Source organism: Calditrichia bacterium, assembly GCA_020634975.1.
In the GTDB taxonomy this organism is placed as follows: Bacteria; Calditrichota; Calditrichia; order RBG-13-44-9; family J075; genus JACKAQ01.
This window is the reverse complement of the sequence record JACKAQ010000001.1, coordinates 1,752,399-1,810,069: the sequence shown is the minus strand read 5'-3', so window position 1 is coordinate 1,810,069 and position 57,671 is coordinate 1,752,399. Positions and strand designations below refer to the sequence as shown.

The 57,671-nt window shown below is 49.8% G+C and carries 50 protein-coding genes and 4 pseudogenes (2 of these 54 cut by a window edge); 29 read left to right on the top strand and 25 right to left on the bottom strand.

The annotated features are described in order from the left end of the window. The 3 genes from H6629_07365 to H6629_07355 form a co-directional block, all read left to right on the top strand. On the top strand, positions 1-426 hold the 3' portion of the coding sequence (locus H6629_07365) for a response regulator (GenBank protein MCB9067611.1). The gene continues 219 nt to the left of window position 1, outside the view; 426 of the gene's 645 nt are visible here — the last part of the coding sequence; its start codon lies beyond the left edge, outside the window; the stop codon is at positions 424-426. A gap of 223 nt (positions 427-649) precedes the next feature. After that, positions 650-2,053, top strand: a complete 1,404-nt coding sequence (locus H6629_07360; GenBank protein MCB9067610.1) for a M20/M25/M40 family metallo-hydrolase — start codon at positions 650-652, stop codon at positions 2,051-2,053. A 78-nt stretch (positions 2,054-2,131) separates the two neighbouring features. Further along, positions 2,132-2,560: a hypothetical protein gene (locus tag H6629_07355; GenBank protein ID MCB9067609.1), complete on the top strand. Its 429-nt coding sequence runs from the start codon at positions 2,132-2,134 to the stop codon at positions 2,558-2,560. 19 nt (positions 2,561-2,579) lie between these two features. Here the strand turns inward: H6629_07355 and H6629_07350 are convergent. Next, positions 2,580-3,562 (bottom strand): annotated as a pseudogene (locus H6629_07350) (helix-turn-helix domain-containing protein). A 208-nt stretch (positions 3,563-3,770) separates the two neighbouring features. On the opposite strand from H6629_07350, the gene H6629_07345 reads away from it, so the two are divergent. Both H6629_07345 and H6629_07340 read left to right on the top strand, forming a co-directional pair. Further along, entirely contained in the window at positions 3,771-4,178 is a 408-nt protein-coding gene (locus tag H6629_07345; GenBank protein ID MCB9067608.1) for a VOC family protein, read from the top strand. Between the two features lie 3 nt (positions 4,179-4,181). Then, positions 4,182-4,631, top strand: coding sequence for an SRPBCC domain-containing protein (locus tag H6629_07340; GenBank protein MCB9067607.1), 450 nt, complete (start codon positions 4,182-4,184; stop codon positions 4,629-4,631). Between the two features lie 101 nt (positions 4,632-4,732). Here the strand turns inward: H6629_07340 and H6629_07335 are convergent, their stop codons facing one another. The 3 genes from H6629_07335 to H6629_07325 all read right to left on the bottom strand — a co-directional run bounded on the left by H6629_07335 (position 4,733) and on the right by H6629_07325 (position 7,683). After that, positions 4,733-4,936 carry a dodecin domain-containing protein gene (locus tag H6629_07335; GenBank protein ID MCB9067606.1) on the bottom strand — a complete coding sequence of 68 codons (204 nt, stop codon included), beginning with the start codon at positions 4,934-4,936 and terminating at the stop codon, positions 4,733-4,735. Between the two features lie 205 nt (positions 4,937-5,141). Then, positions 5,142-6,296: a hypothetical protein gene (locus H6629_07330; protein MCB9067605.1), complete on the bottom strand. Its 1,155-nt coding sequence runs from the start codon at positions 6,294-6,296 to the stop codon at positions 5,142-5,144. Beyond that, positions 6,190-7,683: a hypothetical protein gene (locus tag H6629_07325; GenBank protein ID MCB9067604.1), complete on the bottom strand. Its 1,494-nt coding sequence runs from the start codon at positions 7,681-7,683 to the stop codon at positions 6,190-6,192. Before H6629_07325 ends, H6629_07330 begins: the two co-directional genes overlap by 107 nt. A 439-nt stretch (positions 7,684-8,122) precedes the next feature. Between H6629_07325 and H6629_07320 the strand changes: the two are divergent. Both H6629_07320 and waaF read left to right on the top strand, forming a co-directional pair. Next, positions 8,123-9,296: pseudogene (locus H6629_07320) on the top strand (acyl-CoA dehydrogenase family protein). Positions 9,297-9,353: 57 nt separating this feature from the next. Continuing rightward, positions 9,354-10,604, top strand: coding sequence for a lipopolysaccharide heptosyltransferase II (waaF, locus tag H6629_07315; GenBank protein MCB9067603.1), 1,251 nt, complete (start codon positions 9,354-9,356; stop codon positions 10,602-10,604). Positions 10,605-10,770: 166 nt separating this feature from the next. Here the strand turns inward: waaF and H6629_07310 are convergent, their stop codons facing one another. The 5 genes and pseudogenes from H6629_07310 to H6629_07290 form a co-directional block, all read right to left on the bottom strand. Next, on the bottom strand, positions 10,771-11,253 hold the full coding sequence (locus tag H6629_07310; GenBank protein MCB9067602.1) for a response regulator: 483 nt from the start codon (positions 11,251-11,253) through the stop codon (positions 10,771-10,773). Between the two features lie 124 nt (positions 11,254-11,377). Beyond that, positions 11,378-11,875: a HAMP domain-containing histidine kinase gene (locus H6629_07305; GenBank protein MCB9067601.1), complete on the bottom strand. Its 498-nt coding sequence runs from the start codon at positions 11,873-11,875 to the stop codon at positions 11,378-11,380. Then, positions 11,872-12,732 carry a cyclic nucleotide-binding domain-containing protein gene (locus H6629_07300; protein ID MCB9067600.1) on the bottom strand — a complete coding sequence of 287 codons (861 nt, stop codon included), beginning with the start codon at positions 12,730-12,732 and terminating at the stop codon, positions 11,872-11,874. The genes H6629_07305 and H6629_07300 overlap by 4 nt, the downstream gene beginning before the upstream one ends. A 100-nt stretch (positions 12,733-12,832) precedes the next feature. Next, positions 12,833-14,251, bottom strand: a pseudogene (locus tag H6629_07295) (SLC13/DASS family transporter). A gap of 276 nt (positions 14,252-14,527) precedes the next feature. Beyond that, positions 14,528-16,087, bottom strand: coding sequence for a glycerol-3-phosphate dehydrogenase/oxidase (locus H6629_07290; GenBank protein MCB9067599.1), 1,560 nt, complete (start codon positions 16,085-16,087; stop codon positions 14,528-14,530). A 64-nt stretch (positions 16,088-16,151) separates the two neighbouring features. Between H6629_07290 and H6629_07285 the strand changes: the two genes are divergently transcribed. The 4 genes and pseudogenes from H6629_07285 to H6629_07270 all read left to right on the top strand — a co-directional run bounded on the left by H6629_07285 (position 16,152) and on the right by H6629_07270 (position 19,951). Next, the gene (locus H6629_07285; GenBank protein ID MCB9067598.1) at positions 16,152-17,987 is read left to right on the top strand and encodes a DUF3857 and transglutaminase domain-containing protein; all 1,836 of its coding nucleotides are present in this window, start codon (positions 16,152-16,154) and stop codon (positions 17,985-17,987) included. A 65-nt stretch (positions 17,988-18,052) separates the two neighbouring features. Then, complete coding sequence (locus H6629_07280; GenBank protein ID MCB9067597.1) at positions 18,053-18,541, top strand: DUF3857 domain-containing protein; 489 nt, start codon at positions 18,053-18,055, stop codon at positions 18,539-18,541. Further along, positions 18,529-19,665, top strand: a complete 1,137-nt coding sequence (locus tag H6629_07275; GenBank protein MCB9067596.1) for a transglutaminase domain-containing protein — start codon at positions 18,529-18,531, stop codon at positions 19,663-19,665. The genes H6629_07280 and H6629_07275 overlap by 13 nt, the downstream gene beginning before the upstream one ends. After that, a pseudogene (locus H6629_07270) lies at positions 19,664-19,951 on the top strand (DUF3858 domain-containing protein). The gene H6629_07275 and the pseudogene H6629_07270 overlap by 2 nt, the downstream one beginning before the upstream one ends. 55 nt (positions 19,952-20,006) lie before the next feature. Here the strand turns inward: H6629_07270 and glpK are convergent. Genes glpK through H6629_07255 form a run of 3 tightly spaced genes read right to left on the bottom strand, consistent with a single transcriptional unit; the run spans position 20,007 to position 23,978 of the window. After that, positions 20,007-21,500, bottom strand: a complete 1,494-nt coding sequence (gene glpK / locus H6629_07265) for a glycerol kinase GlpK (GenBank protein MCB9067595.1) — start codon at positions 21,498-21,500, stop codon at positions 20,007-20,009. 34 nt (positions 21,501-21,534) lie between these two features. Continuing rightward, a complete protein-coding gene (locus tag H6629_07260; protein MCB9067594.1) occupies positions 21,535-21,978 on the bottom strand; it encodes an isoprenylcysteine carboxylmethyltransferase family protein in 444 nt (147 codons plus the stop codon). 8 nt (positions 21,979-21,986) lie between these two features. Next, a complete protein-coding gene (locus H6629_07255) occupies positions 21,987-23,978 on the bottom strand; it encodes a Na+/H+ antiporter NhaC family protein (protein ID MCB9067593.1) in 1,992 nt (663 codons plus the stop codon). A 211-nt stretch (positions 23,979-24,189) separates the two neighbouring features. Here H6629_07255 and H6629_07250 point away from each other — a divergent pair, with 211 nt between their 5' ends. Together H6629_07250 and H6629_07245 are read left to right on the top strand one after the other, a co-directional pair. Further along, on the top strand, positions 24,190-25,071 hold the full coding sequence (locus H6629_07250; GenBank protein MCB9067592.1) for a TIGR01458 family HAD-type hydrolase: 882 nt from the start codon (positions 24,190-24,192) through the stop codon (positions 25,069-25,071). A 222-nt stretch (positions 25,072-25,293) separates the two neighbouring features. Beyond that, positions 25,294-26,070 (top strand): geranylgeranylglyceryl/heptaprenylglyceryl phosphate synthase, encoded by a 777-nt coding sequence (locus H6629_07245; GenBank protein ID MCB9067591.1) that lies wholly within the window; start codon positions 25,294-25,296, stop codon positions 26,068-26,070. Here the strand turns inward: H6629_07245 and modB are convergent. From modB to modA, 3 genes are read right to left on the bottom strand one after another with little or no spacing between them, the layout of a single operon-like run. Further along, the gene (gene modB / locus H6629_07240) at positions 26,067-26,738 is read right to left on the bottom strand and encodes a molybdate ABC transporter permease subunit (GenBank protein ID MCB9067590.1); all 672 of its coding nucleotides are present in this window, start codon (positions 26,736-26,738) and stop codon (positions 26,067-26,069) included. The genes H6629_07245 and modB overlap by 4 nt on opposite strands. Then, positions 26,735-27,151 carry a TOBE domain-containing protein gene (locus H6629_07235; protein MCB9067589.1) on the bottom strand — a complete coding sequence of 139 codons (417 nt, stop codon included), beginning with the start codon at positions 27,149-27,151 and terminating at the stop codon, positions 26,735-26,737. The genes modB and H6629_07235 overlap by 4 nt, the downstream gene beginning before the upstream one ends. Continuing rightward, positions 27,148-27,882 carry a molybdate ABC transporter substrate-binding protein gene (gene modA / locus H6629_07230; GenBank protein ID MCB9067588.1) on the bottom strand — a complete coding sequence of 245 codons (735 nt, stop codon included), beginning with the start codon at positions 27,880-27,882 and terminating at the stop codon, positions 27,148-27,150. The genes H6629_07235 and modA overlap by 4 nt, the downstream gene beginning before the upstream one ends. 198 nt (positions 27,883-28,080) lie before the next feature. Between modA and H6629_07225 the strand changes: the two genes are divergently transcribed. The 5 genes from H6629_07225 (at position 28,081) to H6629_07205 (ending at position 32,501) form a co-directional block, all read left to right on the top strand. Further along, positions 28,081-28,467, top strand: a complete 387-nt coding sequence (locus H6629_07225) for a hypothetical protein (GenBank protein ID MCB9067587.1) — start codon at positions 28,081-28,083, stop codon at positions 28,465-28,467. A 176-nt stretch (positions 28,468-28,643) separates the two neighbouring features. Further along, complete coding sequence (locus tag H6629_07220) at positions 28,644-29,066, top strand: hypothetical protein (protein MCB9067586.1); 423 nt, start codon at positions 28,644-28,646, stop codon at positions 29,064-29,066. 77 nt (positions 29,067-29,143) lie between these two features. Then, positions 29,144-29,521 carry a DUF86 domain-containing protein gene (locus H6629_07215; protein MCB9067585.1) on the top strand — a complete coding sequence of 126 codons (378 nt, stop codon included), beginning with the start codon at positions 29,144-29,146 and terminating at the stop codon, positions 29,519-29,521. Between the two features lie 159 nt (positions 29,522-29,680). Further along, a complete protein-coding gene (locus tag H6629_07210; protein MCB9067584.1) occupies positions 29,681-31,333 on the top strand; it encodes a hypothetical protein in 1,653 nt (550 codons plus the stop codon). A gap of 376 nt (positions 31,334-31,709) precedes the next feature. Continuing rightward, positions 31,710-32,501 (top strand): hypothetical protein, encoded by a 792-nt coding sequence (locus H6629_07205; GenBank protein MCB9067583.1) that lies wholly within the window; start codon positions 31,710-31,712, stop codon positions 32,499-32,501. Between the two features lie 75 nt (positions 32,502-32,576). On the opposite strand, the gene H6629_07200 is transcribed toward H6629_07205, so the two are convergent. Next, the gene (locus H6629_07200) at positions 32,577-33,902 is read right to left on the bottom strand and encodes a DUF2851 family protein (GenBank protein MCB9067582.1); all 1,326 of its coding nucleotides are present in this window, start codon (positions 33,900-33,902) and stop codon (positions 32,577-32,579) included. 153 nt (positions 33,903-34,055) lie between these two features. Between H6629_07200 and H6629_07195 the strand changes: the two genes are divergently transcribed. Continuing rightward, entirely contained in the window at positions 34,056-34,427 is a 372-nt protein-coding gene (locus tag H6629_07195; GenBank protein MCB9067581.1) for a helix-turn-helix domain-containing protein, read from the top strand. On the opposite strand, the gene H6629_07190 is transcribed toward H6629_07195, so the two are convergent. After that, on the bottom strand, positions 34,396-35,367 hold the full coding sequence (locus H6629_07190; GenBank protein ID MCB9067580.1) for a polyprenyl synthetase family protein: 972 nt from the start codon (positions 35,365-35,367) through the stop codon (positions 34,396-34,398). The genes H6629_07195 and H6629_07190 overlap by 32 nt on opposite strands. Positions 35,368-35,403: 36 nt before the next feature. After that, positions 35,404-35,856: a PTS sugar transporter subunit IIA gene (locus H6629_07185; GenBank protein ID MCB9067579.1), complete on the bottom strand. Its 453-nt coding sequence runs from the start codon at positions 35,854-35,856 to the stop codon at positions 35,404-35,406. 195 nt (positions 35,857-36,051) lie between these two features. On the opposite strand from H6629_07185, the gene H6629_07180 reads away from it, so the two are divergent. Next, positions 36,052-36,468, top strand: a complete 417-nt coding sequence (locus tag H6629_07180) for a hypothetical protein (GenBank protein MCB9067578.1) — start codon at positions 36,052-36,054, stop codon at positions 36,466-36,468. Continuing rightward, positions 36,455-37,195, top strand: coding sequence for a tRNA (adenine(22)-N(1))-methyltransferase TrmK (locus tag H6629_07175; protein MCB9067577.1), 741 nt, complete (start codon positions 36,455-36,457; stop codon positions 37,193-37,195). Before H6629_07180 ends, H6629_07175 begins: the two co-directional genes overlap by 14 nt. An 83-nt stretch (positions 37,196-37,278) precedes the next feature. Here the strand turns inward: H6629_07175 and H6629_07170 are convergent, their stop codons facing one another. The 3 genes from H6629_07170 to H6629_07160 form a co-directional block, all read right to left on the bottom strand. Further along, complete coding sequence (locus tag H6629_07170; protein MCB9067576.1) at positions 37,279-39,948, bottom strand: DEAD/DEAH box helicase; 2,670 nt, start codon at positions 39,946-39,948, stop codon at positions 37,279-37,281. 147 nt (positions 39,949-40,095) lie between these two features. Continuing rightward, complete coding sequence (locus H6629_07165) at positions 40,096-40,488, bottom strand: hypothetical protein (protein ID MCB9067575.1); 393 nt, start codon at positions 40,486-40,488, stop codon at positions 40,096-40,098. A 234-nt stretch (positions 40,489-40,722) separates the two neighbouring features. Continuing rightward, on the bottom strand, positions 40,723-42,204 hold the full coding sequence (locus tag H6629_07160; GenBank protein MCB9067574.1) for a hypothetical protein: 1,482 nt from the start codon (positions 42,202-42,204) through the stop codon (positions 40,723-40,725). A gap of 230 nt (positions 42,205-42,434) precedes the next feature. Here H6629_07160 and H6629_07155 point away from each other — a divergent pair, with 230 nt between their 5' ends. Continuing rightward, positions 42,435-42,713, top strand: a complete 279-nt coding sequence (locus H6629_07155; GenBank protein ID MCB9067573.1) for a heavy-metal-associated domain-containing protein — start codon at positions 42,435-42,437, stop codon at positions 42,711-42,713. An 89-nt stretch (positions 42,714-42,802) separates the two neighbouring features. After that, entirely contained in the window at positions 42,803-43,600 is a 798-nt protein-coding gene (locus tag H6629_07150) for a hypothetical protein (protein ID MCB9067572.1), read from the top strand. Between the two features lie 97 nt (positions 43,601-43,697). Here the strand turns inward: H6629_07150 and H6629_07145 are convergent, their stop codons facing one another. Together H6629_07145 and H6629_07140 are read right to left on the bottom strand one after the other, a co-directional pair. Continuing rightward, positions 43,698-44,531: an AgmX/PglI C-terminal domain-containing protein gene (locus H6629_07145; protein ID MCB9067571.1), complete on the bottom strand. Its 834-nt coding sequence runs from the start codon at positions 44,529-44,531 to the stop codon at positions 43,698-43,700. Between the two features lie 202 nt (positions 44,532-44,733). Next, the gene (locus tag H6629_07140; protein MCB9067570.1) at positions 44,734-45,471 is read right to left on the bottom strand and encodes a VTT domain-containing protein; all 738 of its coding nucleotides are present in this window, start codon (positions 45,469-45,471) and stop codon (positions 44,734-44,736) included. Positions 45,472-45,559: 88 nt separating this feature from the next. On the opposite strand from H6629_07140, the gene H6629_07135 reads away from it, so the two are divergent. The 6 genes from H6629_07135 (at position 45,560) to H6629_07110 (ending at position 54,912) form a co-directional block, all read left to right on the top strand. Then, complete coding sequence (locus tag H6629_07135; protein ID MCB9067569.1) at positions 45,560-45,901, top strand: hypothetical protein; 342 nt, start codon at positions 45,560-45,562, stop codon at positions 45,899-45,901. After that, positions 45,867-49,229 (top strand): T9SS type A sorting domain-containing protein, encoded by a 3,363-nt coding sequence (locus tag H6629_07130; GenBank protein MCB9067568.1) that lies wholly within the window; start codon positions 45,867-45,869, stop codon positions 49,227-49,229. Before H6629_07135 ends, H6629_07130 begins: the two co-directional genes overlap by 35 nt. Before the next feature lie 256 nt (positions 49,230-49,485). Then, positions 49,486-51,432: an asparagine synthase (glutamine-hydrolyzing) gene (gene asnB, locus H6629_07125; protein ID MCB9067567.1), complete on the top strand. Its 1,947-nt coding sequence runs from the start codon at positions 49,486-49,488 to the stop codon at positions 51,430-51,432. Positions 51,433-51,697: 265 nt separating this feature from the next. Beyond that, the gene (gene proS, locus H6629_07120) at positions 51,698-53,398 is read left to right on the top strand and encodes a proline--tRNA ligase (protein MCB9067566.1); all 1,701 of its coding nucleotides are present in this window, start codon (positions 51,698-51,700) and stop codon (positions 53,396-53,398) included. Between the two features lie 113 nt (positions 53,399-53,511). Continuing rightward, positions 53,512-53,991 carry a hypothetical protein gene (locus H6629_07115; GenBank protein MCB9067565.1) on the top strand — a complete coding sequence of 160 codons (480 nt, stop codon included), beginning with the start codon at positions 53,512-53,514 and terminating at the stop codon, positions 53,989-53,991. 153 nt (positions 53,992-54,144) lie between these two features. Then, positions 54,145-54,912 carry a prephenate dehydrogenase gene (locus tag H6629_07110; protein MCB9067564.1) on the top strand — a complete coding sequence of 256 codons (768 nt, stop codon included), beginning with the start codon at positions 54,145-54,147 and terminating at the stop codon, positions 54,910-54,912. 13 nt (positions 54,913-54,925) lie between these two features. Here the strand turns inward: H6629_07110 and H6629_07105 are convergent, their stop codons facing one another. Then, on the bottom strand, positions 54,926-56,521 hold the full coding sequence (locus H6629_07105) for a DUF4301 family protein (protein MCB9067563.1): 1,596 nt from the start codon (positions 56,519-56,521) through the stop codon (positions 54,926-54,928). A gap of 259 nt (positions 56,522-56,780) precedes the next feature. Continuing rightward, a protein-coding gene (locus H6629_07100; GenBank protein ID MCB9067562.1) for a SpoIIE family protein phosphatase crosses the window boundary here: on the bottom strand, positions 56,781-57,671 show its 3' portion. Its footprint extends 294 nt past the window's final position; the window shows 891 of its 1,185 coding nt (coding positions 295-1,185); its start codon lies beyond the right edge, outside the window — the gene reads right to left on this strand; the stop codon is at positions 56,781-56,783.

The window sequence follows — 57,671 nt, the reverse complement described above, 5'->3', positions numbered from 1 at the left end:
CGCCGTTGTGATATCAAAAACGAAGCAGAGGACGAAAATGTTAACGGTGACGGTCGTCGTGTTTTGATTGTCGAAGATAACCCGGTAAACCAAAAATTAATCCGGCGGCTGCTCGAGAAAAAAGGATACGAAATTACCGTTGCCAACGACGGTTTGGAAGGCATCGCCGCTCACGAATCTGTTCGGTTTGATATTGTGTTGATGGACATGCAAATGCCCCGGATGGATGGTCTGACCGCCACCCGCGAAATCCGCCAGCGGGAGCTGAATTCCGGCACACATGTGCCAATTATCGCACTAACGGCAAACGCCATGCAGGGCGATCGCGAAAAATGCATGCAAGCCGGAATGGATGAATACATTTCCAAACCGATCGATACGAAAGAGTTGTTCCGGATTATTAGCAGATTTCATGATAGTAAATAGGTATCATCCAAAATCGCTGCTGTTTACCATCGCCAACCTCTTTTTCAAATAGACGATTTATTTTTTGCAAAATTTGCGGAAAACAGTTAGAATAAGGACTGTTTTGGAAATCGAGCAATGAAACGCGAAACGCGAATGCTTTGCGCAAATTTTATGCTGTTGATTGCAACAGACATGCGAATATCGCGAAAAAAAGATCACTCACAAGAAAAGAGGACGCACGATGAATCGTTGTCTAAAAATCCTGAGTTTGTGCTGTTTGCTGATTTGGGGATTGCCCGCTACCGGTTTTGCCCAAATGGAAACAGAAGAAAACAAGGATGAAAAAATGGTGAAAGCCATTTTTGATGAAGCCCTGCAAAGTGGCGAAACCTACCAATTGCTGGATTATTTGTGCAACACTATCGGACCACGGTTGAGTGGCTCCGAAAACGCCGCAAAAGCAGTGCAGTGGACACGGCAGGTGATGGAAAGTTTTCCGTTCGACAACGTTTTTTTGCAAAGCGTGATGGTGCCGCACTGGGAACGCGGTGCAAAAGAGATCGCGCAAATTGTCCCGAAATCTGGCAATCGCGTTGATTTGAACGTGCTGGCGATCGGCGGATCGGTTCCCACAGCGGATGACGGTATTCTGGCGGAAGTGGTGGAAGTGCAATCGCTGGACGAAGTTGCCGAACTGGGTCGCGAAAAAATTGCCGGAAAAATTGTGTTTTATAACCGTGCGTTCGATCAGCGGGTGATCCGCACCGGCGCCGGATACGGCGGAGCGGTAGATCAGCGGGCACGCGGTGCCAGTCGTGCGGCAGAATTCGGCGCGCTGGGCATTGTTATTCGTTCCGTTACATCATCATTTGATGATCAACCGCATACCGGAACATTGATTTATGCGGATTCGCTGCCCAAAATTCCCGCAGCGGCACTCGGTTTTCAATCCGCAGATAAACTCACCGATGCGTTGAAAAACAATCCTGCGCTCAAATTATTTTTGAAAATCAACAGCAAATGGTTTGAAGATGCTCCGTCGCACAACGTTATTGGCGAGCTGAAAGGCAGCGAAAATCCCGATGAAATTATCCTCGTTGGCGGACACCTCGATAGCTGGGATGTCGGGCACGGCGCGCACGACGACGGCGCCGGATGCATGCATTCCATTATCGCGCTGCGAACGTTGCAGAAAATCGGTTACAAACCGCGCCATACACTCCGTGCGGTGATGTTTATGAACGAAGAAAACGGCACGCGCGGCGGCAAAAAATATGCGGAACTGGCTGTCCAAAACGGTGAAAATCACATCGTTTTGATCGAAAGCGACGCCGGCGGCTTCAGTCCGCGCGGTTTTGGTGTAACCGCAGAAGATTCTTCATTGGAAAAAATGCGCAACTGGTTGCCGCTTTTCCCCCGCGAAACCATCTCGTTTTTCAACAAAGGCGGTGGCGGCGTGGATATCGGTCCGCTGCACAAAGCGGACGGCTCGCCGATGATTGGATTTATGCCGGACAGCCAGCGCATGTTCGATGTGCACCACTCCGCAAACGATACGTTCGACAGCGTGAATCGTCGCGAACTGGAGTTGGGCACAGCGTCAATTGCCGCACTGATTTATTTGATTGACCAATACGGGATGTGATGAAAAATTTGTTGCGGATGGTTTTACTGACCGGATGGGATATGTTTTTTTGCAACGGCAAATGCTCACGAAATTTACGTGAGCATTTGCACCATTCGTTTTTTGCCGGAAGAACAGCGCGTTACCGTGCGCATCCGCATGTTTACGGATGATCTGGATACAGCGTTGAAATCGCTGTCCGGCGCATCGCCAAAACTGGATTCTCCCAACGAATCACCCGCCAGCGATAGCCTGCTGAACGCATACGTGCAACAGCACTTTTCATTGAAAATGGATGGCGAGCCGTGCGATCTGCAATTCCGTAACCGGCGATATGACAACGATATCACCGAATCCAATTGGGAAATTGCGACAAATAGCAGCGTTCGCAAGTTGAATATTCATAATAGCTTGCTGACGGACATTCAGGAGGCGCAAACCAACATCGTTCGGGTGCGGTTTGGCGAAGAGCGGCTGCAATTCAATTTCGATTTCAAAATTACAGATGAAACGATGTCGGTGGAATAAATTAACCGACATCAGGAAATCAATTCCGCAGTTCCGTGTTGTATTTGTTCCGGTAATCCACCGGCGACATCCCGGTAACTTTTTTGAACACTTCGCGGAACGCTTTTGTGTCGTTGTAACCCACATTAAACATCACTTCGTTGATGGTTTTCCGCCCTTTTTCCAACTGCTTTTTGGCGGCTTCCACCTTCACCCGCTGAATGTATTCGACCACCGTATTTGCTGTCGCTTTTTTGAAGCGTCGCTCAAATGTCCGGCGACCCACGCCAAACCGTTCGGAAAGTTCATCTACTGAAAATTTATCCTGAAAATTTTGCTCGATGAGCCGTTGCGCTTGCAGCACGGCTTCATCTTTGTGCTTTTTCTGCCCGTTGAACATAATGAACGGCGATTGGCTGTTTCGGTCGATATCAATCATAAACGATTTTGCAGCAACCACTGCAACATCGCGACCGGCAAATTTCTCGACCAGATATATCAGCAAATTGGTGAACGAATACGCCCCGCCGCTGGTGTAAATGCCGTCTGCTTCGGTGAGAATCCGGTCATCGTCCGCAAAATGGCTTTGGGGAACAACTGACGGAATTCATTGGCATAGCGCCAGTGAGTTGAGCATTGTTTGCCATCCAGTAATCCGGTGGACGCGAGAAAAAATGCGCTCACACATAAGCTGACCACTTCTGCGCCGCCGTTGTATTGTTCAACAATCCACGGGATAAATCCGCTGTTTTGCTGCAACACCTGCGCATATTCCCCGTGAATGGCGGGAATAATGATCAGATCCGTTCGCGGCACCTCGCTGAGCAGCAAATCGGGATTGATGCTGAACAGCCCGTTGGTTTGGGTGACGCTTTTTTCCATCCCGACCAATTTTATATCGAATAGCGGTTTCCGGCCCATTTCAACGAGAATTTCGTTGACCAGATTGAAAATCTGGTGGCTGCCTTCCAGATTGACCATGCTGAAATGCCCGTTCGGAACCAGGATTGATATATGCTTCATCGAATAAACCTTTCGGATTAACGTTTCAATAAAATTGAAAACCGGATATCGAGTGTAAAAATCTAACCAGATTTTCTGTCGTAATCAACCCTGTAGATTGTCGTTTTTGCACAACGCAAAACAGTAAATGCTGAATTATATTTTATCCGGTTGGTTGATCAACCGGATTTTACAATTATTCGAACATTTTAAACATTCAGGAGGTAAGATGGCGACCCAGATTTTTGTGAATTTGCCAGTACAGGATTTAAATAAATCGATTGAATTTTTTACCAAACTCGGGTTCACTTTCAACCCGAAATTTACGGATGAAACGGCAACCTGCATGATTATCGCGGATAATATTTTTGCGATGCTGCTGACCAAGCCGAAATTCAGCCAGTTTACCAAAAAAGAAATCTGCGATGCGACGAAAAGCACTGAAGTGTTGATTGCGTTGGATTGCGCCAGTCGGGAAGAGGTAGACGAAATAGTGAATAACGCAGTCGCCGGCGGCGGCACCACTTACATGCCTGCGCAGGATCACGGGTGGATGTATCAGCACAGTTTCGCAGATCTGGACGGGCACCAATGGGAAGTGATGTATATGGATCAATCTGCAATTCCAAAGGAGTAAGTCGTGAAAAAATGGATGCTTAAGTGGTCGATAGATATCGCGGCAACGCCGGAAAAAATCTGGGATGTGCTGCTGGCGGACAAAACGTATCGCGTGTGGACATCGGTGTTTCATCCCGGATCGTATGCGGAAACCGACTGGAAAGAAGGCAGCAAAGCGCTGTTCAAAACGCCGGAGGGCGGTGGAATGATCAGCAAAGTTGTCCGACACAATCCGGGAAAAATCATTGTTCTTGAGCATTACGGCGTGCTAAAAAATGGCGAAGAAGTGTTTGAAGGTGAAACTGTCGAAAAATGGGCAGGCACAACGGAAACCTATCGTCTGGAATCAAAAAACGGGATTTCCACCCTGTTTATCGAACAGGGAATTGAGGAATCGTATATCGACTGGTTCAAAACAACCTGGGAAAAAGCGCTGCAAAAAGTGAAGGAATTGTCTGAATCTGAAAACTAATTTGTTATTCCTGCATCTGCGAAAATCACCGAAATTTATCCACAAAAACAAAAAGCTGCCAAAATTACGGCAGCTTTTTTTATTCAAATATGCAAAAACGATCAATCGTTCAGCACAAACGTCACTTTCAGCGTGACGCGGTATTCGGTAACTTTGCCGTTATCGATAACCAGTTGCTGATCCTTTACCCATGCACCACGGATATTTTTCAGCGTTTTCGATGCGCGTTTGACACCAGTTTTGATGGCATCTTCAAAGCTTTTATCCGAGCTGCAAATAATTTCCGATACTTTTGCGACAGACATGAGCGTCCTCCTTTTGGGGTTGGTGAAAAGTGGAAAATTTCAGGATATTGGTCTGTTTACCAACGTCCTTAAAATAGTATAACGGCTATCTTTCACAATTGCAAGACTTTCCAAAATTGGTGCAGTTACCGTAAAACCGATGGCAAAAAAAACGCCCGGACAGCGATTGCCCGGGCGTTTGCAATTTCAGTAAAAACAGGATGTTCTATGCAGTTGTTTCTTCCGGTTTTTGGCGATGTTGATAATATTGAAATCCGAAAAACGCCAGGCCGAGATACACAACTATCCAGCCAATCCACGAATAGGTGATGCTCGTGTAATAGGTGGACGGCTCAAAGGTCATCGTTAGCGTGTGGTTGCCTGCGGGTATCACCACCGAGCGCAAAATGTGGTTGGTTTTGTGAATCTGCAATTCTTCGCCGGTTTCCAGCGTGGCTTTCCATCCTTTCGGATAATACACTTCGGAGACCACCAGCAGCGCGGTTTTATCCGTGTAAACATCAAATTCTACTTTGTTTGGCGAGAAAAATTTGACGCTGGCAGAACTGCTGTCCGGTGCTGAAATTGGCTGATCCAGCGGTGCTTCCAAGATCGCCAGTGTTGCCGGATCGAACGCAGCCGTGTTCATGAATCTGAGGCGCTCCACCCCGTCGCTGATAACGGTGGTGCTGTCCACAAAAAAGGCGCGCGGCAACACATCGTTGTTGCGGTAAAGGAATAAATTTTGCTGCTGATCCGCGCCGACAAAAGTAAGCTCCGGCGAATTATATTGCTGTTGAGAAATGATGTATTTGGCATTGAGCATGCTGATCACCCGCAAATTGAGCGGCAGTTGCGGATTGGTTCGATCAATTAAATTGTTGGTGATGATATCCTGCGCGACCTGCGGTTTTGCCGGCGAATAGCCGCCAATCGACTGGTGGTAATATTGCCAGCGCGAATCGCTGGCGAGCACTCGCAGCGGCGGCACTACCCGGAACATCGATTTATCCTGCAAAATGAGGCGATCAATCGCGTTCATTCCGTAACGCTGCTGTTCTTCGCGTTTGAGATCGACAAATTTACCGTCAAGATAGTTGATGGAAATCCAGCCCAAATCCACCGTGACGAGCAGTACCAGCGCCAGCCCCCAAACGGCATTTTTTCCGCTGTTGCGAACCATCATCCACATGCAGGCACCGCCGAGCAACACGATGAAAAGGGTGCGCATCGTCGATTCGCGGAGCACTTCCAGCCGGGCTTCGCGGAAAATATCAATCAATTGCTGCGTCTGCTGCTCGCCGAAACGCTGGGCGTACTGGGCAAATTCGTTCGCGCTGCTCAGCGACAGGCTGCCGCCAAACAGCAGCGGCGAAGCCATCAACAACGCAAATCCCCAAAATCAGGTAGAAATTTTTGGTTTTTGCGGCGTCCCAATCGGTTGTCAACAGATAATTCAAACCGTATCCCGCCAGCACAATCGCGTTGAAAGACACCAGCGTGAGGATCATCATGGGAACGCGAAATTTGTCGAAATAGGGCAAGTAATAGAAAAATAATTTGTAAAGCGGCGCAAAATGTTTACCGAGCGAGAGCAGCAGCGCCATCAACGTGAGGAGCGAGATGCTGCGAACCAGCGTATCTTTCCAGCAAAAAATGATGCCGAGCAGCGCCAGCAGCGCCACCAAAACGCCCATGTATTCATACGATTGCGTAAACGGCAGATCGCCCCAATACGCCGGAATTTGCTGATTGTTGAGCTGCGGCACGCGAATACCTTCGTCCGATGTGCCGCCGTGGAATTTGGGAATCACCAGATTCCAGAATTCCGCCAGCGTGTACGACCAGTTGGTGGCGTAATCGAAGCCCACGCCTTTTTTATCTTGTTGGGAAATATCTTCAAAAATGTTGACTGCGTTGCCGCCACGGGTGGAATACGGCGTGTAATCGCCTGTGACAAACAGTGGTTGCGCCACAATGAGCACCACCAGCGCAATCGCGCCGATGAACAATCCGTTAAATTTGAGAAAATCGCCGGTTTTTTTGTCGATGAGCAGTTTCAGATACGGCCAAAACCCGATGAAAGCCATCAGCAGCATTGTGTAAAACACAATCTGGTAGTGCTGGGTGCGCAGTTGCAGCGCAAATGCGGCGGCAAACAGCAGCATGCTCAGCAGATCGCGCCGGCGCAGCAGCATCAAAAAAGTGATCATGATATACGGCATCCACACCAGCGCCCGCAATTTGGAAAAATGCCCGACCACAATCAGCGCATGCGAATGCGGCAACAGGATGAACGCAAACGCGGCCATCATCCCGGAAATGGCGCTCAGTCCCAAATATCGCATCAGCAAAAACATGCCGATCGCGCCGAGCCAGAGATACCAGATTCGCCAGTCCAGCAGCGGATCAATTTTGTTGATAATCGTATCGATCGACCAGCTTGCAGCGTTGTGGCGGTGGTAATACGGCATCCCGGAAAACATATTCGGATTCCAGAGTGAGCGTTCGCCGAGCTGTTTCTCAAAATCTTTGGCGGCTTTGGTGTTGCCGATGTTTGAAATTACGTCGCTGCCGCTGGAATCCAGCCCGTCGAAAACGATCGGTTTGTATAAAATGATGATCGCCAAAAATACCACGCCGAAAAAAATGAGCGCGGTGCGGTTCTCATTCAGCGTTTCCGAAAGAGTGCTCGGGGATTTGCCTTGCAGAATTTCGGCGCTGTTGCTTTTGGATTGCTGCGCCGTTTTTTTGCGGGATTTTGCCATGAAATTGCCTCGTTTACTTCATCATCTATTGTTGTATTCAGCAAAGAATATATCGATAACCCGGCGAAATTCAAATGAGAAGTAACTATTTCAGCCGCAGATTTTCGCAGATAAACGCGGATTATGATTCACTATAATACAAACAGAAGCTTCGAAAACCGATTGTTTGCCCAAATGCATACGGGTTGTCAAAAATGATTGCGGAACACAAATTCTGTAAATGATTGATAAACATACGATTCATCCGTGTTTATCCGCGGCTGGATCGTTACAAAAATTCTTTGCGCTCATGCGCTGCGGGCTCGCTATCGATCATAAAAACCGTTGCTTTCGATGGCTGTGATTTTTAATAAAGCGTTGTGCTGCGAGATTGTCTATTATATTTTGATTCGTTTCGCGACAGTTGTGAAAATTCAATGACAGGAGATCCCGTTTCATGATGAATTTTGAATTGACAGACGACCAAATTTCCATCAGGAATATGGTGCGGGCATTTGCGCAGGAGCGCATCGCGCCGCATGTGATGGAATTCGATAACAGCAAAACGTTCCCCAAACATTTGATGAAAGAAATGGGTGAACTCGGTTTGCTGGGCGTTTTTTATCCCGAACAATACGGCGGTTCGGGAATGGGTTACATCGAATACGCGCTGATTATTGAGGAAATTGCCGCGGTTGACCCGTCGATTGCGCTATCCGTTGCGGCGCACAATTCGCTGGGCAGCAACCATATTTTCACCAACGGATCGGAAGAGCAGCGCCGCAAATACATGCCGATGCTCACCTCCGGCGAATCGCTGGCATCGTGGGCGCTCACCGAACCGAGCGGCGGCAGCGACGCATTCGGGCTGAAAACCGTTGCGCGTCGGGACGGTGATTTTTACGTGCTGAACGGTTCGAAAACCTTTATCACCAATCCCAATTATTCCAAAGCGCATGTGGTGATGGCCAAAACCGATCCCGAGGGCGGGAAGGCAGGCATCAGCGCGTTTGTGATTGACGATGGCACACCCGGATTCACCGTTGGTGCGCCGATGGACAAGCTCGGCATGCGCGCCAGCGACACCGCAGAATTGTTTCTGGAAGACTGCCGCGTGCCGGTTGCCAATCGCCTCGGCAAAGAGGGACACGGCTATTTCGATTCGCTGAAAATTCTCGACGGCGGCGCATCAGCATCGGCGCGATGTGCGTGGGCATTGCCCGTGGCGCGTTCGAGCACGCGGTTCGCTATGCGCAGGAACGCTCGGCGTTCGGCAAAAAAATCCACCAGTTCCAGGCCATCAAAATGAAACTGGCCGATATGGCAGTGGAAGTTGACGCCGCGCGATTGCTGATCATGCGTGCCGCATCGATGAAAGACAACGGCAAAAACGTTAGCCTGGAATCTGCGATGGGCAAGCTGTACGCCAGCGAAGTGGCGGTTCGCGTTGCCAACGAAGCCATTCAGGTGTTTGGCGGTTACGGATACATTAAGGAATATCCAGTGGAAAAATATTACCGCGATGCCAAACTCGGCACCATCGGCGAAGCACCTCCGAAGTGCTGCGACTGGTGATCGCCCGCGACCTGGTCAAAAAATATTCGATCGATATGACGCCGGAAACAGCCGGATAAATTTACGACAAACCAACTTTGGGCGGGCAAATTGTCCGCCCATTTTCAATTCACCAAATGCCAGAACCCCGAAAAATACTGATTATCCGCATGAGCTCCATCGGCGACGTGATTTTGACAACGCCGGTGATCCGCCAGCTCCGCGAAACATTTCCCGATGCGCAAATCGACTTTTTGATTCGCCGGGAATTTGCGGACGTGCTGCGGGCAAATCCGCATATTTCCAATCTCATCGAAATTGACGTTCGGAAAAAGGGCGCGCTTTCGCTGGAAAAACTGCGCATCCGCGCGACGGGATACGATGTGATTCTCGATTTGCAGGGCAATTTGCGCAGCTTCTGGCTGCGGCTGTTCAGCGGTGCGAAGTTAGTTCTCAAGATGAGAAAAAACAAAGTGTTGCGGCATTTGCTGGTGAATTACAAGATCAACTGGTATACGAAAATTTACGGCAATGTGCCATCTGTCGCGGAGAAATATTTGCGCGCCGCAGCGCCGCTCGGCACGGACATTCGCGACACAAAAACCGAACTGCATCTCTCACCGGAGATCCGCAAAGCAACGGATACGCGCTGGCAAAACTGGCGGGAAAACGGCATTCACGTGCTGATGGCGCCGGGCGCCCGGCATTTCACCAAACGCTGGCTGCCGGAAAATTACGCCGCGCTGATTCGCCGGTTGCACGCCGATTTCGGCTGGCGAACGCTGCTGGTTGGCGGACCGGATGAGCGGGACATTTGCGCGGAAATTTTGGCTGCAGGTGCAGATTGCACAGAAAACATCGCCGGGGAATTATCGCTGACCGAAACATTCGGCGCGATCAGCCAAACGCCGTTGTTCATCAGCAACGATTCCGGATTGATGCACGCCGCCGCCGCTTTCGCTGTGCCGCAAATCGCCATTTTCGGCTCCACCACCCGCGAGCTGGGATTTTTTCCGATCAACCCAAACGCCGCAATTGTGGAAAATAGCGGGCTGAATTGCCGGCCGTGCAGTCATATCGGCAAAGCCACCTGCCCCAAAGGGCACTTTCGCTGCATGCGGGAAATTTCGCCGGAAATGGTGCTTGAATCTGTGGCGCAATTGGCGGGGTCAGTTCAAAAACAAAAAAATAGCAGCTTCCCGATTGAAAAATCCCCCTTTTGGGGCATGGAAAACCGCACTTTTTTCCGCTATATTTATCTCAGGTTGAACGTTGAACACAATCAACACAACCTGCAGAAAACGGAATCTCTGCGACAATATAGAACTCATATCTCTGATGCGGGAAACTGCAAATTTACAGGCGGCGGCGGTTTCCCGTTTTCTTAAAAAAAGATGCACTGTCCGGTTTTGGGCAGCAATAAAATAGAACTCATATCTCTAAAGGCGGGAAATCGCACAATACAGGCGGCGGCGGTTTCCCGTTTTTCTTTTTGGGAAGAAGTGTTTTTGCACCTTTCGATACGCATTTCCAACGCCGCTCAGGATGCAACGGTCAGGTTTGGCGGCGCAAAAATTTGTAAAGCGTCGGCTGATCGAGAATCTCCATCGCGTCGCTGTAATCCATTCCCGCGCCAACCACAAATTCCGTCAACAGCACTTTCATCACCTGAATCAGCGATTCCGCAGCCCACGGTTTTTCGATGTAGCGATCGAGCTGCGCCTGATTGATGGCTTGAATGGTATCCTGCTGGGTTGCCAGTCCGGTGAGCAGCAGCTTTTTGGTTCGGGCAAAGCGCGAATCTTTGTTCAGTTCGATCAAAAAATCCACCCCGTTTTTGCCCGGCATAATGTGGTCGCAAACGATCAGCGCGACCGGTCTGCCTTCGGCATCCAGATCTTCCAGCACTTCCTGCGCTTCTTCGGCGGATTCGCAATACGTCAAATTGCAGTAATCCTTAAATCCGGCGAGATCGCGTTTGAGCGCAGCCAGCACTTCACGTTCGTCGTCTACGCAAATGATTTCCGGTTTTTCCATTGATTGACCTCTGTAATACGATAATTTCAACGCCGGTTTCCGTCGCGTTTGTTGCGGATGCGCGTTGATGAAATCAAAAATCCTGTCTATCCTGCTCCGAAGGACTGCCTTCGGGATTATCCTGTCAAAAATTTGATTCCGGAACCGGCAGCAAAATTTTGAAAACGGTTTTTCCCGGCTTGCTCGTTACCGAAATTTTTCCGCTGTAACTATCCACCAGCCGTTGCACAATTGTCAGCCCCAAACCGAGCCCGAAAGACAACCCTTCCACTTTGGTGGTAAAATTGGGCTGGAAAATATTTGCCCGGATATCTTCCGGAATTCCCGGTCCGTTGTCCTCGACTTCCACACAAATGTTGTTGTCCGAAAAACTGCTGCGGATGGCGATGCGCGGGTTCGGCGTAGGATCGCTGAACAGGCTGTCGCAGGCATTTTTGATCAGGTTGATCCAGATCTGCACCAGTTCTCCGCGATTCGCCGTGATCAGCGGCAGCTCTTTTAAATCGTTGATCACATTGATTTTACGAAGCGGGCTATACATCAGCGCCAGCCCTTCGCGAATGCTTTCGTTAACATCTTCGTCATTGCGGCGATAAGAGTGCGGTGCGCCGAGTGTTTTCACCGATCGCGATACATATGTGGCGTGATTGGCCGCCGAACGCATCCCGCACAGCGATGCACCAATTTCCCAGCAGTGATGCAACATTGCCGCATCGCGCTCCATTTCTTTGGGTTTTTAGGCAACAGGTCATCGGGAACGCCGGTTTCGGCAAAGTGCTCCGCAGCGTCGTCGGAAATGCCGAATCGCTGCTGCAATTCGCGCTTCCGCTGGCGAACATCCCGGGTAGAAAGATGGCGCCCGTGTTGGTTGCCGGCATCAAAAAATTGTTTCTGCTGCTCATTTTGAATCAGCACAGCCAGATTTTCGCTGAGCCATTGCGAGCCGCGCTGCAGCACGGCAACGGCGTTATTCAATTCGTGAGAAATGCCCGCAGCCATTTGTCCGAGCGACGCCAGTTTTTCGGTTTCGATCAGTTTTTTGAGCGTTTGCTGTTTTTCGAATGAAATGTGTTGCGCCAACTGCTGGCGATGCGCCAAATCCGCCGCCACTACCGGCATAAATTGTTCGCAGATGCTCTCTTTTTTATCCAGCCGCACCGGTTTTTGGGAACGATCGATAAATGCCACTTCCGCCGGTTCATCCGCAATGATGGTTGTGCTGCTGCGAAATGTCTGCGAAAAAAAGCTGTAGACACCGGCAAACATGCCGCTTTGCAGCCGGAAATAAAATCGCGAATGACCGTCCGGATCGTTAAAATAACCGGAAAGCGAACCTTTCAACACCAGAAACAGCCGGTCGTTGTAGTCACCTTCGCGCATCAGATAGTCGCCTTTTTCCAGATTAATCCGCTGTTCGGGATCGGAAAAATAGGCGCTGATCAGCACGTTCAGGTTCAAATGTTGGTAGAAATCTTTCATTTCAATTTTTCAAAGGATAAGTGATAAAGGATAAATTTCCTTTTGTGGCGGCTGAGCCAGTCGAAGCCACTGTTTATCAACAAATCGTATACTCACACCATTAAAAAAATGCAATCTGTTTCAATATAAACATCAGCAGGTAAACACCCAATAGCCCGACGATGCTGATGGTCAACCCGCTTTTCATCAACTGGTCGCTGCGAACGAGTCCGGTAGCCTGCGCCATCGCATTTGGCGGTGTGGAAATTGCCAGCGCCATTGCCAGCGAACAGGCGAAAGTGACCGACAGAATCAACATTTTTCCGCCGCCAAACAATTCGAGGCTGGCGAGATTCACGCCCAGCGCTGAAACGATCGGCAAAATCAGGTTGGATGTCGCCGTATGCGACATGAACGTTGCCATCAGCAGCGCGATGAGCGTGGTGGACAGCACGATAGCAATCGCCGGGAAAGTATCGAACGGGATGTTTTCGATGAGGTTTTTTGCCAAACCGGTTTCCTCCATTGCCATACCCAGCGCGATACCGCCGGAAACCAGCCAGAGCACATCCCAACTGATCAGCTTCAGATCTTCTTTGGTGATGATGCCCGATGCGCTGAACACCGCCACCGGAATCATCGCGACGACGTATGAATTCATCCCGTGAAATCCGTCCAGCAACCACAGCAAAATGGTGATCACAAAAGTTGCGTAAACCGTGACGGCTTTCCAGTTTTTAAGAAATTTGCTTTTGATGGTCAGTTCCAGTTTTGGTGATTGGGGCGGAAACAAAAAGAGCAGCAATCGCCATGCGAAAATGAGCATCACGATTACAAACGGCACGGCAAAGCTCATCCACTCGCCGAAACCGATGGCAAATTTTCCGGTGAGATATTTTAGTGCAACCGCATTTGGCGGCGTGCCGATGGGCGTTCCGATCCCGCCGATATTTGCCGCAAACGGAATGCCCAGCACAAATGCGGCTTTGCCCGCGTCGCCATCATCCAGCGAAGCGAGGATGGGCGTGAGCAGCGCCAACATCATCGCGGTGGTGGCGGTGTTGCTCATAAACATCGAAAATACGGCAGTTATCACCATTAACCCGAGCAGCACCCATCGGGGATTTGTGCCGAACGGTTTGAGCAGCACCGGGCGAGGTTCACATCCAGCCGGTATTTGGTGGCGGCCATCGCCAGAAAAAATCCACCCAAAAACAGCAGGATAATCGGCGAGGCGAATGTTGCCATTATCGCTTTATAGCTGATCGCTTTGCCAAAATTTTCCAGTCCGGCGGTGTTCTGGAACAGCAGAAAACTTTATCGGACATCATGAATAATTCCAGCGCGATGATCAGCACGGAAGTGGCAAAAACGGGAATCGGTTCGAGAATCCAGAACAGGGTTGCCATCACAAACAGGGCGATAACCCGCTGCTCGATGATGCTCAAATTATCGATGGGAATTGCCGTTGCCGGCAGAAAAAGGATAAAATGGGAATCGCAATGGCAACAATCAGTTTGATATTTTTCGCGGTGAACATAAATCTATTTAACCTTCCGGCAGTCATTTTTAATTTTCGAAACCAAACGGTGGATATCGGCAAATCTGCTGCCAGTCGCCGATCGTTTATCTAAGATGTTGATAATCATGAAAATAAGCGTGGCAAAAAATTTTGGAAAAAAGCAAAATACCTGCCACAATTGATGTGAAAACATGGTTTGCATAAAAGTCTATTTTCAGAAAATCAGCAAGTTAAATCGCCTGACACTTGCAGATGCTGTGGCACCGCTGATGTGCGGCGATCTGCCAACAGTTTTCACGATGGCAGGTAGCCTTTCGCAAGTTCAATAAAATCATGGGTTTGTTGCTGCTCCCACTGCGCATTTTTTTTCAATTCGTCCGCCATAATTTTGGCGACAGTTGGTGCCATTTCGATGGCAGCGCGGGCATCGAGCAGCAGCGCGCGGGTTCTGCGGGCGAGCACATCTTCCACGGTTCGTGCCATTTCTTTTTGTACGGACCAGCGCACTTCCGCCGGACAATAGGGTAAATTCGGGTGCAGCGGTTTGCCGAGTTCGGGGCTTTCTTTGATCATTCGTTGAATGGACAGCGCGTCCGAGCCGTAAAAGTGCAGCGGATCGCTGTCGTCCACATTTTTGAGCCAGCCGTGGATGCGCAAATTCGCGGTTCGGGTGGGGCGATGCGGCAGTCCGGCAATCATCGCGGCTTGCGCAACGGTATCTTCGCCCATTTTGCGATAAGTTGTCCACTTCCCGCCGGTGATGGTCAACAGCCCGGATGACGACACCAGAATGGTGTGATCGCGCGACAGCGCCGCCGTGTTTTTCTCGTCCTCCATTTTCACCAGCGGACGCAATCCGGCGAACACGCTGAGCACGTCGTCGCGGGTGGGATCTTTGGTGAGGTATCGCGCGGCGTGTTTCAGGATAAATTCGATTTCGCTATCCAGCGCGCGCGGCTCCAGCGATGGCGATTCAATCGGTGTATCCGTCGTTCCCACGACCACTTTTCCGTGCCACGGCACCGCGAACAGCACGCGACCGTCGTCGGTTTCCGGCACCATAACCGCGGCATTTCCCGGCAAAAATTCGGCGTCCAGCACCAGATGCACGCCCTGACTCGGCTGGATGATCGGGGTGGCATCCGGCTCGTCCATGTTGCGGATCGCATCGGTAAAAACGCCGGTTGCGTTCACCACCACCCGCGCGGCAATTTCGAAATTTTCGCCGGTTTCCATGTCCATCGCGGTCACGCCGCTGGTCATGTTGTTGGATTTTTGCAGCCCGGTAACTTGCATGTAATTGAGCGGCGTTCCGCCCAGATCGACAACCGTTTGCGCCAGATTGACCGCCAGCCGCGCGTCGTCAAATTGTCCGTCGTAATAAATGACGCCGCCGCGTAAGCCTTCCGGCTCCAGTGTGGGAATGCGTTTAAGCGTTTCGCTGCGGGAGAGGATTTTGGAGGGACGCAGCCCAAGTTTTCCGGCGAGCATGTCATACATTTTCAGCCCGATGCCGTAAAACGGTCCTTCCCACCATTCGTAATTTGGCACGATAAACGATTGGTGCCGCACCAGATGCGGGGCGTTTTCCGCCAGCAATCCGCGTTCGTGCAGCGCTTCCAGCACCAGCGAAATGTTGCCCTGCCGCAAATAGCGCACGCCGCCGTGAATCAGCTTTGTGCTGCGGCTGGAGGTGCCTTTGGCAAAATCGTGCTGCTCCAGCAGCAGCGTCCGGTAGCCGCGCGATGCGGATTCCACTGCTACGCCCAATCCCGTTGCGCCGCCACCGATGATGACGATATCCCAAAACCCCGGCATTTGCCGCAGCGATTCGATCATTTCCGTGCGATTCATTTCCGATCTCCTGTTTTTTCGATGACTCAATTGCATCCAAATCCAGCCCAAAGAAGAGCTGGCAATGACCAGTTATGCGGATGATCCCGAAGCGGAGGCAGTTGTGCTATTTGCAGATGGCGATCTCAAATTAGAAAGTGACGGCAATATGTATTTTGTGGAAGGGGAGTATCATTTCCGCATCAAGATTTTAACCGAAGAAGGCAAGGGGCAGGCGGATATTGTTATTCCATACTATTACGAGGATGACATAAAAGACATCAAAGGTATTACAACCCTTCCAAACGGCAAGCAAATCAAGCTGGATAAAAAGGATATTTTTGAAGAAAAAGGCGAAAAAGTAAACCGTATCAAGTTTGCGATGCCGGGTGTGGAAGTGGGTTCGGTAATTGAATACCGGTTCCGGATGGTTTCCGAATATATTCATAATTTAGAACAATGGTATTTCCAAAATTCAATTTACACCCGGTTGAGCCGTTATTCGGTAACGGTGTTGCCCTATTTTCGCTATAATGCGTTTTACCGGAACATGTCGGAAATTCAACCCCATAAAGATGAAATTTTGGTGCCCGGACAGCGCATCGCATTAACCAAATACACATGGGAAATGCGCGATCTGCCGCCGATTCGCAAAGAGCCGTTTATGCGCACAACAGAAGATTACCAGGCTGCCATCCATTTCCAGATTATCGATTACAAAAGCCCGTATGTGTATCGCAAATTTATCAGCGATTGGGCGGAGTTGGTCAAAGAAGAACGCGAGTATCTCGATAAATTTTACAGCAACGATGGCGATTTGAAAGCGCTGGTCGCCGCCCAGACAACACCGGAAATGACGCCGCTGGACAAAATAAAATCGCTTTATACATACGTTCAGAATAATATCGAATCAACTTCGCAGGGCGGCGCATATTATGATGAAAAAAGCGAAAAAATATTAAAAAATCTCAAAGGCACCGGTAGCGAAAAAAACCTGTTGTTGATCAATCTGTTGCGATTGGCAGGGCTTGAGGCTTATCCGATGCTGATCAGCACCCGCAGCAACGGGATGGTTGTTCGCAATCAGCCCCGGCTTTCCCAATTTAACTATATTTTGACCGCTGCGATGATCGGCCGGCGTTTGGTGCTGCTGGATTCGCGTCTGAAACATTATCCCTACGACATTTTGCCGGAGCGCACGCTGGTTGATATCGGTTTGTTGATTGACGATGCTGAAGGGCAGTTTATTAATTTGCCAGAGCCCAAAAAAACAAATATGCGCTACTGCAAAGCCGATGCAAAACTGGACGAAAGCGGCACGCTGCACGCTTCTGTAACGATCCGGATGGAGGGCTATCACGCAATCGATGCACGTCAGGAAATTACCGCAGACGGCGATGAAGAATATGTCAAAACACTGTTGCAAAACAGCTTCAAAACAGTTGAATTAGATTCCTTTACAGTGGATGCGCTGGAAAATTTGGAACAACCGGTTTACATCTCTGCGCATTTCCGCTCACCGGAATTTGCCCAGGTGGTTGGGAATATGATTTATATCGCAACGCCGGCAATCAACAAAATGGAAGAGAACCCGTTTAAACGCGAAAAACGGTTTTTCCCGGTTGAGTTTGTTTATAATGTTGCAGAATCAGATGATATAAATATAGAATTACCGGAAGGTTACGTATTGGATGAACTACCGCAAAACGTCACCAGCAAAAAACCCAATTTTGATATTACATTTGTAAATGACTGGACAGCCGACGGCAACAAAATATCCCTGAAACGCCAATACATCCGCCGCCAGCTAACCTACGGTTCCGGAGATTATGCCACATTGCGCGATTTTTACGATCGCATAATTGGTGCCGACCAAGCTCAAATTGTCATTCGTCAGGGCGCAACCAGCGAAGGCGAATAATTGAAAAACAGCTCTTACCCGGCTTGCCGGAAGCGGTGGCCGGGTGAATTTATTTTGGGTGAACTATGGAAATGCGATCAATTTACGGTGTGATATTTTTATCTGTTGCGTTGTGGGGCGGTTTCGGCACAGCCCAAACCGTCGATATTTTGTCTGGTTCGCACGATGCAATCATCCTTTCCGATGAGACAGAATTCGAAGTTCTCGGCCAGGGAAAAGCTTATGTTCGCTATTCCCGCAAAGTTCAAATCAATAACGATGAAGGCAAAGGTTACGGTATTCCTGGTGTTAGCGAAAACAAATTTATCAAAAAGAAAAAAATAGATGTGCGAATTTTGAGCACCGATGGTGAAGAGCTAAAAAAATACAAAAATAGCGACATCCTGAAAGAAGATTATTCGCCCGGATATTCGTTGTATAGCGATTCGCGTTATCAATGGATTAATTCAACTTGGCCAAAATTTCCATATGTTGTGGAATACAGCACCGAAGCAGAAATGAGCACACTGTTTTTTGGCCGGACTGGTTTCCACAAAAAAATGTGCCCGTGTTAAGCAGCAGCTACAAACTGGTGTTGCGCGATACGACAGTTGCGTTTCGCACCCATGCCGTAAATATGGAAACATCACCAAAAACGATTCGCTCCAGCAGTGTTTCGCACATTTGGAATGCCGCGTTGCTCCCCGCTTTTGAGAGCGAAGATTATATGTCGAAAAACAACAGCAACCGGATGATCCTGTATTTTACCCCGGAAAGATTTGCGCTGGAGAACTCATTCGGGCATTTCCGCGACTGGAATGGTCTGGCGCAGTGGTATCGCGGATTGACAGCCGACCGGCTGATTTTGCCCGAACTCATTCGTCAGGAAGTTGCTGCGCTGGTGAATCCTGATGACGATGCCAAAACCAAAATCAGCAAATTATACGCCTATTTGCAGAATAATTCGCGTTATGTGAGCATCGATCTGGGTATCGGCGGTTGGCAGCCATACAGCGCGCAATCTGTTTTCGAAAATAAATATGGCGATTGCAAAGATTTATCCACCCTAATGGTCGCGATGCTGGATGTGGTGAATATTCCCGCACATTTGGCACTTACGCCCACCCGCGATGCCATCAATTTTATTGAAGAATTTCCATCCAACCAGTTTAACCATTGCATTGCCGTCGTGCCGTTACCGGAAGATACGGTTTGGCTGGAATGCACCGCAGATTACATTCCCGCCGGAGAATTACCATATTCCGTTGAAGGCGCAAAAGTGCTGGTGGTTGAAGCCGAGGGCGGCAAAATTATCCAAACACCAGTCAGTCGTCCGGAAGATAATTTGATGACCAGCCGCACCGAAGGCCGCATTGGCGAAGATGGTGCGCTGCAAATGAGCGGTTGGTTTGCCACAACCGGTAACCGGTCAAGCTATGTTCGTGGGCGGTTTATTGGTGTGGAAATCGAAAAACAGCAGGATTGGCTGCGCAGTCGGTTGATCAGCCTCAGTGCCTCACGATTCGATCTGGCGGAATTTACTGTCGAAAATCTTGCTGAAAATGTCGATCAGCCCTGCGTTGTGCATTTTTCCGGCGAAATGAAAAATTTTGCGACGCGCAGCGCCAGCCGGTTATTTTTGAGCCCGAATGTGATCAACCAGTTTTCAAAAATACCCACCGGAAGAATCGCCGGATGAACGCAAGTTTTCGGTTTCATTTAACTACGCATTTGAGGATGCAGATACGGTTTATATCAGCTTACCGCCCGGTTACGCGCTGGAAGCCGCACCGCCGCAGGAAACCATCGAATCTGAATTCGGCACTTACCGGATCGAATACGAATTGGCGGATAATCGGCTGCGCTATTTGCGGCAATTCCGGCTGGAAACGCGGGAAATTCCGCTCGAAAAATACGCCGCTTATCGCGAATTTATCAGCGAAGTTGTGAAACGGGATAACATGCAGTTTGTGTTGAAGCGGTAGGTTCGCGTTTCCGAAAAATTGTGTCGGGAGCGCAAAAGTGCGTTCTGCGAAAGCGTTAAACATCCCAGTTTTTGGCGCGTTCCAGCGCGCGTTGCCAGTTACCGGTCAAATCGGCAATGGTTGATGCATCCGCTGTCGGCCGGAACTGGCGTTCCAGTTGCCACTGCGCCGCAATTTCTCCGGTGTTTTTCCAGAAATTTACGCCGAGTCCGGCCAGATACGCCGCGCCGAGCGCGGTGGTTTCCAGCACTATCGGGCGATCCACCGGAATGTTCAGCACATCGGATTGAAACTGCATCAGCAAATTATTAGCCGTTGCGCCGCCATCCACCCGCAGCGATTTCACCCGGAAACCGGCATCCGCTTCCATCGCTTTCAGCACATCCATTGTCTGAAATGCGATGCTTTCCAGCGCCGCGCGGGCAATGTGCCCGGCAGTGCTCCCGCGCGACAATCCGACCATCGCGCCGCGTGCGAACGAATCCCAATGCGGTGCGCCGAGACCGGTAAACGCCGGGACAAAATAGATGCCGCCGTTGTCCGTCACGGATTGCGCCAGTTGCTCCACTTCCGCAGATGTTTTGATGATGCCCAGCCCGTCCCGCAGCCACTGCACCACCGCGCCCGCGGTGAAGATGCTGCCTTCCAGCGCATACGTTATTTTCCCGTCAATTTTCCATGCAACCGTGCTGAGCAGCCGGTTTTGCGATGTAACCGGCGAATCGCCCGTGTTCAGCATCATGAAACAGCCGGTGCCGTAGGTGTTTTTGAGCATACCGGGTTGTGTGCACATCTGACCGAATAATGCCGCTTGCTGATCGCCGGCAATCCCGGAAATAGGCAATTCGAACGGGAATGCGGTTTGTTTCACGGTGTTGCCGTAGTGCTCGCTGGAGGCACGGACTTCCGGCAGTACAGATGCGGGAATGTTCAGCAGATCCAGCAATTCCGCGTCCCATTTGCCGGTATGAATGTTGAACAACATCGTGCGGCTGGCGTTGCTCGCATCGGTGATGTGCAATTTGCCGCCGGTGAGTTGCCAAACCAGCCAACTGTCGATGGTACCGAATGCCAGCTCGCCATTTTCCGCCAGTTTGCGGGCACCGGGAACATTGTCCAGTAGCCATTTCAGTTTGGTGCCGGAAAAATATGCGTCGATCACCAATCCGGATTTTTGCCGGATTTTCTCCGCCCAACCCTGATTTTTCAGCGAATCGCAATACGCCGCGGTGCGGCGATCCTGCCAGACAATCGCGTTGTGCAGCGGTTTTCCGGTATCGCGGTGCCAGAGCACCGTGGTTTCCCGCTGATTGGTGATGCCGATTGCCGCAATATTTTTCCCCGACGGATCAACGGCGCGAATGGCCTCTGCCGCAACGGCGGACTGCGTTCCCCAAATTTCCAGCGCATCATGTTCCACCCATCCGGAATTGGGGAAGTGCTGCCGGAATTCCCGTTGGGCAACCGCACGGATTTTTCCGGCTGTATCGAACACAATTGCCCGGGAACTGGATGTGCCCTGATCGATTGCTAAAATAAATTTTTTCATTGGTTTATGTGTTTTTTAATACGGTGAATTCATATCAAATCAAAAATGGAAACAGCCGTTTGGTTCGCGCTGCATATGCCGGATATTCCGGGAAATGGGCAAAAAGGAGTCGCTCTTCATAATGCAATTTGAATAATAAAATGATGAAAAGCAGCATCCACATCGTCAGACGTAGTGGTGAAAAAGCATTGCCAATTTCCGCCAAGGTGCTCAGTAGCAGAGCGGAATACATCGGGTGTCGAATGTGGCGATACGGACCGGAGATGACCATTTTTCCATTATTTTTCACATCCGGAATAATATTGAAATTGCCGATTTTCATCGTCAAAATTGCCCAGATACCCAAACCGATCCCGCTCCAAAAGAGCAGCGCCCACATCAATTTGGAAGGAATAACAGGCCCGCTGAATGCAATTATACCGACAAACAAAAACTGGAGTATGACCAGCGAAAAGGATGTTAATTTGCTATTTTTCATCCCAAAAATCAGGCTGTCGATTTGCCGTAAAATCGTACCAGCGCCCAAACCGCAATCGCGCCGAACGGCAGTGTCAGCCAGTGGTTCATCCCGAAGCCAACTGGAATGTAGCCGAAAATGCAGGCCACAGCGCCGGCGGTGAGCGCGTATGGCAATTGGGTGCGCACATGGTCGATGTGATCCGATCCGGAAGCCATCGAAGATAAAATGGTGGTATCGGAAATTGGCGAACAGTGGTCGCCAAAGGTTGCGCCGGCCAGCACCGCGCCGGTCACACAAAGCAGCAGCGCCGTGGCATGCGCTTCGTCGATGCCGGGTACTTCCATCGGGAATTTGTGTGCCAACGGAATGGCGATCGGCATGAGAATCGCCATCGTTCCCCACGATGTGCCGGTGGCAAACGCTATTACCGCAGCGCTGAGAAAAATGAGCAGCGGCAGCCACTCCGGCGAAAGGAATTGTTTGGTGAGACTAACCACATAGTCGGCAGTGAACAGGTCGCCGCAAATACTGCCAATCGCCCATGCAGAGGTGAGGATGATACATGCCAGCATCATCGATTTGATGCCGCCGAGCCATGCGTCCAGCGATTGCTGCAACGTTAGCAGGCGTTGACTCATCGCCAGAACAATTGCTACCAATCCACCGATAAACGATGCCCACATCAGTACGGAAAACGAATTTGCCGCACCGATAATCGCGCTGGTTTTGTGAATCCATCCGGCATCGGCGAGGGTTTTGCCTTCCTCTGCCAATTGTTGGGCCAGCCCTTCCAGCCCGCTGTTCCAGCCTGTGGCAAACAGCCCGATGCCCACGGTGAGGATTACCGCTGCCACCGGAATGAGCGCGTTGTACCAGCGTTTTGGGGTGCTTTCATCCGCCATCAGCTCTGCACCGCCCAAATCTGCCAGTGGGTTGGCGGTAGCGCCGAGCACTTCGCCGGTGGTTCGGGCGCGTTTTTCGGCTGTGTACATTGGGCCGAAATCGCGCATCATTATCGCTACCAGCAATCCCAAAAACAGGGAAAACAGCGGATAAAAATTATACGGAATCGTTTCGATAAACGTGATATACGCGTTCCGGTCGATGCCGTGGGTTTTGAATGCCTGGCTCATCAGGCTCACTTCGTAACCGATCCAGGTGGAGATAATGGCGATATTCGACACCGGTGCTGCGGTCGAATCGACCAGATACGACAGTTTTTCCCGCGAAATGCGCAACTTGTCCGCCAATGGGCGCATTGTGTTGCCGACAATCAGGCTGTTGGCGTAATCGTCGAAAAAGATCAGCACGCCCATCAGCCATGTCGCAATTTGCCCGCCACGGGCATCTTTTGCGTAAACAGCCAGTTTTTCGACAATACCCTGCGTGCCGCCGGATTTGCTGATCACACCGACCATCCCGCCAAGCAGCAGGCTAAAAATAATGATAAACGCGTGATCGGGATTCGCCACTGCGTTCACGATATATTCATCCAGCGTGTGCAAAAATCCGCTGAAAACGGAAAAATCGTACACAAACGTCACACCCAGCCACACGCCGAAAAACAGCGCGACAATCACCTGTCGGGTGACCAGTGCCAGCACAATCGCCAGCAAAGGCGGCAAGATGCTCAGCACCGGCGGCAGCACCCGCAGCGATTTCTCCTGCACGGAATCGCCAAAGCGAATCTGCAGTTTTTTTGCACCGCTCTCGGGAATTATGACATCTGCGATGCTGATGTTTCCCGGCGCATCCGGCAACAACTGCGCGTTTCCGCTGGCCAGTACTGTGCCGTCCGAAAGGCTGATTTGGTAGGGAATTCCCGCCGAATCGCTGTTGAAATAGGCGGTCAGCGCCGGCTGGATTTCCACTGTAAATGCGATATCCGCCAGTGCAATGCGGGGTAACTTTGCATCGAAAGTCGTTTCCTGCGCCGCTGCTGTTGTGCTGATAACTGCGGTGAAGAGTGCAACAATACAAATCGTTACTAATCGGCGGACGTGGTGGCGTAATAGCATACAATCCTTTCGCGATAGGTTCGGTCAAATGGGAATCCCCGTTGATTTTGCTGGGGTTAGAACGTGCCAAGGTACAAAACATCGCCAAAAAAGTAAAGGGCGATCGCGGTGAAAAATCCGGTTTGCGGGCTATATGTGCGCGGCTTCGAAAAAAAACTTGAGAAATTGCCCGAATGATGGTAAAATAACCTGCTTCAGTGTCGGAGGAAAAATGGCTAATCGCAAACGCAAACGGCAACCTGGCGTGCAACCGGCCGCAATCGATGCGGAAAAGATTCAGCCGGATCATGCACAGCCGGAACAGCCGGCAACCCCAATCCGGGGATTTTTAATCGATATCGACGGTGTGTTGTGTATTGAAAACCAGATCATTCGTGGCGCAATCGAAGCGCTGGAATATCTGCGTCGCGAAAATATCCCGTTTTTACTGGCGACCAACACCACCCGGAAAAGCCGCTATTCGTTGGTGAACAATCTCAAACGGATGGGGTTTAAAATTGAAGTGGACCAGATCTACTCGGCGCCGTATGCGGCATCGTGCTGGCTGCATGCCCAAAAAGCAGCATCCGTTTGCCTGCTTACCAGCGGCGATACCCACCGGGAATTCAAGGATTTCAGAATCACAACCGCGAAACCGGACTATCTGGTTATTGGCGATCTGGGCGAAGATTTAACATACAACAAAATCAACCAGGCGTTTCGACATGTGATGGGCGGCGCCAAAATGCTGGCGATGCAGAAAAATCGCTACTGGCGGCGCAGCGACGGTTTGTCGATCGACACCGGTGCGATCGTTGCCGCGCTGGAATACGCCACCGGACAAACCGCCGCGCTGGTCGGGAAGCCGAGCCCGGCGTTTTACGAACAGGCGGTAAATTTACTCAACTTACCCAAAGAAAATGTTGCGATGATCGGCGATGACTGGGAATCGGATATCGAAGGCAGCATTGCCGCCGGATTGCAGGGCATTGCCGTAAAAACCGGGAAATTGAGCGACGATTCTACGGAGAAACACAAAAACGCAGCCGCCATCTGGCTGGATTCCATCGGCGAATTGCCGGATTGGTTGTCTGCCCGGTCGGGCAATAAATAAAAAGACCGGAGCCAACTGGCTCCGGTCCTGATGATGGAGGTAAGTATGAGTACAGGTTGTATTTCTATTTTAGCAAATACGGTACCAATAATTTTTACAAAAATTACCCAAATTAACTGTTGTAATTGTTTGATTTAGGTTTTGTGCATAACGGTTCTAATTAAATCTGTCGCTTTTGTCGTCAACAACTGTTGAGAATTCCGTTACGAAAGATTTGTATTTATGAAAACCAGACCTTCGGCGCTATCCGCCAACACCTACCAAAAATTATTGAACACAGCAGATCGCAACGGCTGCGGGTTTATTTTGCTGCTGGACCCGGACAAAATCAGCGCGGATGCGTTGCCGGATTTGATGGGAAACGCCATCGACGCCGGTGTGGATGCCTTTTTTGTGGGCGGCAGCCTGCTCCACGGCGGCGATTTTGATGAAACCATCCGCCGGATGAAATCGGCAGCTGGCGATCATCCGGTGGTCATTTTTCCCGGCAGCCTTTTCCAGATTTCCCGGCATGCGGACGCAATCCTGTTTATTTCGCTGATCAGCGGACGCAACCCGGAGCACCTCATCGGTAATCAGGCAGTTGCCTCGCCGGTAATTTTCAACATGGGACTGGAGGCGATTTCCTGCGGCTACATGCTCATCGAATCGGGCACGCTCACCAGCGCTTCGTTTGTGAGCAACTCCATGCCAATTCCCCGCGCCAAACCGGGCATCGCGCTGGCGCATGCGCTGGCTGCACAATATATGGGCATGAAAATGGTGTATCTGGAAGCGGGCAGCGGCGCCCAGCAAACCGTTCCGGAGGAGATGATTGCGCTGGTTTCCGCACATCTGGAAATCCCCGTGATCGCCGGTGGCGGCATCCGCACGCCTGAAATGGCGCAGAAAAAAGCCGCAGCCGGTGCCAGATTTGTGGTGGTGGGTAATTTTTTTGAGGAGAAAAACAGCCTGTCGCAACTCCGCGATTTCGCCGATGCGATTCATTCCGCGCGCTAAAACGCTTTCAATAATTTTCGATTGACCAAATACACCGTTAACAAAATGGCGAACGTAATTCCCAATAAGATTGCCGCGTAAGTATGTGCTGTGGCATAATTTAGCGCTTCAACTTCGTCGTAAATGGCGATGGCGGCAACCCGTGTTTCGCCGGGAATGCTGCCGCCGATCATCAAAATCACCCCGAATTCGCCGACCGTGTGCGCGAAACTGAGCACCGTGCCGATCAGCAGGGACGGTTTGATGTTTGGCAGCAACACCTTCCAAAATGTTTCCAACCGAGATTTTCCCAACGAAACAGACGCTTCCGCCAGCGATGCCGGTAAACTCTGGAATCCTGCCTGGATGGGATTGACCATAAACGGCAGACTGTAGATAATGGAAGCGATCACCAGCCCTTCGAACGAGAACACCAATCTCAGGTCGAATGTATTTTCCAGAAATTGCCCGAACGCGCCGGTGGGACTGAACGCCAGCAGCAGGTAAAAACCGAGTACGGTTGGCGGCAATACCAGCGGCATGCTCACCAGCGTTTGCAGTACGTATTTCCAGCGATTTTCCCAACTCGCCAGCAGGTAACCCAGCGGAATCCCGATCAGCAGCAGCACCGCAGTGGTGATGCCCGCCAGTTGAAATGTGAGCGCCAACGGTTGCCAGTCGAGGTTCAAATTGCCCCCCCGTCATCGGCGAAAATGGCGATTTCGTTGGCTTTCACCAATCCGGTAACGGCGTCGCCGGGTTGCAGGTTGAGTGTTGCAGCGGATCGGGCGGTGATGATCGAAATGATCGAAATGCCGTGAAAATCCATCGTAATTTTGCTGAGCACCACGCCGTTTTCGATAGCGCGGATGGTCGCCGCAAAGCGATTCCGCAAACTGATCTGACCGGAAAAATTTTTCGCGATGGCGATTTCCGTTTCTTTAAACACCAGCGATACGCGATTTCCGATCCGCAAATACGGCGCGGTTTCCGGCGTTTCGATCAGCACGCAGGAAAATGTGTCGCCGAATGCAACCAGATCGACCAGCGAAATAGCATCTGCGGTTTCAATATTGATAATTTCTGCGGGTACGCGATTCATGGCAATTGGTATCCGTAATGGTGGAAAATACTCCGGGCAACCGGACTGTTCAAAAAATCCAGAAAATGTGCGGCGGCAGCCTGCAATTGCGGCGGTCGATTGGCGATGATCGCCGCTGACTGGGCAATCGGTTGGTAGAGCGTGCTGTCCACAAATGCCCATTGTGCTGTGGGAACATCGCTGCCAACCACAGCGGATTGAGCGGTGATCGCCGCATCTGCCGCGCCGCTGCGCAAATATTGGTTCACCTGCGCCACGTTTCTTCCGAAAACCAGTCTCGGTTCAATATCATTATATATACCGGCATTTTCTAGCGCGGTAACTGCCGCCGCGCCATACGGTGCAATTTGGGGATTGGCAACGGCAATCGCTTTCAGCGATAGATCTGTCAGCGCAGACATGTCCAACGGTCCGTGGTGCGCAGCTGAAAACCAGATCACCAGTTTGCCGGATGCGTAAATTTGCGGTTGGCGCACTGCCAATCCATCCCGGAACAGTTGGTTGGGATATCCCGTATCCGCCGAAAAAAACAGATCGAACGGTGCACCGTTGCGGATTTGGGTGGTCAACTTGCCGGACGAACTGACAATCGGCTGCACGGATTTACCGGTGCTGTCCCGGTAGGCTGCCGCCAGTTTTTCGAATGGCGCCTGAAAATTTGCGGACACCGCAACCGTCAGCGATTGCTGCGCGCTGTTTTCACTGTCGCCGCATCCGGCAATTAAAGCCACGGCAAGCACACCTGAAATTATTAAACCCGCCCAACGCAACAACTTTTTATCCTTTATCAATTATCCTGCATCCTTTTTTCTCCCGTGACATTTTTTGACATCCATTTACAACGCGGTAACATCTATGATAAGCTACTTCCGTAAACTATAACTGAGCGAAAGAAAACACGGTTCGAATTCAAAATAAAGGAGAAAATTATGAAAACGTTTATCGCCACCCTTTTGGTAATCTTCAGCATTACCGTTGCAGCCCAAACCCCGGAATCATTGACCCGCGGTGTAAAAAGCTACACAAAATCTTTGAAATCCGATAACGTCGGAATTGTGGAATCCGCAGTGTTCCACATCGCAAAACTGAAACTGTTGTTCCCGGAAGAAGAAACCGGTGCCGCATTGGCCGAATTGGAAAATCTTTCCGAATCCGGAGCTTCCGAAAGCATTCGCTTTAAAGCCTATCTGGCAACGCAAGTGCTCGAATTTCCGGAAAATTTCAGCACCCTGGAAAAGAAAAATTACAAAGATGCCGAAGCGTTTTTCCTGATGATCAGCACCGAACTTCAGAAAAAATTGTTGGTCAACCGGTAACAGAACCTCAGACCAGCCACAAATTTTAGCGTGCATCCGACACTATCTGCCGGATGCACGTTTTTTTGTAAATATATGTTCCGCAGCTTTTTAGGTTTGCTTCATTCACCCCATAATCATATATTTTCAACAGAAATACTGTGTTTTAACCGCTGCATATTCGCTGAGGAGGCCGCATGCAAGCAGTAAAATCTATCCCGTTGTTCGGGATTGTTTTGGTAATTTATATGGCAATTGGTGCTATTTTTTTTATGGGTGGAAGCGCCGATGTGGGAAGCGAAGCATTTGATGTCGCGTTGGGTGGTGTAATGTTGCCATCTGGTATTTTTTGGGTTATTCAAATAAAAGATGTCATTATTTTGGGCGGATTGTTCTGCCTGTTTATCGAAATTATTAAATCCACCCGCTCAACCGATGCTCAAATTGTTGAACATATTTTATCTACCTTTGTTTTTATTTCGTACATGGTTGCGTTTTTATGGGCACCGATCGCCGGAAATTCTACGTTTTTTGCGTTGCTGGTTATGTCGTTAATCGATGTTATTGCCGGGTTTACGATAACAATTTCTGCCGCGCGCAGGGATTTTAGCATGGGTTAATTGAAGAAAAAGGATAAAGGGTAAGTGAAAATTGGAGAAATTAAAATAAATATTGAAAAAACGCGGGCGATTGCAGAATGATGCGTCCGCTGAACGACCGGCATCGTATCGAGATCATGCTGGAAATGATTCAACAGATCGAATCCTACGCCTATTACGGTTATTTTCAGGATTTCAGCATCGATAAAACAATGGTGCTGGCGATGCTCAAACGGCTGGAAATTATCGGCGAGGCGGCGCACTGGCTTTCGCCGGAGCTAAAATCTGTCCATACGCAAATTGATTGGGAAAATATCGCCGGACTCCGCCACTCATTAGTGGATGAATATCACGAAATCAATGCCAAAACCATTTGGCGGGAAATGACCCGCAACATGCCTTCCCTCAAAACAAAACTGGAAAAAATTCTCAGCGAATTGCCGGATGAGCCGTCTGGCACCTCAACCGAAGTTTAGTATCTCCCAAAATTTTTCACGAAGCAGCGAAGCACTCATTTCTAATGTGTCAACATAACCACAAAAAACTTACCTTTTGTATTATCCATCGTTCATTTGCAAATTTTTTTTCTCAGCGAAAATGCGTATAATTTCGCGAAACAGAACAACAGGGCAGCGATGAACACCATTCAATGGCAAACAGCCGCATGGCTGGCAGGATTTTTTGTGTTGGCAATTTTGCAGGGTTACCAGCTAGGTATCGGAGATTTATCGACCTATCTGGCGTTTGTCTGGCATAAATTTGACCCCGCATTGCTGAACAACGATCTGCTGATCGAAACGCTTGGCGATCACCCGGTTTACATTTGGGACGCAGTCGCGCTTTTGTTGAATGTCGCCAATGTGCAAACCGTTTTTCTGGGATTGTTTTTTCTCCAGACGGCACTAATGATCGCGGCGGTGTTTCTGTTTTATCGCCAGTTTTTTGGTGAAAATAACGGATGGCTGGTTTTGGCGCTGACACTTGTGCTGGGCACATCAGCCGCGGCAATGGGCGAATACGGGCTGAATCCCTACGGCTATTTTCACCCGAACGTTGTTGCCGTTGCAATTGCGTTGCTGGCGTTTGTGTTGCTGGATCGCGGAAATTGGCTGTCCGGCGCGGCGCTTTGCGGGAGCATTTTTCTCTTCCACCCGTTTACGGCGCTGTATGCTGCGCTGTTTTTTGGTTACAAATGGCTGTTGGGTTTTCGCCAAACCACTGTTTTTACTAAAATTGGCAGTGCTGCGATATTTTTGCTGATTTCTGCGCCAAGCTGGCTGCCGATGCTGCCGAAAATTCTCGCCGGCGCGCCACCGCAGTTTGATGTTTCACTCTGGCTGGATTTGGTGCGGCAGCGGATGCGCTTTTCATTTTTTGCCTCGCAATGGGTGCCGGATCGTTGGGTGCATCTCGGTTTAGCCGGATTCGGGTTGTGGTTTTTCCGGCATCATCCGGCGTTCCGGCGACTGCTGCCGGTCGTGCTGGGTACGCTTACGGCGCTGGCGCTGTTTGTTCTTGCAGATGTTTTCACCGTCAAATTTTTGCTGCAATTGCAGTTGGCGCGATGTTCCTATTTTCTGTTTATCGTGTTGTGTGCATTTATTGCCCACAAGATAGCAACGACGAACGACTCACCGAAAAGCCCGTTGATCATCTGGCTACTGTTGGGCATTGTTTTTATGATTGAAAACGTGATTGACGACCGCACCCTGTCTGTGCGGATGATCGTATTGGTCGGATTGGCGCTATTGCTGGTTTATCTATTTTGGCGACAGCCGGTGCACTGGCAACGGATTTACCTTGCCGGAACGCTGGCTGCCGTGCTGTTGGTAACCGGCGAAAAAACGATCGAGCGCATCGCCGAAACCGGGCGCATTTTTGACACTACCCTCACAACACCGTGGGAAGATATGCAGGTGTGGTGCGCCCAAAACACACCAACAGATGCGCTGTTGATGACGCCGATTTATATCGAAGGTTTCCGCAGTTTTTCCAAACGCCCTATTTACGGCACTTACAAAGATGGTGCCCCGCACAACTACAGCCGGAAAACCATTTTCCGCTGGTGGGCGCGGATGCAGGCGCTCGGCTTATCGTTGCCGTGGAACCGTGCCGCTTTTCCGTCGCTCTATCATCAACATGCGCTTTCGGTTGCCCGTGAAAACAATATCCGTTTCGTTATATATGAAAAAAGCATCGCCCTTCCCCCGGTTGCCCCACTTTACGAAAATCAACAATTTGCCATTTTCGAAACGCCTGCCTTGCCGGATTCTTCCGCCACAAATTAATCAAAAATGATGCGTTTATCCTCCATGACTGTGTTCGTTTAAACACGTTGTCCGGTTTTGCGAGAATTATTTGCACACATTGTGTAAAACCGAACACTACCCGTTCAGGGATATTTTGGAAGTTGAATTTCCCTAAGATGTTGAAAATATTCAAAATAAATAATCTTGTTGAATGTTTGGCACGCCGCTTGTTTATAAACAAACCTGGCAAAAAAGAAAAAACACTGGTTCGCCAGAATTAGCTGTGAGTCAAAAAAAAGTATCATTAATCAAGGAGTTGGCCAGCATGTCGGTCAAAAGTTTTTATAAGATAGTTGTAACCGTGTTGACAATCGTAGTAGCTGTGGGTTGTACGGACCAAAAAAAAGTAAAAGAAATGGAACAACGTATTGCGCAGCTTCAGGCGGAATACGAACAAAAAATGGAAGAAGCTGCAACGCAGTCCGAATTTCTGCAGGAATATTCCGAAACCATTAACGATGTTTATGATAATCTGGAGCAAATTCGTCAGCGCGAAGGTTTTTTGAGCAGGGCATCCAGCGATGTTGAAGAACAGGATAAAACGCCGCTGCGCGAAAAAATGTTGGCAAATGTTCAATCCATCGACACCTATTTGAAATCCAGTAAAGCTAAAATGGCAGAATTACAGCAACGCTTTAAGGATTCAAAAGTGAAAAATGATGCGTTGAGCAGCACCATCGAAAGCCTCAACAAAGCGATTGAGGAACGTGAAGTTCACATCACTCAGTTGAAAGATGATCTTGCAGCGTTGAACATTAAATTCGACGAAACCGAATGGCAATTGAAGGAAAAAGAAACGGTGATTCAGCAGCAGCAGCAACAGTTGAATACGGTGTATTACATCGTTGCTTCTGAAGATGAGTTGAAAGACAAAGGCATTATCGAAGAAAAAGGCGGATTCTTGGGTCTGCGTAAGACCAAACGGTTAGCTGCCGGATTCGACGAAGCCGATTTTACCCCTGCGGACATTGTGGAAGTTGGTAATCTTCAGATTGATAAAGAGCCGGGCAAAGTGAAAGTATTATCGCCGCACAACCCGAATTCCTATCAGTTGCACAAATCGGCGGAAGGCAAAACCACTCTCGAAATTACCAATCCCCAGGAATTCTGGAAGATCCGGTATCTGGTGATCGCCGCCAACAGCTAAGAAAAAAATCGCTAAAGATAGAGCAAAAAAAGCCCAATCACCCCCCTAACCCAAGCGTAAAAGACTAATTGTCTTTTACGCTTTTTTTTTGCCCGCAGACCATTCCAGCAAACCCTGTTGATAAAAACCGGATCGTTGAACGCCTTTCCGGAACGGATGCCGGCGATCCAGCCCGCCGATAAAATGGTTGAGCATCTCCGGTGTTTCGGTTGACGGAAATTGTTCAAAAATATGCTCGATATATTGCAGAAACCCGAAATTTCCGCCCTGTTCTGCCCAACTGTGCATCAGCGGCAACACGGCGTTTAGCAAAAACTGGCGTTGGCGCTGGTTTCCCGCTGCCCGTTCGGGCAATTGCCTGAAGCCGAGCATGTGTTGCAAATTGCGGATAAAAGCCGGCTGCAGCCGGATATCAATGGCGGATTGCCAGCGATTGCGCAACAATCTTTCCGGCAGGCGTTCCCGGGCAATAGACAGCAGGATTTCGAAGAGCCCGGTATTGCGAAAGTTGAACCAGATTGCAGCAAATCCGGCTAAACGGATAAAGGGGCTGTTGAACGGCCGCAGCCGCGAAAAATGCCAATCTGTCGCTGAAAGCACCGGAAATATCATCCGGTTTTGCCAGTTGCGGATGTGCTGGTTGAACAGTAGCGGAAACGCCCCGCTTTGCCGGAAAGCAGATTGCCGCAGCAACAGCTCGCCGAGCCCGCCCGCATATACCAGAAAAAACCAGACATCCATCGGCGAATGCCCCGGTGAGCAAAACGTTCCACCCAGCCGGGAAGCCGGGAACTGCCAGAGCAATTGCCGGAACGCGTTTTTGTTTGCGCTGTAGCCCAGCGTTTCGCCGAGGGAGAGAAACAGCACGTCCTCCGGTGAAAAATGACTCAGCCAGTCACGCATTTTCTGCACTTTCCGGCGAAAGCGTTGTTCGGCGAAACCGGCAAGTTCATGTAGTGTAACATCAGCAATATCAGGCGGTTGCGATGCGCTACTCTCGAGCGTTTGCATGGTTTCCCGCCATGTTTCAACCGGCATCGTCAACTGACCCGAGAGCAGCACGTGGGAAAAACGTTGCGCCAGCCGTTCGGGAATGCCTTTTGGCGCATCCCAGAGCAAGTGCAGGCAAACCTGCCCGTAGCGTTCGTCGTGATCGTGCCCGTGCTGATACCAGCATTCCGGTGATATGTGAATTTCCACATCACCGATTTGGCGAACACCGTCGATTTCCAGCAGCGCGCTCCGGAAATCCGGACCATTGCCAAAATTGAGCGTTCCGGGTTGCAATATGCGGATGCGCTCGTTCCGGGTTCCCCGGATTTCCGGCGGCAGCCCGATGGCTTCGCGATAGCTCCAGTGCAGCCAGCGCTCCGGAATCGATGGTGGCGATATTGCAATCATTGTATTGTATTTGTGATATTTTGTTTGTAATATAGCAATCGTGATATGATTTGGCAATAGCGATCTGAAATTTCAGTATTTTTTAGTTTTGTTATTTCTCAAAATAGCTCAAGAGCCAATAATATAAAATATTTTACCGGAGCGAGAATGAAGATGAATGGCAAACAAATCGCGGAGCGCATTCAGCAAATCATGCGCGATGCGGAAATGACCCAACAGGATTTGGCAAACTGGCTGGGCATCAGCCAGCCGGCTGTATCGCAATATCTCGCTGGAAGAATACCGCCGCCGGATGTGCTTTTTCAATTGTCAAAATTGGGGAAGTGTTCGATGGAATGGCTGTTAACGGGTGATGCGAATGCCGCACCATTGCTGGCTGTGCAGGAGCCGGTGCCCGGTTACGGCAGGGAAGCTGCGCTGCTGGCATTGTGGCGGGAGTTGCCGGAGGCGCTGCAAAACGCCCTGTTAAACCTCATGCGCCAAATGTCCCGGACTAATACTGGCGCTCCTGAAGAAAAGTCGTGATCAGATAGAGCGGATTGCCGGATTCCTGTGGCGTCACCTGTTTGAGTGCTGCCAGTGCTTTGTCGAAATAGGTTGTGGCTGCCTGCTCGCCCGCTTCGATAATCTGCAGTTCCCGCAGCGCTTTCTGGAATGCCGGGAAATCGCTGTATTGCTGTAAATCCCGTGGATAGGTTGCTTGCAACGCAGGATCAGCGTCGAGCATTTCGCGGTATTTGAGGGTGACGTAAGTGGTTTTGTGCATCCGGAAATCGCTGCCGACTTTTTTGCCGAGCTTCACTTCGTCTGCCACAAAATCGAGCAGATCATCCTGAATCTGAAATCCCATGCCCAAATTGTAGCCGTAATCGCTGAGGTGTTGCACTTGCTCCGGCGTACCGCTGCCGCAAATCGCGCCCAGCGCGCAGGATGTCTGGATCAGCCAGGCGGTTTTTTTGGCGATCATATCCAGATATTCATCGAGCTGCACATCGTTACGGCTCTCAAATTCTTTGTCGAGCGCCTGCCCTTCGCACACGCGAACCAGCGCTTCGGTAAATATTTCGGCGGCAGGATCGCGGGCATCGGCGGGTGAACGCATCAATTCCCGGAATGCCAGCCCGATCAGCGCATCGCCGGCCAAAATGGCGGTGCTTTCGTCGTATTTGATATGCAGTGTGGGAAATCCCCGGCGCAGCTCATCCTGATCCATAATGTCATCGTGAATCAATGTAAAATCGTGAAACAGCTCCACCGCTGTGGCTGCGGGCAGCGCATCTGCCTGGCTGCCGCCGACTGCCTGACTGGCGAAAATCGCCAACAGCGGACGGATTTTTTTACTGGGCATTTTCAAAAAATCCTGAATGGGCGCCCGTAGCGAAACCGGGAAATCTTTGGGAACGCAGTCAATCAGGCGCTGTTCAATTTCTGCGAGTGGTTGTTTCAGGTTGGATGCGAGGTTCACAAAACTCTGGGGGTTTGGGGTTCTGTTTAGTGGATCTTACTTAAATGTTTTCAATATGTTATGCACGTCAGTTAGTGTTGATGCACGCAGCAGTTGCTGAGTAATTTCCGGGGTTTGGAAATTGCGCGCCAGCAACGCCAGTGCCTGCAAATGCGGACCGCTGGTATCCACCGGCGAGAGCAGCAAAAACACAAAATGGGTGGGTAATCCATCCAGCGAATCGAAATCGATGCCTTCCCGGTAGAGCCCGAAAACCAGCACAATTTCGGAAACCGCGGTGGATTTGGCGTGCGGCACTGCCAGCCCGTTTTCGTATCCGGTGGAAAGATACCGTTCCCGTTCGATCAGATCGTTGAGCGCCTGCTCGCGGTTTTGCACTTTTCCTGCGGTCATTGCCACATCCAGCAAGTGCTCGATAACCGAAAATTTATCGCCATCGGCGGGCGACATTTCGATGATAATTTCGTCGATAGCGTCCGAAAGTTTCATGTGGATTTGCTTATCCTCTGCTAAAAATGGTGCCTGTTAAACTGCATTAAAGTATAATACGCACCTATTAAAAATGCAAAGCAAATGTAAACTCCGCAGCTTCGCTTGGGGCTTGAAAATATGCCGCTTTCTCCGTAAACTTAATGTACTGCACAATAAATCAATATGCTGGAAAATTGAAAAATTGGGGACAATATGAATTGGCGATTGGTCACATTGCTGTCTGATTTCGGGTTTGTGATGGGCGCACTGGCTGTGTTGGGTTTAACCGTGGGCGTTGAATGGGTGTTGTGGCTCTTATTCTGGGTTGTTGCATCATTTGTTCTCGCCAAAAAAGTGGGCGAGCAACTGTTTCAGCACGCGTTTGCCGTTGGATTGCTGTCAGCTATTTTTTCCTCGATTCTCACAGTAATATTTTTTGATCGCTGGGCGATAAATTATCCGGAAATTTACGATGTGCCGTTGAACCCCAAGCTGTATCTGATTCTCGTATCTTTATTTATCGGCGCTGCCAGCGGTGCGATTTTGGGCGGATTAACCCTGCTCAACCGCAAATTGCTCAATATTTCACCGGGAAAACCCGCAGGAAAAGGGAAACGTGCCAAAAAATGATGTCAACCGGAAATCGTCGCTGGCGGTGTTGCGCAACCGGCTGGCTGCCGTTGCAGCGCTGATCCCGGCGGATGTTCGCTGCGTTGCGGATATCGGTTACGATCACGGCCGGCTGATCAAAAAACTGGTGCAAACGCGTCCGGAAATCCGGGCGATCGGCGTGGAATTGCAGCCGCATTACATCGACCAATTCTGGCGGCTGAATATTTTTGAGAATGAAGCGGATCGTCATCGCGTCGATTTGCGAACCGGCTCCGGTTTGGCGCCGCTGTACCCCGGCGAAGCCGATTGTCTGGTGCTTGCCGGCATCGGTGAAACCGCGATCGCAAATATTTTAACTGCTGAGCCGGAAAAACTGCTGGGTGTTTCCTCGCTGGTGCTGGCGCCGTCGCGCTATTTTATCAAATTGCGGGCGGTGTTGCGGGAGTTGGGATTTTTCACTGCGAAAGAAGATTTGGTGTTCGAACGGGGAAATTTCTATCATTTGGCGTTGGCGCAGCGCGGCAGCGATCCGGCGGAAAATAGCCTCATCTGGCATTTCGGTCCACGTTTATTTGAAGCGCAACATCCGGGGTTGTATCAATTTTTGACCTATCTCAAACCGTATCTGGCAGTCCGCATGCCGTTTATCGAACAGCAGGAACCGTCCTTTCAAGTATATTTAAAACAATTGGATAGTGCGATTGAAATTGCCAGACAGTTTGCGGAGGAAAAGGATAAAGGATAAAGGATAAAGGATAAAGGATAAAGGATAAAGGATAAAGGCCAGAATCAGGGTGCGTCTGTATGCACGATAATGTTATCCTTTATTTATCCTTGCTTTCCACCCTCCGGCAATTTAAACCGGAACACAACTTCCCCGGTTTCGCGATTGATTTCCACTGCGGCATCATCGGTGACGAGCGGTTTGCCGGTGGCCATTTGCATCAATCCGCTCAGGAATTGCAATCCCTGATTTAATGTATTTTCCAACTCGTCGGGTGCAGATTGTGCAGGTTTTTCCGTCTGTTCAGCGGCAACCGTTTCCGCAACAGCGGGCTCAGCCGGTTCATCGATAATGGTTTCTGCAGGATCTTCCAGTGCCTCTGCAGGGGCAAAATCGTGCGGCTGTGCGAAGCTGCCCATCACGCTTTCCCGCGATTCTTCATCCGGCACTTCCTCAAACGGCTTCACCAGTTTTTGCACCTGATCGATAAACGTCGCGCGACCTTTTTTGCTGAAATCGACTTCATCGGTGACGCTGCCTTCGTTCAGCACCGCGTCGAACAACGATTCCTTCAGTATAATTCCGCCCTGAATGCGCTCCTCAATGCTGTTTCGCGCGATCAGATTAATCACCGTAATTTTGTTGCTTTTTTGCCCGATGCGGTGGATCCGTCCGATCCGCTGATTTTTCCGCGCGGGATTCCAGGGCAGCTCAAAATTGATAACCGTGTCGGCAAATTGCAGGTTCAGTCCGGTGCCGCCGGCTTCGGATGCCAGCAAAATCTGGCATTCCGGGTTGTCGCGAAACTCAGCGATTACATTTTTGCGGTTTTTCACGGGCACATCGCCGGTGAGGGTTGCGCTGCCAATCCCGTTGGCGTTGAGCATTTTCCCGATCAGCCGCAGCATGGTTTTGAATTCCGAAAAAATGATCACCTTTTTGCCGCTGGATTTGATGTCCAGTTTGTCCAGCAAAATTTCCTGCAGTTCGTCCAGTTTGGGCGAGTGATTGGTTTCATTATCCAGCAAAAAGGTGGAATTGCAAGCCATGCGCATGCTCGTCAGCAATTGCTGGATGCGCTGCATATCAAAAATGGTTTTGTGCTTTTTCATCAAAATGGGCATCAGCGAGCGGGCAAAACCGCTGTGCATTTCTTCCTGCAACGGGTGCAAAATGACCGGAATGTTGATTTCCTGCAGATCCGGCAATTGTTCCAGCACATCCTTTCTCTCCCGGCGGATCAGCCAGGGCGAGATGCGTTCTTTCAGCGCCTGCAAATTGAAATATCCGGTGATCATATTTTTTTTCGATTTGTCAAAATAGCAGTGGTTCATGGAAAATTCCCACAACGGCGCCAGAATTTCCGGGTCCACAAAATTCATGATCGAATAGAGATCGCCAAGCCGGTTTTCGATGGGCGTTCCGGTGATCACCAGCGAATGTTTTTTGGGAATCGCCTTCACGGCGTATGAGGTTTTGGTGGTGTAATTTTTGATGCGCTGGGCTTCGTCCAGAATAATCATGTCCGGCGGATTGGCGATAATCGTGCTCAAATCGCGCATTACCGCTTCGTAATTGGCAATCAGAAAATACGCCGGGTTTTCCCGGTAGATCGCCTGCCGCTGCTTTCTGCCGCCTTCCACCACCAGCGCTTTTTCGTGGCAAAACCGTTCGATTTCCTGCTGCCACTGAAATTTCAGCGATGCGGGACAAACCACCAGCGTGCGCCGCAAGCCGTAAATTTCCTTTTTGAGCACCGCCGTAGCGATGGCTTGCAACGTTTTGCCCAACCCCATTTCGTCCGCGATAATCGCGCCGGGTTTAAACAGCGAGAACAAAATGCCTTCTTTTTGATAGGGAAACGGCGCGATTTTCAGCTGATCGAGCGATGGCGTAATATTCTCCGCCAACTTGCGCATCGATTCCCGCTCGAAATATTTTTCGATAATCGTGTGCACTTCCGGGCGAACCAGAATTTTTTTGTGCGCCGCCGCAGCTTCCAGAAATTCCAGAAATTGCGGATAATTTTCCGGGCTGATGTGCCGCTGTCCGCGAAAATGTTTTTCCAGCAGCGATGCCACGCCGAGCGTCAGTTTATCTTTGTAAAAATAGGTAATCTGGTAATTGTTGTGCGGATCGGCAAAAATTTCCACAAACGGATACGGTTGGGTCTGGGTGAGTTTTTGCACCGGATAGCTGCGCGAAATCTGCTTTCGGGCAAAAATTAAATGTTTGCAGGTGCCCAGTTTGTTCGTTTTGAAATCCGGGCAGGAGCAGTAGCCGCTGCTGCGCTCAAAATCGCGGATGGTGAGCGCGTAAATTCTGCCCGACTCCGAGCGCAGTTGATGCACGCCGTAAATATTATCTGCCACCGTCAGCCGGTAATCCTCCGTTTCGGCGCGTTCTTCGCGTTCGCGGAGCACCCGTTCGATCATTTCCTCACGGAGATATGCCTCGCCTTCGCCGGAGGGCTGGACGAGGGCTTTGCGCATTTCCTTTTCCAGCAACAGCAACGCCGCCGCCGCATGATGGCAGCATTTGAGCATCGAAGCGCATTTGCAGGTGTGCCGCAAATGGTGATCTGCAATGGATACGTGCACATCATAATCCTCGAAACGATCCTCCACCAAAAAATGGTAGCTGTCGCCGCTGCGGGCCAACAGCGTGATGTTATCCATTTCCAGCGCGTTCTGTGCACGGTAAAAAGTGATGTCCGAGCGAATATATTCTTTTTTGAGCTGATTAGCAGATGGAAAAGGCGGTGTGAAGTGCATGGCGCGCTCCCGGTTTTTGGCGTTTTGTGAATCCAAAATTAACCCAACGCGCACTCATTTCAAAACAAAAGCCGGGATCCGGTTCCGAAAAACCAAACCCCGACTTGAGATGATGAGGTTTTAACATTTATTGATTTGTAACGGCGGTCATTTTTCGCTGACAAACGGTTGCGGACGTACTTCCGCCGATGCGGAATGCCATAACTGCTGCGACGCATCGATACTGGTGATGCGATAAAAATACCGCTCGCCGTTGCGCACGCTGCCGTCCACAAATTCGAACCGCGATGCAGTGCCGTTGGTCGCCTTCCCCGGAAATTCGCTGACGACGGTGAACACTTCGCCGTCATTGCTGCGTTCCACAAACAAACACAAACTCTGGTGACTTTCGCTCACCAGCCAGTTGACGGTAACTTTCGCATCACCCGGATAAACCGACAGGGCAACGGGTGCATTATTTTCGATGGATGGTTCCGGTGTGCTCTGGGCAAGTAACGGTAATCCAACGCTTATCAGGCAAAGCCATAACTTCCAGTTCATATCCAAACTCCTTTTTTGTGAAATTTGAGCGATGGCTATTCCGCTCAAAACCTAACATTCGGATAAACCGGAAAAAACTTTAGGGCGTGATGTTGTATTTTTGATGCGGGATCTTTTCCCGTTTTCAAAAGAATCGTAAATCAAATAAATAGGCGCCGCTGCGCCGCAACAAACATCTACAATTTGTTGCAAAAATGCTCGATATCCAGAATCCAGAAACCAGAAACCAGAAAATCACTGCGCGATGCGCATGGTTGTGAGCGGCACAGAAAACGCATTTTTACGAATCGCGAAGCGGAAATTCCCGTCCGGTTGCTGAATGGTTTGCTGTGCCAGCGATAAACCTTTGGCGTAAATGGCCACCAGTTTGGCGGTGTAAAAATCGAATAGCTTCACCTCATTTTCACTGACAGACAGCACGTATCGCTCGCCGGAATAGCGCACATCCGGGAAAATTTCCCGGAATTCCTTACTGACAAACGCTTTCGGCGGATCGGGCGGCGTCAACCGGATGTTGCCGCGCAAATCAAAAAAATAGGTGTCGCCATTTTCCCAAATGCTGCCCCAATCAGCCTCAACCACAGCCGCCGTTTCCGGGAAAATTTCCGGAAATGAAATTGGATTCAGATCTGCGTGCGCATCCAGATATGCCGCAAAAATGCTGTCCGCCGGCAGTTGGGACGCCGGAATGGCATTGCGAACGGGCGTCGTCCGGCTGTATTTCCGGTAAAATTCCAGATATCGCGGCAATCCCCATTCGTCCAGCAAAAAACGGTTGTAAAACGCGCTGGCGGGATAACTCAACGATGCATCCTGTCCGGTGAACTGTTGGGCATTGAGCAGCTCTTTGTAGGGTAAAAATTCACTTTTTTGGAGAAAACGACCCAAATTGAGGATCACCTCGGTGGATTTATCGCCCCGGCCACCCACCGCAGCAGCAAACCCCTCCTGCAGAAAGGGGTGGGTGTATAGCGGCAATTGCTGCAATTTATAATTGATCAGCAAATGTGCCACTTCGTGAAAATGCGCGTTAAACTGGCTGATAATCGCATCGATGCCCAACAGATAGATGCCGCGCGTGTTAAATCCGCTCACCTGTTCGATTTCTTCGGGCGAATCGCACAAAAAATAAATGATCTTTTCTTGCTCCAGTCGTTGGCGACCGGCTTCGTCGATTTCCAGAAAATCGAGCATTTTCTCGGTGAAATCGCGCATTTCTTTTGCGGCGCGTCGGTTGAAATTTGCCGGATTGCTGATGCGATAATCAAAATAGCGGGTCAGTTCGCGCTGCCAGTTTCGCGAAAAATATTCTACTGGTGTCACCAGCTTTCCCTGCTGGAAATAAAATATCAGGGTATCTTCCCGTTCTGGAATGATGATTTCAATGGTCGAAAAACCGTCTGCCAACCGGGATTCTGTCAGCGAAAATGTTGCGGTTTTCTGGCGAATTTCCCGCAAAGTCGCGCTGTCGATATCGTACTGGATCAATTCTTTCCGGGAAACGCCGGAATAAGTGATGCCCAAACGTTCGGAAATCCGGCGGGTTTCCGCCGAAATCATGCGTTCCGGAATTGCCTGCCCGGTGTTGAGCCATCGGACGATTGCATCCCGCGCAGCCGGTGGTTCTGGCGCTTGCTGCACGTTTGATGTGCTGCATCCAAACAGGTTCAATATCAATATAAACAACAGGTAAGGCGATTTGGTTTTTGTTCGCAAAATATTATGGCTCCGGTTTTTTTGTGGCGAATTTACGATGTGTTCGCACGGTTTCAAACCGGAAAAAACCACTCATTATTCTGATCGTTCGACCGGACTGAATTCGCTTGCATCGGAAACCGGATTGTCTTAATTTTAATGATACTTCTAAAATCACATAATGAAAGGGTGGATTTATGAAACGTGTGTTGGTGCTATTGATGGCAATGATGGTGTTGGTGGGTGTTGTGATGTTGAGCAGCTGCGAAAAAAGCGACAACAGCGCTGCGCAAGCCGAAGTTCAGGTTGTGAAAGCGGAAAAAGTAAATTTGAGCGTTGAAGGCATGACCTGCGGCAGCTGTGTAAACAGCATCGAAACGGCTTTGGCGAAGCAAAATGGCATTATCAAAGGTAAAGTATCGCTGGAAGAAAATGCCTGCGAAGTAGAATTTGATGCATCCAAAACCAATACCGATGAAATTTTAGCGACGATCGAAAAAGCGGGTTACTCTGCAACTGTCGTTCAGTAAGTCAATAAAAAACAGTATTTTAAAATATGGCCGACGCGTAAGGTATCGCAATATCCGCGTCGGCTTTTTTTTAACCGGGAGAGTGACGAATGGCGCATCCGCCGATTGGCATTGCCAATTCCGTGTCCTATAATTTTCAGTACGACCCGCTGGATACCCTCGCATTTGCCAAACAAAGCGAGTTCGATCCGGTGCAAATTTATGTGAACGCGGCTATGCTGGCCAATCCGGATGTGTTACAGCAGTTGCAATCGCAGCAAACCGGTTTTCAAAATGTATATTTTCATGCCGAAGGCTATCTCAATGCAGATTTTTCCGGCGGCGATTATCGCAGCCAGTTGACCCGTTTTGTGAAGGGCACACCGAAGCCAAATTACATCCTGCATTTTGATGAGCGGGTGAAAATTGACGATCTGGTTAAAATTGCCGATCAGCTAAAAAAAGATGCTGTTGAATTATATCTCGAAAATTATTTTATGGCTGAAGGCAAAGCTGAAGCAGAGCGGAATATCAAAAAATATTTGGCGCTGTTTACGTTAACACAACTGAACGGCATTGATATTATGCCGGTGCTGGATATTCCCCGGCTGTTTCATCACAAATTGGGATTTGAAACTGCCGAAGCTGTGGAGTGGTGCTACCAGATGATCAACTTTTTTGGCAACCGCAACATTCCCCTCCTGTTGCATTTAATTGATGCAACAGCGCCGGAACAGGGGCGATTGAATTTTACAGCCATCGGCAACGGCTACATTCCCTATGCGGAAATTTTGGGATTTATCCGCAAAACCCGCCCGAATATTTCCGGCATCATTCTGGAATTTGAGGATAAAATCAATCCGCTGGCTTCCCGCGAATTTATTATCGATGCTTTTACGGACAAATAATTGTATTAGGATTACATTGGCATTAACGAAAAAAGCTTAGCCGGAATATCTGGCTAAGCTTTTGTTTTATATGCGGTTTATGAATTGAAGCCTGTGATCAGAAAACATACTTTTGGGTAACGGTGTGCCGTCCGTATTCAATGGGAAGGGGTTTGAAATTGCGCCAGTTGCGAATACTGCGGGTGATGCATTGGGCAATTTCCGGATTCGGCAGCGTGGATTCAATAATCCGCACGCTTTCCGGAATGGCGTATCCGCCCGGGTGAACATCAAATTGAACCGTGATATATCCCTGAACATTGTTATACAGCCGGTAAATGCGGTCGATGCAGTGTTGCACACGACGCCGGTTTTCGGTGGCTGTTGACAGCGTTTGTTCATCGTCCCGGTAGCCGGTAACAATGTTGAAATCGGTAAATTGACTTTTTTCAACGGTGTATTTTTCGTCCGCAACGTTAATTGCGCGCACCGATTTTTGGTATTCTCGATCCTTTTGGCGGGTTTTATCCAGCGGCGTAACTTGTTCCGGTGCTGTTTGCTGTGTGGCAACCGCCGGTTTTTTGCGGGGAATCGGCTCAACGCGTGTGAGCGCCTCTTCGATATTTTTGGGCACGAAAGCTTCAACCGCCTTGACGGATTCTGTTTTTTCGGCATTCATGCGCAGCGTCTGTTTCGGCTGGGAAACAGGGCGAACAGATGCAAGTTCCGTTTCGACAAGCATGTTTTCTTCTGGATTTGGCAACATGGTAACAATGCTCGACATCTCGTTGCTGTTGCTGGCAAATATCGGTTGTTCCGGCAAAATTTTTGGCGCCAACCGTGTTAAATACGCCTCACGTACGCCCGGCTTTAGCTTCATCGGGCGATCGAAGCGATAAATGGTGGCAAACATTGCCGTTGCCAAAAACAATAGCAATGCTGTAACGCTCAAAATTTTTCCGAACAGAATGTTGTTAGACGTCCAAATTGGTCGCCGAAAAAACACACTTCGGTAGTTGTATCTGAAATTCTCCATATCTTCCCATCTTCCGTAAAGTTGAAATACCACGTAATCATACGCAACTTGCAGCGTTAGAATGTTGATTCAGATCAACAGATTCAATATTATGAGTTGAAAGTGTGTAAAAATTACACTATTTCGGTTGGTTTGGGGAATCTTGCGGATGTGTCCAATTGTCGAATTCGGGTAGATTTTCCACATCGTCAGACCCATTTTCATCCGGAATTTGCGTTTCAACGGCGGGTTTTTTGCGCAATAGATCGATAATTTTTTTGATGAACGGCGAAATCACAATCACAATAAATAGCGTGATCAGCACCCAGGTCGGAATTTGCAGCGCATGCCCCAATAGCGCCAAAATGTAGTATCGCGGCGTTCGTCCCACAACCAGTGCGCTTTGGTATTTCCATTGCGGATAATGTCCGGCAACGCTCAAAAATTTGAACGGATAAAACGGAACGGGAGATATAGCAGCGAAAACCAGAATCAAAAATGGATATTTGAAAAAATAATGCAGCGATTTGCGGAACAGCCGGGTGTTGTCCAGTTTTGGGCGAATGCGGCGGTGATTGATTAGCGGCGCAATAATCCAGTAATCCAGAAATCCGGCGATGCAACAACCGATGGTACCAGCGATGGCAATTTCCCACGCCGGAAAATGTTTGGCAGTTTGCAGCAATGCCGGCTCATGCGGGAATGGCGAGATCAGGAACTGCGATGGAATGGAATACATGCCAAACAACGTTAGATCGCGATATGCGGGATAAAAATGAATTAGCGCCACACCTGCGGCAATCGAAAAAGCGGCAAGGCTGACAATTCTTCCCCAGTACAATTTTGCCGAAGGTGCTGTTGCAAAATTTTTTTTCACACATTCATCCGGATGATTCTCAAACCACATAATTAGCTCGTTAATTTATTCCGGCGGGAATCCATAACCAAATGGTTTCCGAAACGAAATGGCAGACAGGCAAGCTGAATTTTTGCAAAAATGTTACCCATTTATGGTATTGGTTTGCCCGAATTTCATCTGTAAATTTGGTCCAGAACTTCAAATAGAAAACCAATCATGTGGCAGTGCAGGAGTTAGTGGAGCTGTTTCCGGACGCAAATTGAGCAGAGAAAAATGCGACAATCGCTGTTATTCAGGCAGCGGGCAATTCGGAATGGTTCCCCGATTTGAAAGGCAGATGCATCATGAAAAATGTCAACCGGGTCGTTATTTGTTTGCACCTTTTTTGCGTATCGCTGTTTTCGCAGCCCAAAATGGATTCGCCAATCGAACAAATCAGCAATTTTGAGAGAACATTTGCCCTGCTAAACGTTGGCAACTGGGAATATTTTGTTCGAAACGATGGCGTGCAGGCGCAGCAGCCCAATGGCTTAGCCGGTGGAATTTTCCCAAAAAATACGGATGTTGTGGTGTATCAATCCGGATTAATTTACGGCGGATTTGTGGACGATATCCGCGATACTGCGGCGGTTCGGCTGCGGGTTGGCGGCAGCACTTATGGAACCGGATTGCAGCCGGGCAGAATTTTGGTGCCGGGAACGGCAACCGCGCTGCCGGTTTACGGCTCGCCGGACGAGAAAAACCAGTGGCGCATCAGGCGGGACTGGCAGCAATTGCAAATCGGCGATTCAATTTTGATTCGCGAAGCGGCGTTGCAGAACCCCACCAACAACGAAACGCAAATCATTACCGATGCAATGCAGCAGGAAATTATCGATCAGTACCAATTGGATTGGGAAACCTGGCCGGTGGAATGGGGCGCGCCGTTTATCGATCACAACCAAAACGGTGTTTACGATGTCGGCACGGACGAACCGGGCATTGCCGGTGCGGATCAGGTCATCTGGCAGGTGGTGAACGACGCAGCCGCGTTTGATCTTTATCTGTCGCCGCCCATCGGGCTGGAAATTCAGGAAACATTCTGGACATACAACAGCGAGCACTTTCCCTTCGATCAGCTGATTTTTATGCGCTATCAACTGATCAACAAATCCGGTTTGCGCATCGATTCCATGTTTGTGGGGCAGTGGTGCGATTCGGATATCGGGAAATTTGTGGATGATTTAGCCGGATGTGACCGCGAGTTAAGCCTCGCTTACGGCTATAACGGCAACAGCTATGATGTTGATTTTCAAAAACTTGGATTACCTGCGCCAGCGGCAGGTTTTCAAGTGTTGCAGGGACCGGTGGTTGCAGCCAATGCCGGAAGCGATGTAAACCGGAACGGCATCGACGATATTTCAGAACGGGCTGTTTACAATTTCCGGCAAACGAGCCCCGGTTTTATTAATTTGCCGATGACGTCTTTTGCCGGTCTTTTTAATACTTCTGATGTACCGTGTTTCTGCTATGACCAAACCCTCCAATATTATAACAGTTTGAACGGCTATATGCATTCACGCATTGTGCTGCCTCAATATATTTTTCTCGGCCCGAGTAACGGAATGCCAACAAAATTCCCGTTGGATGGCGATCCGATTGCCCGAACCGGAGATATCGACGGTTTTTTATTTCCGCCCAGTGATCGCCGATGGATGGTTAATACAGGCGCGTTTACCCTGATGCCGGGCGATACGCAAGAGGTTATTTTTTCTGCAGTTGGCGGCATCATTGATGCAGATGAAAACATGAGCCGTTTTTCCGTGCAGCAGCTAAAACGCAACGCCCGGGTGGGGCAATATTTCGCGCGGAACCTGTTCCAGAATCCGTTTCAGCCGGGACCGCCGCCGGATGTGCGGGTTTCCGAACAATCGACCAAAATTGTGCTGGAGTGGGGCACCAATCAGGATGTGCTGACGCAGATCGAATCCGCCGAAGCCGCCGGATTTTATTTCGAGGGTTACAATGTATATCAATTGCCATCGCCGGCAACACCAAAATCGCGGGCAAAACGCATTCTGACATTCGATAAAGCGAACCTGTTGCAGGATGTGCAGATGGAAGTATTCCTCCCGGAATTTAGCATGTTCCAGCCGGTAACAGTGTTGCGGGGCAGCAACAACGGCGTCCGGCGATTTGTGGAAATCGATCGTGATTTAGCCAATGACAAACCGCTATACAACGGCACGCCGTATTATTTTGGCGTGACCGGATTTTATGTGAAAGATGAAAATCGCGATGGCATCAGCGATTCGGATTATCCCTATCCGTTTATCGAAACCGGGATGACCGTGGTAACTGCCATTCCACAAAATGCCCGTCCCGGATACGACCCGCCGGAAACCGGCGACATCGTCGTGACCCACGCCGCCGGAAACAGCGATGGCGCGACGAATGTGTATCTCGTTAATCCACAGGCAGTTACCGGACACAATTACGAAGTTTTTTTCACCCGGAATTCGCCGGAAATCCGTTGGAATTTACAGGATATCACCGAAAACAAACTCGTTTTTGCAGATCGTCCGCAAGTTGATGTGGCGGATATCGATCGCGGGAAATTTATCGCCGATGGTTTTGCCGTGAAAGTAGCGACGCCAAAAGCCGGTGTGCGATCCGGAAACGCGGGTTGGTCGGTGCCTTCCGGCGAACAGCGTTTTGGAAATGGCGGAACCGATGTGGCGCTGGAAGGTTTTGCCGGTGCGATCGGTTATTTTAAAAAACTGGATGAAAGTGGCACAGAAAATCCACCGCCGGTAGACAGCGTGGCGCTGCCGGATATCCGGCTGGTGCTCGCTACCGCTGAAAATCCGGTCAGCAGCTTCGATCCCGAATTCGACCAGAACGGCGACGATGCAAACGTGTCATTCGCCTATCGCTGGCTGCGCAATGCGGCAGACCCGCCGGCACGCCCGGAATTTGCGCCGAATATCGCCAATGCAGCCGCAGGCTATGCGTTTCAGGATTTTTCCCGGAGTGTACCGCTGGCAGCGTTCGACATCAGCGATCCGGAAAACCCCCGGCGACTGGCAATCGGTTTTCTGGAAAATAATGTGCCGGAAGGGTTGGTGGACGGCAAATATTGGCCGCCGGACGGTGAAAATGTGCAAATTGCCAGCCCGCGGGAATGGCTGTTTATCATGAATGCGGATTACCGGGAAACGCCGGATTCGCTGTTTCAGCGCAATTTACTGGCGAACAGTCACCAACTGCCAATTATGTATCTGTTGACCGTTTCGCGCCGCACGGATGCACCATTTTCGCCGGGAAACAGCGGTGCGGATCAGTTCGAATTTTACACAAATCGCATCAATTCTCCCGGCGATGTGTTCCGTTTTCAACTGCCGGAAAATGTGTTTCGCGCGGATAAAGCGGCTGCGGATGTGGACAACATCAGCGTTTTTCCCAACCCGTATTACGGCGGAAATCCACAGGAATCCGGCGATAATCTGGATCGTTTCGTCACTTTTGCGCATCTGCCGGAGCGCTTCACGATGCGCATTTTTACGCTTTCCGGTCAATTGGTCACCAAAATTACCGAACGCAGCAAAGATCCCGGCAGCCAGTTTTTGCGCTGGCATCTGCGCAACGATGCGAACATCCACATTGCCAGCGGATTGTATATCATCCACATCGAAATGCCGGAATTGAACAAAACCAAAGTGCTCAAACTGATGGTTGTGCAGGATCAGGAACAGGTGCTGTTCTATCAGAACACCTGGCAAAATCCGGTTGATTGATCGGCGGGGCACATTGTTGTGCCCCATATCTTTCCACATTCCCCAAAAATCGCTTGAAAACCACCGAAAATTGCCCCAATATAGACGCCTGAAACGAACGGGTAACTGCGTCTGGCGCGTTGAAATTTGATGATGGAAATGAACCTTGTCATTCCTGCGAAGGCAGGAATCTCCCGATAAGGCACGCTAAAATCAACCAATTTCGTTCGACTGCGTCATTCGCGACTTTGCGGCAAACAAAAATACAACGGAAATTATGTGCGGCATTTGCGGCGTTTTTGAGAAACATACAGACAATCGGGAACTGGTGCGGCGGATGCACGAAATTATCGCGCATCGCGGACCGGACGCAGCCAGCGTTCATCAATCCGGCGATGTGACGCTCGGTCACCGGCGATTGAGCATCATCGATCTGGACACCGGCGACCAGCCGATTTTCAACGATGACAAATCCGTTGGCATTATTTACAACGGCGAAATTTACAATTACCGTGAGTTACGCGCAGAGCTGGTTGAGCGCGGCTGCCGGTTTCACACCCAATCCGATACCGAAGTTATCCTTAAATTATACGAAATGGACGGCCCGGACGCGTTCGCGTTGCTGAACGGAATTTTTGCGTTTGCGATATTGGATGAGCGCGGCGGCAGCCAAAAACTGGTGCTGGCACGCGATCATTTTGGCATCAAGCCGCTGCATTATTGGGCGAAAAACGGGACGTTTATTTTCGCCAGCGAGCAAAAATCCATTTTGCTGCATCCGGCGGTATCGCGGGAAATCAATCCGCAGTCGCTGCATATTCACATGAATTTGCGCTACACGCAAGCCAGCGAAACGCTGTTTCGCGATATTTTCCGGCTGCCGCCCGCGCATTTCATGATTGTCGAAAATGGCGACATTCGCAAAATCGAGCGATTTTGGCAGCTCGAATATCAGATTGATTATCGCAAAAGCGAAGCGGACTGGCTGGCGGAAATTCCTCATTTCATCCGGCAGGCGGTGCAGCGCCAACTCGTCAGCGATGTGCCGATCGGCGTGTATCTCTCTGGCGGGATGGATTCCAGCAGCATCGTCGCGATGATGCGCGAGGTTGGCGTGGAAAATATCAACACATTCACCCTCGGTTTCAACGAACCGACCGACGAACTGCCGGACGCGCAAATTGTCGCCAATCACTACCAAACCAACCACCGGACGCTGAGCATGGAAATGAATCCGATGCGCTTTTTACCGGAGGTGATCTGGCATGCGGAGGAGCCGAAAATCAATTTGTTGCAGGGATTTATGATGTCCCGTTTTGTGTCTGAGCATGTGAAAGTGGTGCTCGGCGGGCTCGGCGGTGATGAGCTGTTTTCCGGTTACGACATCCACAATTATGTGTTTCCGTTCAACACTTTGCACGGCATTGTGCCATCGGCGATCGAAAAATCGCTGCTCTCGAAAATCGGGAATCTGGGTTACCAGTTGCAAACGCGCTTCGCCGGAATGGCGACGGACGAATACCGGCGCGGATTGCAAATGGCGCTGGCGACCGGGAATATCGCCAAATTTTACCTCATTTTGCGCAATACCTGGGATTTCGATTCGGCACATTGGTCAAAAATTTACGCGCCCGAATTTCTGAAAAAACAGCAACTTAACCCGGTAGTTCGCGAGTTTGAACCGTTGTTTGAACGCAACGGGAACATCACTGCGCTGGACCAGGTGTATTGGGCGGAATTGCACAGCAAAATGGTGAATGATTATTTGCTCACCGAAGATCGCATGTCGATGGCGAACTCGGTGGAGGAGCGCGTGCCGTTTCTCGATCTCGATCTGGTGAAATTCGGTTTCACCATTCCGGCGAAACAAAAAATGCGTTTCAACGAAACCAAAGCGCTGATGCGCAAAGCCCTGCAGCCGCATTTGCCGGAGAAAATTTTGCGGAAGAAAAAATGGGGATTCACATTTAATCCGTTTTTGCAATATCAAAAAGATTTGAAAACGACCGCCGAGCGCATCCTCACCCGCGAGCGTATCGAGCGCGATGGGATTTTCAATTACGATTACATCCGGGCGATTTTTGACGCGCCGCCGCGTCCGCGCATGCGTTGGCATTACAATTTTATCTGGGTGCTAATGGGCTTTTATATCTGGAAACAAATGTATATCGACAGCAACGCCTTCACCGAACGGCAGTTCGAGCTGGAGCAATTTTTTGAGTGATAGTTGACGGGATAACAGGATTTTCAGGATTAAGTATTTCCGAAATTTGTTAGTGGATTAATTTGATGGAATATGTCATGCCCGTCCCGATGTATCGGGATTATCGGGCATCCAAAATATCAATCTACTGGATTCCCGCTAAAAACACGCGGGAATGACATTGGCAATCCTGTCAAAAAAAGGGCTTTTCTCCGCGATCTTGGCGCCCTCTGCGGTTAAAAATATCCCGTAAATCCGGCAATCCTCTCAAAAAAATGGAAAAATCATGCGAGTATCTCAACTTTTTGGCGAAACATTGCGGGAAGCGCCCGCAGATGCGAAAACGGCTTCGCACCAATTGCTGGTTCGGGCGGGATACTTCCGGCAATTGGCGCCGGGAACGTTCGCGTTGACGCCGCTCGGCAAACGCGCTATCGATAAATTGATTGCGCAGTTGGGCGCAGCGCTGGCAGAAATCGGCGGACAGGAAATGCTATTGCCAACCCTGGTGCCTGCAGATTTTGCCGAACGCGCTAATTATTTGCCGGGAACGCCGGTCGCCACCCGAAAAGATGAAAACAGCCTGCTCGCCGATTCCGCCGAAGCGCTGGTTGCCGCGCTGTGCGTCAGCGATGCGCGGTCGTATCGCCAACTGCCGCGATTGCTCTGGCAATTGCGTCCGGTAATCCGCGATGAACGCCGGATTTCCGGCGGATTGCTGCGCACCCGTGAATTTCTGTTGCTCTCCGCTTTTTCGCTGGATCGCGATGCGCAAGCGCTGCAAAAACAATATCTTGCGATTCAGAAAATGTTCAAAGATTTTTTCAAAAAAATAGAATTACCCGTGAAATTGGTTGAGGCATCGCCGGAAATTTTCGGCGGCTCGCAGACGCACGAATTTGTATTTTTATCGCCAAACGGCGATGATGCAGCGGTTTTTTGCGACAACTGCGGCACAGCGTCCAAATGGAAAATCGCCCGTTTTCGCAAAGACACATTCGCAGATGCGCCGCCAAAACCGCTGGAAAAAGTGCACACACCGGCAACCGCCAGCATCGAGGAGTTGAGCAAGTTTTTGGAAATTGATCCGCGCCAAACTGCCAAATTGGTCTTTTTTTGGGGAAACTTCGGCAAACGAAAGCCGGAAAAACTGATCGTTTGTGTGATTCGCGGGGATATGGAAACGAGCGATGCGTTGGTGCGGCAACTGTCCGGTGCGCATGCCTTGCGACCCGCAGAGCCGGAAGAAATTGCCGCGGTTGGCTGCGTTCCGGGATTCGCGTCGGCAATCGGCATCGACCGGGAAAAGGCGTTGGTGATCGCCGATGCGCTGATCGCAACATCCGCCAATCTGGTCACCGGTGCGAACGAAACGGATTATCACCTGCTCAACAGCAACTACGGCCGCGATTACACAGCGGATATCGTCGGGCATATTGCCCTGCCACCGATCGATGCCCGTTGCGACAATTGCGGCGAGCCGCTGCGCAACGAAAAATGTGTGGCAGTTGCCAGTCTGCGCGATGTGGGCACGTTTTTCAGCGATGCGTTCAACGCTGTTTTTCTCGATGAAAACGGCAAACCGCAGCCGGTTTTCATGGGCAGTTACGACATCGGGGTTTTCCGATTGCTGGCATGCCTCGCGGAAGCGCATCACGACGATTTCGGGCTGATGTTACCGCGCGCGGTTGCGCCGTTTGATATTGCCATCGTGCAGCTAAAGGGCGAAGAATCCGCAACGGTTGCGGAACAATTGTATGCCGATTTGCAAGCCGCCGGTTTTTCCGTATTGCTGGACGATCGGAACGCGAGTCCCGGCGTCAAATTTAACGATGCGGATTTGCGGGGAATGCCGCTGCGCATCACCGTTTCGGAGCGCGCATTGGCGCAGGGCGGTGTGGAAGTGAAGCTGCGTTCCGCAGCAGATCGCGAGCTTGTTCCGCTAGATCAACTTCCTGTTTTCGTCAAAAAGGTGTTTGCCAATTAGTTATGCCTGTCTGTTTCTTTCGGTTCATATCTCACCTTTTTTCTTAAAAATTTTTCTTGAATTGCCGATATTACATATCGTAAATGGAATTAAACTAACTTCAGGGATGAACAATGAAAAAGCTTACCAGATTTTTCCAAATCGCGACTTTATTGGTTGCGTTAATGATTGCAGGCTGTGCCAGCGACACACCGCTTGAGCCAGAAGACACCGGAAACAATGCAACCGGTAATGCTGGAGAATTCGCCGGAAAATGGGGTGCCAATACGTTTAATATGATCAACGTTGCGAACCCGTCGCAGGTTATCGATTTGACAGTGTATGGCGTTGAGTACTCGATGACCATCAACACAAACGCCACCTATTCCGTTTCGGTTATATTTCAGGGGCAACCGATTGATGAAGAAGGCGTGGTGAATTTTGACAACGGAACCGTCACGTTTACGCCGAATGCCGGAGCTGTCCGGACTGGAACTTATACGTACGCCAACGATATTTTGACACTGGATGTCGCTGGACAAGAATTTGATTTTAATCAGGATGGTGTAAACGAACCCGCCAAATTGTATTTGGAGATGGTTAAGGTTCAATAATTTTTCCCACAGCATTTTAAAAAAGCAGATTGCCGAAACAGTCTGCTTTTTTTTTGTACAATTTTCCGGCAATTATCAATTCACTTGTGAAATCAGCCGGAATTCTGGATATTTTGGGCGAATGGAATTTTGGGAGATTAAACACAGAAACGTATGAAACAGAAAACACCAACATTTGCAATTATCGGCTGCGGGCGATTCGGCAGTTTTTGGGGAAAGCACCTCAGCAACCATGTTCCGGTTACCTTTTTTGATATGGAAGAATCTCGGAAAGATGCGATTTTACCGTTCGGAAATTGGGCGCCGTTGACGGAATGCCTCAAAAAAGACGTGGTATTTTTGACAATTCCCATTCGCCACATCGGCGATTTTCTGAAAACGCATGCGTCGGAATTTGCGCAGGGAACAACCGTTATCGATTGCGCGTCGGTGAAAATTGCGGTGGTGGAATGGTTTCGCGATTATCTGCCGGAGAACGTCAATTACGTCGCCAGCCATCCGCTGTTTGGTCCGGATTCCGGTGCCGGTGGTATTTCCGGGCAAAAAATTACCATTTCGCCGGGACGAATTCCGTTTCGTAACTATCAGTTTTTAGTGAATTTATTTGAAAAGATGGGCTTGCTCGTCATCAGCATGACACCGGAAGAACACGATAAATTGATGGCGTACAACCTCAGCCTGATTCATCACCTCGGGCGAACGTTCCATTTTATGCAGATCGATAAATTATCGCTGGTAATGGCAAATCTCGACAAAATGAACTGGATTTCCCGCGTTGCGTCGAATGACAGTTTGGAGTTGTTTCAGGATTTTTATCGCTACAATCCGTATGCGGAAGTAGTGCGGGATAATTTTCTGGCGAACTTCCACAAAATCAGCTCCAAAATTTACGACCGCGATACCTACCTGAAATTATTCTGATTGCGAAAATTATCTAACGGGAAAGCGATTGGTGCGTTTCTTCATCAATCGGTTGATGTGCCGGCCGCAACAAATCGAGCACGGTTTTAACGGGGTTGAAAGTGCTGTCCGGCACTTCCACAAAAACGCTGTTCCAATATGCCATTCCGCCGTTCCACAAACCCGGCAATTCCAGCGCTTTCAGCTCCCGGCCATCCTTGAATTTGTTGGTGATAAATCCGCTGTCCGGATCGCGAAACTGGTGCAAATCGAACGGTTCGCCGCGATAATTGCGAACACCGCAAATAAAATCCACCGGGCTAAAATGGGTTGCTGATTGCAAAATGCCTTTTTGTCCCGGATCGCTCGTTTCAATTTGTGCGGTTTCCACCACCTGCAGCGAAACATCACCGTTTTCGTTCATCACCCAAAATGGCCCGCCACCAGGTTCACCCAAATTTTTGACCATTCCGCACACCCGGATCGGTCGATTGAGTTGGTTGAACAAATACCGTTGCTGCGTTTCCAGCGATGCCTGAAAAATTTCCGCCGGAACCACTGTCGATAGTTCGCTGCGCAAAAACACCTGAATTTCAGCGAGCAGTTCCGCCTGCGGTAACGGATATTCCAATTGTTTCAGATAGCTGAAAATCTGATCCTGAAGATGCAGCAAATAGCCGCCGAGCGCCGCTTTATAACGAATCGTATCGTGTTTCCGGTCGTCTGGCGTTACGTTATCGATATTTTTGATGAAGATAATATCACCCTGCAGATCGTTCAGATTTTCCAGCAACGCGCCGTGTCCGCCGGGACGAAAATGCAACGAACCGTCGTTTTCCCGGAACGGTTGATTGTCCATATCTACCGCAATAATATCGGTTGAAGGTTTTTGGCTGGAGTAGCTGATCTGAAATTGGGCGCCGTTTTGCGGAAGCTCTTTTTGGGCTGTGCCGATATGCGTTTTTACCTGTTGCTGGATCGCCGGATCTTCGGTAATCGTAAAATGAATCCGGGCAATTGTGTTGCTGTCTTTGGCGTATGCGGCGGTTTCCACTAAATGTTCGGCAAATGGGGTGCGGGTGCCATTGGTGTATTGATGGAACTCGATCATCCCTTTTGGCAGTACGGCATAATTCAATCCATCCGGTAGCAGCAGCGCTTCCAAAATTGCCAGATAATGACCGGTTTCGCAAAGATTCGCGATATGTTCGCCGCGTTGTTTCAATACCTTGGAGAGGCTGTCGTAAAATGCAAATCGCGGTAAATTGGAAATAAATTTAACGAGGTGCTGGCTGGTGTCATCGCCTTTTTCCGCCCGTTGTTTTACGGTTTGCCAGTCCGGTTTTTCGGGATCGTTCAGTACCGCCAGCAGCGCGCTGAACATTCGTGTTGCCGCGCCGGACGCCGGCACAAATTTGCAAACGCGCCCGTTGGCTTCCGCAATGCGAAATTCCCGGATAAACTGATCAATTTGGGTGCTGCTCAATCGCCGGATGCCATCGCCGATGGTGCAGGCGCGTATCAACCGGACAAACAGGTTGCCCCGCCGAAAATGTGCCAATTGCTCCTGAACCGTTTCCGGGGAAATTTCCCGCTCGTTTAATTGGTGCAAATCTTTTTTTGAAAATATGTGTCCGGTATCGTTCATAATCCCGTTTTCTTTTTTTGCGATAATTGCGTCAGAATTTCTGGATTTTTTACGGGAGAGTCAACTGTTCCCTCAAACTTGAACGCAAAACTACGCGGTAAATCGCTGCTGTGCGTAATCTAAATCGCAAATAATTTAACCGGAAAATTAAAAATTACAAAGGAATTGCCATAAAACAACAAATCCGCAGCCGATGAATGTTTATCGACTGCGGATCGCCAAGTTCAATAAAACGGCAACGTTACTCGCGTATCTCGATACCCAACAATGTAACGTCATCTTTCAGCGGGCCATTTGCCCACATATTAACTTCCACCAGCAACATGCTGATGCTTTCCTTAATATTCATTGCGTTGTAGTCTTTCAAATATTTGACCATCCGGTCCATGCCGAAAAGGTTATCCGCCGGATCTTCCGCTTCCGGCAATCCGTCTGAATACATGAAAATCCGGTCGCCGGATATGAGTTGAACGGTGTGCTCTTCGTAAACATTTTCATCCAGAAAACCAATGGGTAGGCTTGGCACTTTCAAAATGCGCCCGTCGCCATTGCGGGATGTGAGGATGATTCCCGGATGCCCGGCGGAGGAATAGCGCAATTCTTTGGTGCGTAAATCGATGATGCCATAAAGCATTGTGAAAAACTGCCCGTTTTCCGGGGACATTTGAAAGCGACGATTGAGTTGTGTGGTCACTTCTGCCGGTGGCGTGATTCGCGGTTGATTATCCGCGCCGCGCGTTTTTAGAAGCGATGCGCTGTCTATTTCCGGCGAAAGCATCCGACTGAGCGAAACCGCCAGCAACGCTGCCGGAACGCCGTGTCCACTAACATCCAGCACGTAAAACGCGAGATGATGCTCATCCAGTTGAAAAACGTTGAGAATATCACCAGCCAGTTCATCACACGGACGGAATTCCCAACCGATGCTGATGCCCGGCACTTGCGGCGGACGGGATGGTAGCAGCGATTTCTGGATTTCTGCGGCGGCAGTCAAATCCAGTTTCATGCGTTGGTTAATGCGTTCCAACTCCTGATTGCGGACAAACAGATTTTTTTCCAGATTAATCACCCGTTCACCGGCGCGCAGCCTAACTTGCAACTCACCTTTGTCAAATGGTTTTGCCACAAAATC

Bases quoted from the DNA above. Each gene is read 5' to 3' on its own strand.
- H6629_07360 (MCB9067610.1), top strand. From the start codon at position 650: ATGAATCGTTGTCTAAAAATCCTGAGTTTGTGCTGTTTGCTGATTTGG.
- H6629_07345 (MCB9067608.1), top strand. From the start codon at position 3,771: ATGGCGACCCAGATTTTTGTGAATTTGCCAGTACAGGATTTAAATAAA.
- H6629_07335 (MCB9067606.1), bottom strand. From the start codon at position 4,936: ATGTCTGTCGCAAAAGTATCGGAAATTATTTGCAGCTCGGATAAAAGC.
- H6629_07330 (MCB9067605.1), bottom strand. From the start codon at position 6,296: ATGGCTTCGCCGCTGCTGTTTGGCGGCAGCCTGTCGCTGAGCAGCGCG.
- H6629_07325 (MCB9067604.1), bottom strand. From the start codon at position 7,683: ATGGCAAAATCCCGCAAAAAAACGGCGCAGCAATCCAAAAGCAACAGC.
- waaF (MCB9067603.1), top strand. From the start codon at position 9,354: ATGCCAGAACCCCGAAAAATACTGATTATCCGCATGAGCTCCATCGGC.
- H6629_07310 (MCB9067602.1), bottom strand. From the start codon at position 11,253: ATGGAAAAACCGGAAATCATTTGCGTAGACGACGAACGTGAAGTGCTG.
- H6629_07300 (MCB9067600.1), bottom strand. From the start codon at position 12,732: ATGAAAGATTTCTACCAACATTTGAACCTGAACGTGCTGATCAGCGCC.
- H6629_07290 (MCB9067599.1), bottom strand. From the start codon at position 16,087: ATGAATCGCACGGAAATGATCGAATCGCTGCGGCAAATGCCGGGGTTT.
- H6629_07285 (MCB9067598.1), top strand. From the start codon at position 16,152: ATGACCAGTTATGCGGATGATCCCGAAGCGGAGGCAGTTGTGCTATTT.
- H6629_07280 (MCB9067597.1), top strand. From the start codon at position 18,053: ATGGAAATGCGATCAATTTACGGTGTGATATTTTTATCTGTTGCGTTG.
- glpK (MCB9067595.1), bottom strand. From the start codon at position 21,500: ATGAAAAAATTTATTTTAGCAATCGATCAGGGCACATCCAGTTCCCGG.
- H6629_07260 (MCB9067594.1), bottom strand. From the start codon at position 21,978: ATGAAAAATAGCAAATTAACATCCTTTTCGCTGGTCATACTCCAGTTT.
- H6629_07255 (MCB9067593.1), bottom strand. From the start codon at position 23,978: ATGCTATTACGCCACCACGTCCGCCGATTAGTAACGATTTGTATTGTT.
- H6629_07250 (MCB9067592.1), top strand. From the start codon at position 24,190: ATGGCTAATCGCAAACGCAAACGGCAACCTGGCGTGCAACCGGCCGCA.
- H6629_07245 (MCB9067591.1), top strand. From the start codon at position 25,294: ATGAAAACCAGACCTTCGGCGCTATCCGCCAACACCTACCAAAAATTA.
- H6629_07235 (MCB9067589.1), bottom strand. From the start codon at position 27,151: ATGAATCGCGTACCCGCAGAAATTATCAATATTGAAACCGCAGATGCT.
- H6629_07225 (MCB9067587.1), top strand. From the start codon at position 28,081: ATGAAAACGTTTATCGCCACCCTTTTGGTAATCTTCAGCATTACCGTT.
- H6629_07220 (MCB9067586.1), top strand. From the start codon at position 28,644: ATGCAAGCAGTAAAATCTATCCCGTTGTTCGGGATTGTTTTGGTAATT.
- H6629_07215 (MCB9067585.1), top strand. From the start codon at position 29,144: ATGATGCGTCCGCTGAACGACCGGCATCGTATCGAGATCATGCTGGAA.
- H6629_07210 (MCB9067584.1), top strand. From the start codon at position 29,681: ATGAACACCATTCAATGGCAAACAGCCGCATGGCTGGCAGGATTTTTT.
- H6629_07205 (MCB9067583.1), top strand. From the start codon at position 31,710: ATGGAACAACGTATTGCGCAGCTTCAGGCGGAATACGAACAAAAAATG.
- H6629_07200 (MCB9067582.1), bottom strand. From the start codon at position 33,902: ATGATTGCAATATCGCCACCATCGATTCCGGAGCGCTGGCTGCACTGG.
- H6629_07195 (MCB9067581.1), top strand. From the start codon at position 34,056: ATGAATGGCAAACAAATCGCGGAGCGCATTCAGCAAATCATGCGCGAT.
- H6629_07185 (MCB9067579.1), bottom strand. From the start codon at position 35,856: ATGAAACTTTCGGACGCTATCGACGAAATTATCATCGAAATGTCGCCC.
- H6629_07180 (MCB9067578.1), top strand. From the start codon at position 36,052: ATGAATTGGCGATTGGTCACATTGCTGTCTGATTTCGGGTTTGTGATG.
- H6629_07170 (MCB9067576.1), bottom strand. From the start codon at position 39,948: ATGCACTTCACACCGCCTTTTCCATCTGCTAATCAGCTCAAAAAAGAA.
- H6629_07165 (MCB9067575.1), bottom strand. From the start codon at position 40,488: ATGAACTGGAAGTTATGGCTTTGCCTGATAAGCGTTGGATTACCGTTA.
- H6629_07155 (MCB9067573.1), top strand. From the start codon at position 42,435: ATGTTGAGCAGCTGCGAAAAAAGCGACAACAGCGCTGCGCAAGCCGAA.
- H6629_07150 (MCB9067572.1), top strand. From the start codon at position 42,803: ATGGCGCATCCGCCGATTGGCATTGCCAATTCCGTGTCCTATAATTTT.
- H6629_07135 (MCB9067569.1), top strand. From the start codon at position 45,560: ATGGCAGACAGGCAAGCTGAATTTTTGCAAAAATGTTACCCATTTATG.
- H6629_07130 (MCB9067568.1), top strand. From the start codon at position 45,867: ATGGATTCGCCAATCGAACAAATCAGCAATTTTGAGAGAACATTTGCC.
- asnB (MCB9067567.1), top strand. From the start codon at position 49,486: ATGTGCGGCATTTGCGGCGTTTTTGAGAAACATACAGACAATCGGGAA.
- proS (MCB9067566.1), top strand. From the start codon at position 51,698: ATGCGAGTATCTCAACTTTTTGGCGAAACATTGCGGGAAGCGCCCGCA.
- H6629_07115 (MCB9067565.1), top strand. From the start codon at position 53,512: ATGAAAAAGCTTACCAGATTTTTCCAAATCGCGACTTTATTGGTTGCG.
- H6629_07110 (MCB9067564.1), top strand. From the start codon at position 54,145: ATGAAACAGAAAACACCAACATTTGCAATTATCGGCTGCGGGCGATTC.